The organism is Streptomyces sp. NPDC050535, from assembly GCF_044457665.1.
In the GTDB taxonomy this organism is placed as follows: Bacteria; Actinomycetota; Actinomycetes; order Streptomycetales; family Streptomycetaceae; genus Streptomyces.
Window position 1 is genome coordinate 224,856 of the sequence record NZ_JBITHE010000005.1, and the last position, 57,671, is coordinate 282,526.

Sequence of the window (57,671 nt, forward strand, 5' to 3'; positions counted from 1 at the left end):
TCGCCCTGCCGGTCCGCCGCCCGGTCCGCGACCACGTTCGTCCACCACAGGGAGTAGACGACGAACAGGCCGAGCACCACACCCGCGGTGATGAGGAGTTCACCGAAGACACTGACCGCCATCGCCAGCCGGCCGGAGCCGCGGCGTCGCGGCGCCGGCGCCGGTTCCTCGACGTCCGTACGCTCGTCGTGGTCGGTACTCGCTGCCACTGTGCATCTGCCCCGTCTGGTCTGTCTCGGGTCCGGTGGTCTGTCTCGGGTCCGGTCTGTCTCGGGTGGTCCACGTGCTCTTACTGCCGACGGCCCTGCTGTCGCGCCACTACTGGACGAGCGCTTCCGGTTTGCCCTCGCTGCGCGGCCGGTCCTCGACCATCTTGCCCCACACGATCATCCGGTACTTACTGGTGAATTCCGGTGTGCAGGTGGTGAGCGTGATGTAGCGGCCCGCCTCGGTGAAACCCGAACCCTTGGGCACCGGATCGATCACAGCCGTGTTGCTCGGACTCGTCACCGGCAGGATCGACGTCATCTTGTAGACGTAGTAGTCGTCCTGCGTCTCGACGACGATCTCGTCGCCCGGCTCGAGCTTGTTGATGTACCGGAACGGCTCCCCGTGCGTGTTCCGGTGACCCGCCAGCGCGAAGTTGCCCGTCTTGGCGTCCGGCATCGCCGTCTTCAGGCTGCCCTCCGCGTAGTGGCCCACCATCCCGCGGTCGAGCACCTTCGACTTGTTCGTGCCCTCGGCGATGGGCGTGACCACGTCCAGCTTCGGGATGTGCAGGATGGCGAAGCCCTGTCCCGGCTCGAACGTCCCCGGCTTCCCCTGGCCCGTCGCCCAGTCCTGCTGAAGATTGTTCGCGGCCTTGTCCGCCTGCTGGTGCGCCCGCACGTTCGACCACCACAACTGGTAGGTCACGAACAGCAGCATCAGCACGCCGGTGGTGATGAACACCTCACCGATCACCCGGCTCGCGATGACCGCGGCCCCAGGCTTCCGCGCCCGCTCCGCCCGCCGCGCCTCCATCCGCGTCAGAGGCGCCTCAGCGCCCTTCTCCGGCGACGCGGGCGACTCCTGGGACCCGGGGGGCTCCAGAGGCTCCTGAGCGCCTCCACGTCGCCCGTGGCGCCGCGCCGCCTTACGCCGGGCGGCACGACCACCGGGCACCGGCGCGCCCTCGGCGGCACTCCGGGCAGCGGCCCCTGCTATTCGGTCCGTGTCCGGGATGCGCAGCGCCACCGTCTCGTCGTCCAACGGCGCGGGCGCCGGGCGCGGTTGCTCGTACGGCACCGAGACAGGCTCCCGGTACGGCGGGGCGACCGGCTCCTCGTACGACGGCTGCCGCGGCCGCGTCGGCTCGGGCGCCGCGTACCGGTCGTGTACGAAGCCCTCCGGGTCGTACCACTCCTGCTCCTGGGAGCCCTGCCGCGACGGAGCCTGTCGCTCAGGCGTCTGCCGCGGAGCGGCGTGCCCTTGAGGCGCCTGCCGTGGGGGAACGGGCTGCTGAGAGGAAATGGGCTGCTCAGGAGGAGCGGACTGCTGAGGTGGGAGGGGCTGCCGAGGAGCCCGGTGCTGACCGGTGGCCGCCTGTCGCCGCCCCGGCAGCGGATCCGTCAGAGGGTCGGCCAACTGCTCGACCGCCGCCTCGAAGGCCTGGGTCGCCTCGAAAGCCTGCGCGGCCCCCAAGTCCTGGGCGGCGGCCCTCAAGTCCTGGGCCCCCGCCTCGGCGCCCTCGAACGCTTCGGCGCCCCCGTACGCGGCCTCGCCGCCGTAGGAGGAGCTCTCGCGCTCGGGGCGCAGCGCGGTCACGCCGTGGCCCTGCCCACCACCGGGGCGAGCCCCGCCGACCTCGCCACGGCCCCCTGGTATCCGCACTCCACCAGCCAGTTGGCGAGCATGCGGTGCCCGTGCTCGGTCAGAACCGACTCGGGGTGGAACTGCACACCCTCGACCGCCAGTTCACGATGCCGCAGCCCCATGATGATCCCGTCGTGGGTACGCGCCGTGACCTCGAGCTCCGCCGGCACCGTCTCCGGCTCGGCCGCGAGCGAGTGGTAGCGGGTCGCGGTGAAGGGAGAGGGCAAGCCGGCGAAAACGCCCAGGCCTCCGTGCTCCACGAGCGACGTCTTGCCGTGCAGCAACTCGGGCGCCCGGTCCACGACACCGCCGTACGCCACCTGCATCGACTGCATGCCCAGGCAGACGCCGAAGACGGGAACGCCGGTCGCCGCACAGTGCCGGACCATCTCGACACACACCCCGGCCTGCTCGGGAGCACCCGGTCCCGGCGACAGAAGCACCCCGTCGAAACCGTCCTGAGCGTGCGCCGTCGACACCTCGTCGTTGCGCAGCACCTCGCACTCCGCACCCAGCTGATAGAGGTACTGGACCAGGTTGAAGACGAAGCTGTCGTAGTTGTCGACGACGAGAATCCGGGCGCTCACTGGTTGTCCACCGTCACATCGTTGAAGGGCAGCAGCGGTTCGGCCCACGGGAAGACGTACTGGAAGAGCACGTAGACCACAGCGAGGGTCAGCACGAAGGCGATCAACGCCCTCACCCACGCGTTCCCCGGCAGATGCCGCCAGATCCAGCCGTACATGCCGTCCCTTCCGTCGCCGTACCGCACCAGACTAACGGCGTAGCGCCGTAGGTTTCCCAGCCTCCACAGGCTGTGTGGAATCAAGATGCGCCCAGACGATCAGCCGATGACTGTGCCCCCACTCCGGGTCGCACGTGGTCAACGTGAGATACCGGCCCGGACGGGTGTACCCGGATTTACGCGGCACAGGATCGATCACCTCAATGTCGGAGGGCAGCGTTTTGTAAGGGCCTTTGTCGACGCGATACGTGAACCACGTCGTCCCGTCGGTCAGCACCACCGCGTCCCCCCTCCGCAACTCGGGAAAGTCCTTGAACGGATCCCCGTACGTACGGCGGTGCCCCGCGACGGCGAAGTTCCCCGGCTGCCCGAGCTGAGCCGTGCCCCGGTAGTGGCCCAGCCCCTTCTTCAGGACGTCGGTACCGGTCCCTTCGAGGAGCGGCTTGTTCCACGTGAAACCAAGCCGGGGGATGTACATCACAGCGAAGGGCTTGCCATACGCGTACGAGGCGGGCGGCGCCGGAGACTTCGCGGGGCTCTCGCTCTGCCCGGTACTCGGACTCGGGCCTGGGTCTGAACTCCGGGGAGGGGCCGCGGCCGACGGCTGCACACTCCCCCTGGACCACTGCTCCTGGAGCTGGTCGATCTGCCGGTCCATCGCGCTGTCGGCCTTCACGCCCGTCCAGAACAGCACGTAGACCACGAAGAGCACGATCAGGGTGCCGACGGTGATGCACAGTTCACTGATCGTCCTGACGACCACTCGCACCGACACAGGGTCCCCCAGCGGCAGCAACAGCTAATCAGGCACTACTCCGCCACTACCCCGTGCTACTCCACGGGCTTCGCGTAGTGGAGATCCACTGTGCCCGAGTAGCCGGGAAGAGTCACCGTCCCGTCCTCTTCGACTTTCCATCCGAGTCCGTAGACGTTGACGTACACCATGTAGTTCTGGATCGCGGGGGAGGCGGCCAGCGCGTCCTTGAGCTTGTCCGGGTCACCGATCGCGGTGATCTTGTACGGGGGCGAGTAGACGCGGCCCTGGAGGATCAGGGTGTTGCCGACGCAGCGGACGGCGCTCGTGGAGATCAGCCGCTGGTCCATCACCTTGATGCCCTCGGCACCGGCTTCCCACATGGCGTTCACGACCGCCTGGAGGTCCTGCTGGTGGATGACCAGGTAATCGGGCTGCGGCTCGGGGTAACCGGGCAGCTTGGCCGTCGCGTTCGGCGGGGCGTCGTTGAGCGTGACCGTGAGCGCCTCGCCCTTGAGTTGCTGGGTGCCCGCGTTCTTCTCCAGCGCCGCCAGCTTGGCGTCCTCGGCGGCCGTGCTGCCGTCCTCCCGCCCGGCCAGGGAGTCGACGTCGTCACGCAGCACGCCGTTGGACTCGTCCAGCGAGGCGTTCTTGTGGCTGCGCTCCTCGATCAGGTCGGAGAGCTTGAGCAAGGAGGCGTCCGTGCGGATGTCGGTGCCCTTGGCGGTGTTGAAACTGGTGAAGAAAATGAGGCCCGCGAGGGCGAAGACGGCTGCCGTGAGTACCCGAACGGGCCGGAAACGGCGCTTACCGGCAGGAGTGGAACCCGTACCGGGAGAGTCGGCGGAATTGCTCAACGTACCCTTATCTCCTTCGGCGCCGCGGAAGCACTACGCTAACGGACGCCCGGGGGAGCTCTCAGTGTCCCCTTGTACGCTGCCCCGGAGCCCGCCCCAGTTCCCTGCGCGGCCACGCAGCGCATCGACAGGAGAGACCCTCGTGCCGAAGTCACGTATCCGCAAGAAGGCCGACTACACGCCGCCCACGGCGAAGCAGGCGACCAACATCAAGCTGACCAACCGCGGCTGGGTCGCACCGGTCATGCTGGCCATGTTCCTCATCGGCCTGGCCTGGATCGTCGTCTTCTACGTCACGGACGGCTCGCTGCCCGTCGACGGCCTCGACAACTGGAACATCGTGGTCGGCTTCGGCTTCATCGCCGCAGGCTTCGGTGTCTCCACCCAGTGGAAGTAGCCACCGGGAAGCGGCACCACGGGAGCTCCACCGCAGCTCAACGGCGCTCCGCGACAGCTCTGCCCAGGACTATCCACTGAGTTATCCACAGGTGTTATCCACACAGGTGGAAAAGAAAGAAGATCTGTGGATAACTCATCCGGGGTTGACGCCGGTCTGACAGACCTACCGGAATCCGGAAGCTTGTTCGCCCCCTGCCTGACCTGGGAAAACCCGGTTCAGCGACAGGGGGCACAGCTGTTCCCGCACAATGTGCACAAGATCCGCCACAGTCTGTGGACAACGCCGGTTACTCACACGAGCTGGGCGGTCCTGACCAGCGTCGCGACCACCACGGCGAGCAGCACCAGAGCGCACACCCCGTACTGGATCAGCGCCCTCCGCTCGCGCGGCGCGTGGACCATGGCGTAGCCGACGACGACACCGGCGACGAGGCCGCCGATGTGGGCCTGCCAGGCGATGTTGCTCCACCCGAAGGTGAAGATCAGGTTGATCACGAGCAGCGCGATGACCGGGCGCATGTCGTACCTGAGCCGGCGCATGAGGACGGCGGTCGCGCCGAAGAGGCCGAAGATCGCGCCGGAGGCGCCGAGTGAGGGTTGCAGGGGATCGGCGATCAGGTACGTGAGCGCGCTGCCCGCGAGGCCCGAGACGAAATACAGGGCGAGGTAGCGGGCGCGGCCGAGGGCCGCTTCCAGGGGGCCGCCGATCCACCACAGGCTGAGCATGTTGAACAGGATGTGGATGTAGCTGCCGTGCAGGAACATCGCCGTCAGCAGGCGGTACGGCTGTCCTTCCGCGACGCCCTGCATCTCGCCGGAGAGCCAGGCCCGCCCGAACAGGTCGAAGCTGTCGGTGAAGCGGTCGCCCAGGGACAGTTGAACCAGGAAGGCGGCGAGGTTGATCCCGATCAGGACTTTGGTGACGAGCCGGGGGTCCGCGGTGACCGTGCCGCCCGCGAGGGTGCGGGGCTGGGTGGCTGTCGCGGGGTGTCCGGTGCCGGAGCCTTCGCGGACGCAGTCCGGGCACTGGAAGCCGACGGAGGCGCTGACCATGCAGTCGGTGCAGATCGGTCGCTCGCAGCGGGTGCAGCGGATGCCTGTCTCGCGGTCCGGGTGCCGGTAGCAGGTGGGCGGGCCCTCGGCGTCCTGCGGTCCCTGATCCCCGGGGCCCTGTGGGTCCTGGGGGCTGCCTGGCGCCTGGTCCATGGGGTCCCCTCATTCGGTCGTACGCAATGCACCGCCCCGTCCATCCATACGGATGAACGGGGCGTTTGGTTCCCTGCGGGAGCGTACAGACTCTGCCGCGCACCCGGCGATCCCTCGGGGCTCAGTCCTCGTTGCTCAGCCCTTGTTGCTGAGTCCTCGTTGCCCAGCCTTCGGTGCCCTGCCGGGGGGTCAGGCCTCGCGGGTCTCGACGACGACCGATTCGATGACGACGTCGTTGACGGGGCGGTCGGTGCGGGGGTTGGTCTTGGCGCCGGCGATGGCGTCCACGACCTTCTGGCTGGCCGCGTCGGTGACCTCGCCGAAGATGGTGTGCTTGCGGGACAGCCACGCCGTCGGGGAGACGGTGATGAAGAACTGCGAGCCGTTGGTGGCCGGGCCGGCGTTGGCCATGGCCATCAGGTAGGGCTTGTCGAAGGCGAGGTCGGGGTGGAACTCGTCCTCGAACTGGTAGCCCGGGCCGCCGGTGCCGTTGCCGAGCGGGTCGCCGCCCTGGATCATGAAGCCGCTGATCACGCGGTGGAAGACCGTGCCGTCGTAGAGCTTGTCGGTGGACTTCTCACCCGTCTCCGGGTTGACCCACTCGCGCTCGCCGGTGGCGAGTTCGACGAAGTTCCGGACCGTCTTGGGCGCGTGGTTCGGCAGGAGCCGGACTTCGATGTCGCCGTTGTTGGTCTTCAGGGTGGCGTAGAGCTGCTCAGCCACGATCTGCCTTCCGTTGCCTTCTTTTGACTCTGCGATCCTCGCACGGCCGGGACCGCGCGTCGCCCGGCCACCGCCTGTGGGCGGACATCCGGGTGTCGGCCCGTTCGCAGAAATCCGGCCGAGTCCTCTCCGTATCGGGGCGGGGTGCGGCGATCCGTGGCATTGTCGACGACAAGCTCCCGTTGCCCTGTATTCATGCGCTATTGCAGTTGATCGACACGTGAGCGGTCTCGATCCGAGCTCACCGGGAGTCCGCCCGTGACCCGGATGCCCGCCCTCACATGCCTCGGTCCCGTCAGGCGGGCATGATCCGGTTGAGGGGGGAAAGGTGAACTGTGTGTCTTTGGGGGTACTCAGAATCCCCGACGTACGCCACCGAGGAGGAGGAAACCCGTGACCCGCATCGACAGCGTGCGCGCCGCGAGCGGCTCGGCGAAGGAGAGCGTGCTGCACGCCGCGGAAGTGGTGGCGCCTTACGCCGACACGGCCAAGGACAAGGCATCGCAGTATGCGCACGAGGCGCGTGTGCGTCTCGCGCCGAAGGTGTCGCAGGCCGCCGACCAGGCCCGCGTGCAGTACGACGCCCATCTCGCCCCGCGCGTTGAGCAGGCCCGTACGCATGTGCCGCCGAAGGTCGACCAGGCGACCCACGAAGCCGTCGTCCGCACCCGTAAGGCGGCTCGGCAGGCTGCTGACTATTCCAAGCCGAGGATCGAGCAGGCTGTGGCCGCGGCCCAGCCCGTTCGGGAGGAGGCCGCTTCGCGTGGTGTGGCTGCACTGGCCGCGCTGCGTGGTCAGGTCTCGCCGAGGGAGATCCAGAAGCTGGTCCGTAAGCACGAGCGGCGGGCGCGAGCCGGTCGTGTCGTCAAGGGACTGGCCGTTCTGGGGATTCTGACGGGCGGTGCCTACGCGGCCTGGAAGTGGTGGGACAAGCAGGCCAACCCCGACTGGCTGGTCGAGCCGCCTGCCGCGACAGAGGTGCCCGAGCCGGGTCACCTGACGTCGGTCGACGGCAGTGGCCAGGCCGGTCTGGATCCCGAGGTCCAGGCCAAGCAGGCCGAGGAGGAGGCGGCGGGGCACGATGACCGTCCCTGATCTCTGCGCCTGAGTTCTGATCTCTGTATCGACATCGCTGTGGGGCAGGAGCCTTGAAGGTCTCCTGCCCCACAGCGATGTTTCACGTGGAACCAGCACGGGTCCTGCCCAGCGACGAGGTTGTTTCACGTGGAACGGGCGGCGGCCCGTGCCCCCGAGAGGTACTGAAAGCGGTGGGCGGACGGACACTCACCGCATCCTCTGATGTTCTCCCGGGCCGTCGCCCTTGCTGCGCAAAAAGCCCCTCCGCTCTGCGTTTCCGCAGCTCGGAGGGGCTTTTCTGATGTGGAGCCTAGGGGAGTCGAACCCCTGACATCTGCCATGCAAAGACAGCGCTCTACCAACTGAGCTAAGGCCCCGGAAGTGGAACGACCGGCCGAAAGAACACCTTCCGACTGGCGCCGCAGACCAGAGTACCGGGTCACCCCCGGGTTCTCGCAAAAAGATTGGGGGTCCCCGTGGACGACCACTCTCCGTAAGATGCTCGGCGTGGTTCGCGACAGCGAACCGCGGTATTTGGGGAAGCGATGGGGAGACGCAATGGACGCCGCACAACAAGAAGCAACCGCGAGAGCGCGGGAGCTTCAGCGGAACTGGTACGGGGAGCCGTTGGGGGCGCTCTTCCGTAGGCTCATAGACGATCTGGGGCTCAACCAGGCGCGTCTTGCCGGGGTGCTGGGCCTGTCCGCACCCATGTTGTCGCAGCTGATGAGCGGTCAGCGCGCCAAGATCGGCAATCCGGCGGTGGTACAGCGTGTGCAGCTGTTGCAGGACCTGGCGGGGCAGGTCGTGGACGGCAGCGTGAGCGCCGCTGAGGCTACCGAGCGCATGGACGAGATCAAGAAGTCGCAGGGGGGCTCGGTGCTCAGCAACACCACTCAGTCGACGAGCAGTTCGGGTGCGCCCACGGTCAAGCGGGTGGTCCGTGAGATTCAGTCACTTCTTCGTTCGGTAGCAGCCGCGGGGGACATCATCGACGCGGCGGACACTCTCGCCCCGACCCACCCCGAGCTGGCAGAGTTTCTCCGGGTGTACGGCGCCGGCCGCACCTCTGACGCGGTCGCGCACTACCAGTCGCACCAGAGCTGAGCCGAAGCCCGGCCGCCGTACAGCAGGCGCCCGGAGCTCGCGAGGTCTCCGGACGCCGCACGTCAGCAGCCGGGCGTCTCATGAGGTCGACGCGGCCGGGTGCCTCTGTGAAGTCCTGACTGTCCGGTACTTCACAGAGGTCGAGGCGTCCGCGCACGTCGGAAGAGGTCACCGGACCGACTACCGCAGGGGGGCGACGCACGACCATGGGTGAGGTCTTCGCCGGCCGGTACGAACTGGTCGACCCGATCGGGCACGGGGGAGTCGGTGCGGTCTGGCGCGCCTGGGATCACCGGCGGCGCCGGTATGTGGCCGCCAAGGTGTTGCAGCAGAGCGACGCGCACGCGCTGCTGCGTTTCGTACGGGAGCAGGCGATGCGGATCGATCATCCGCATGTCCTCGCTCCGGCGAGCTGGGCCGCCGACGACGACAAGGTCCTGTTCACGATGGATCTGGTCGCCGGGGGATCGCTGGTCCACCTGGTCGCGGACTACGGCCCCCTGCCACCGCTCTTCGTCTGTACCCTGCTCGACCAGCTTCTGTCCGGGCTCACCGCCGTGCACGCCGAGGGGGTCGTGCACCGGGACATCAAGCCCGCCAACGTGCTGCTCGAGGCGACCGGCAGAGCCCGGCCACGGCTGCGTCTGTCCGACTTCGGGATCGCGATGCGGCTGGGCGAGCCGCGGCTGACGGAGACCAACTACGTGGTGGGGACGCCCGGTTACTTCGCTCCCGAGCAGATGCTGGGTGCGGAGCCGGACTTTCCCGCTGATCTGTTCGCGGTAGGTCTTGTCGCCCTGTATCTGCTGGAGGGTGCCAGGCCCGATGCCAAGGCATTGATCGAGTACTTCGCGGAGAACGGCACGCCGGCGGCGCCGCGGGGAATCCCCGAGCCGCTGTGGCAGGTCGTAGCCACGCTGGTGCAGCCCGACCCGCAGGCGCGGTTCCGTACCGCCACGGGGGCGCGCAAGGCGCTCGCCTCGGCCGCCGAGCTGCTCCCCGAGCCTGGCCTCGACGACGAGTTGATCGACGTCTTCGACCAACTCGGGCCGCTTCCGGATGGGTTCGGCCCTGCCGGACCGCTCGGGACCACCTCGGGCAGGCGTACCGCCGACGTACCGCTTCGGCCTCGGTCGACGGCCACGGCGGCACAACTCGGTTCGGGGGAAGCGCCGCCGGAGGTGGATTCTGCCGCTGGCCTCGCTCCTGGCCCTGCCCGTGACTCCGGCCATGCGGGAGCTGACGCCGGGGTTGGCAATGGTTCTCGCGGCCGGCCTGAGGATTTGGCCGACCCAGGAGTCCCGGCCCGGCCAGGGGCTGCGGGCGGGCCAGCGCTCGGCCCCGTTCCCGGCTCCTCCTCCGACTCTGACTTCAAGTCCCGGCAACCGGGCTCGGGCCTCGGCTCTGACCCGGATTCCAGCGCTGGCTCGGATTCCAGCGCTGGCTCCGGCTCCGGCTCCGGCTCCGGCTCCGGCTCCGGCTCCGGCCCATGGCATCACAGCTCGGGTCCCCTGTCCCAGATGCCCGCCTCCGGTGCCACATGGCCAGAGCTCGGCACCGGCGGCGTACAACCAGAGCTCGGCTTCGATGGCGTACGCCCTGAGTCCGCCAACGATCACGGACAGCCGGGGCCCGTCCCCGGCAACGTACGACCGGATACCGCGGCCAGTCCTGGTGCCACACCCCCGCACCCCGCATCCACCCCGGCCCCCGTCCCCCCGCGGCCCTCCGCGATGTCGGAGACCGGAAGCTTCCACCTCCCCCCACCCCAGGCCGCCGCCCCCAACGCGCAGCCTCAACACGAGCCACGCCAGCCCCAGCCCCAGCCCCAGCAGGTATGGCACGAGACGCAGTACCGCCCCGCCCCCCACCAGCAACCGCAACAGCCCGAGCAGCCGCCCACTCCCCCCACCGCGGTCCAGTTCCCGGCTCCGACTCCCCTCCAAGCGCAGCCGTTCGACCCGACGCCCACCCCCACTCAAGTGCCGGCCTCCCCCCATCAACCCCAGCCCCCGTCCGTCCCGATACCGCAGCACGCGTACGCCCCTACTGGTTCATACACCGCTCAGTCCCCGCAGGTTCCGCCTCGGGCGGGGGCATTCTCGGAGCGGGTGGCCGGGCGGGCGCGACCACGTCCGGGGCCTCCCGCGAAGGTGGCCGTCCCGATCCTGCTTCTCGCGCTGGCCTGCTTCGCGGTGGGTATCTGGGCGTTGACCCGGATCTGAGCGCGCCCGTGCGGGGCGGCGACTCGCGGCCGGCCGGCCGTCCTGCCGGTGCCGTCCTGCCGGTGACCTGCTACCGGTGCACTGCTACCGGTGCCGCGGCGCCCGATGGTCTCTGGGAGCCGATGTCCGCGGGGCCGGCACCGTATTCGCGTCCGCCGACGCCGGCGCCGCCCGTCGGCGCGCGACCACGGTCCACATCCCGAGCGCCAGCATCAGAACGCTCCCCGAGCCGATCCCGACCGCCGCTACCAGCTTCATCGTGGCGGTGTCACTACTGCCACCGTTGCCGCCGCCTACGCCTCCAGCTTCGACGCCCGCCGCGTCGTCGAGATCCCCCGAGGGAACTTCGAACGCGTTCCGGGGCTGCGCCTGTCCCGAGTAGGCCGGCCCCGCCTGCGCGGTGCCGGCCACCCGTACCCGCAGTGTCAGTCCGAACGGCCCGTCACCGAACCTGTCCGCGACCTGCCCGGCGAGATGGACCACGAGGTAGTAGGAGCCGGCGAACCGCACCCCGGTCACGCGGTTGCTGCCGGCATAGCGGTTTTCGTAGGTGACGGGAGGCAGTGGATCGAGCGCGGCCGAGCGCTGGCTGCCGTCGTAGCCGGAGCCCACGTCGTCGACGAAGCCCCGTACGGGGTTGTAGAGGGACATGGCCAGGGCGTTGCCCAGATAGCCGTTGTCGCCGCTGTTCGTGCTGCCCAGTTCGGCTGTGGTGTAGAGCTGTTGTCCCCAGTCGACCGGCACCTTGTAGAAGACGGTCTGTCCGGGGCTGATCTCGTCCTGCCAGACCCCCTGTCGCAGGCTGGTCGCCCGGGTGAAGCCCGCGCCGCCTCTGCGGGGTTTCGGGTCACCCGCGAGAGCGTCGGGCGAGGCGGAGTTCCAGGTCTCGGCCGCGCTCGTAGAACCGGCCTTCTTCAGGATCGGCTCCGACACGTAGTTGAGCTCCAGGTCCCAGTCTCCGGAGGAGGACCCTTCCGTGCCGCTGCGCTCGACGACCGCGTAATACGTCCCGGGCGTCTGGCAGGCGTACTGGTCGCTGCCGATCTCACGCGATCCCCAGGCGGCAACGGGGTGGGAGCTCTGGGTGGCACCGAAGTGGGTGGTTCCTGAGTAGGAGCAGTTGCGGCTGTTGGCGTCCTGTACGGAGACCCTGATGCCGTCCCCGTAGGTGACCTTTTCGCCGGAACCGGGGACGGCGGTGGCGGAGACGTACGCGTTGGCCGTGGTGTCGAGTTCGAGACGGTAGTAGAGCTTGCCGTCCCTCTCTATGGAGCTCTTGTACGTCTTTCCTGGCTCCAGGCGTACGGAGTCGGTGGTGTCCGCGGTGCCTTCGACGGGGGTGGCGTCCTCGGCGAAGGCGTACGGCTTCGGAGCGCCGGCGGCTCTCTGCTGCGTGTCGGCAGCGGTGGCCTCGGCCGCCGGTGTGAGTGTCGCGCAAAGGGCCGCTGCGGCGATCGTCGTCACCGTGGTGAGCACGAGCGACCGGCCGTGCCACGACGCCGCACGCCACCGCACTCTGCGCCGCCCCATCGCGCGCCACCCCTCGTAGTAGGCCTGTACGTAAGCCTGTACGTAACGAAGGCATGCCCTCGGCCGTGTCCGTCGGCGGGTGAACCGCCGTACGCACAGCCGTGGCCGCCCCTGGACCGTGGCCCATCCTGCCCCGGCCGCCACCTCGTTACCCGTGCTATCCGGACGAGCGGCCGAAAGACCCCTCTACGTAGCAGGCGAATTTGCTGCCGTAATGAAATTGCTTGCCCTTGTGAACCCGAACCCCCGGACGGCACGAACCCGGGCGACACAAAACCCCGACCGCGAGGCGGCCGGGGTCTGCTCTGGGACTGCTGTCTCGACTGTTGTCGCTACTCAGGAACCCGTGGGCACGGAGTCAGTCGCCTCCGTCCACAGATCCTGCTCGGCGCGATCCGCCTGGATCTGGCGGTACACGAGGAGTCCGCCGATGGCGGCCAGTGCGACCAGGAGGAGCTTCTTCACCGCGCGACCTCGTCTTTCCTTGACGTTGGGGACCTCTGGCGCCCGACTATACACACCGACCGATATCGATCGGTGACCTGCGTCGGCGGCCAACTCGCCACCGGGGCAGCGCATTAGAGGCGAGGGAAACCCATCCGGCCAAAGGGTGATCGCCCCCCTTCGGAAGGTGACCACGTCAGCTCCCGAAGCCCTCTTCTCCGGACTTTCGGACCTCATGCGTCCGTCCGAGTGACGTTCATCGGAAGATCGACACACGCCGAGCGTCGGTCCACCACTCGACGATCCCCATACACATCATGAGGAAAGTACGCAAATCACCCGACCCGAAAGTGAGGGACCATGGCCAGGAATCAGCTCATGAAGCTGTGGACCGCGATCGTCACGCTTCTCCTCTCCCTGTGCACGGCGGCCGGATTCGTCACGACGACCGCCGCCGCGGCCGTACCCCAGTCAGTGCCCGTCCGCAACAGCGGGACCCCCGTCACGACGGTTCCGACGGTGCCGCTCTTGTCCGGGGCACCTGATCGGGGCCTGCCTCCGACGATGAAGCAGCGCATCCGAGCCGAAGCCCATGGCTCGTCTCCCTCCTGCCGCCATCGCCCGCCCCTGGACGCGACCGAGTCCGAGGCCGCCGACTTGTCCGCCACCACAGGCTCGACGGCGGAATCCGGATCCACCAGCGCGGACGACTGCCTCACCGGCGCACGATGACCGTCATGTGCCGCGCCGGACGTCAGAGGGCGTCAGCAGATCTGCCGGAACCCTGCAGAGCGAGTTCGCCAGGCAGTTCGACGCGCGTACCGCAGAAGCAGAACAGTGCGGCCTCGGCGGTGGCCGGCGCGCCCAGATCGATCGTGAGGATCTCCCGCAGTTCCCGGAACAGCTCGGCTGTCCCACTGCCCCTCGCGACCAGGATGCTCATTTCGTCGGGATCCCAGATGGCGATCTTCGGCAAGTCGTCCGCCACGCGAATCAGGATGCACACAGCTACCTCCCCAGGGATGCACACGAGCATGGAGTGATCCCGCTCCGGGAGGCCAGCGGACAGCCAATCGTACTCGCGCCCGTGTGCCGTCGATCAGCTCTCGGGATATCCCGAAGAGATGTGCCGGACCGGGGAGAACGTGGATACAAAGCACTCGGTTCGGAGCTGTGTCAGTGACCTTCAGATGGCGCGGCTGAGCTGGAGCATCGCCTCGGCGTTCTTGACCAGGTCACGCTGCCTGGACTCGGGCAGCTGGCGGTAGAGCCGGAGCAGTTGAGCCTCTCGCTCGTCACCACTAGGTCCGGGTACCGGTCGTCCGACGGAAGCGAAGAACTCCCGCGGCGTGGTCTTCACACCCCAGCGGCGGAACACCTCGACCATCGCCCGCAGTTTGTCGGGGTCGATGCGGGATGTGCCACGGGTCCGGTTCACCCACGCGTTGAGCGTCGGGTACGAGATGCCGGCCTGCTCGGCCAGATCCTTCTGCGTCCGGCCCTGTGCTTGGGCAAGAAGGCGTTCCAACAGTGCGGCCAGGTCTTCACCCCCGTGGGCGAGGTCCTTGCCGGAGCCGGGTTCGCCGGATGGATGAGGGCGCTTCGTCACGTTTCCGAGCATCGACCAACAACATCCACATGCGCAAGTAGATCGCAGATCGACATGCGGTTTTCGGGGAACAGGAAGCATTCAGCTCTGCCCACGTGCTACACGCACGCCCGTCGAACCTTCGGCCCACCTGGACTCTTCCCGTTTGACATAATCTACATCTACATGCACAGTGTAGATGTCATGAACCACTCGACCGTCCGACACCCCATCCCACCCCCATCGGGCCCACCCATGACCAGGCGACACAAGCGCACCACGCGCACCAACTGCCGCCACCGGGCATTTCCCCGCACCCGATGAATCTACATCTACATGAAGACTGGAGATAGATGGCAAGGGACGTACCTCCTGAAGCAATCACCTCGATCCACGCGATCCATCCGTCCTTACGACGAGTCAGAGTCCACAAGCCTTTGTGACCAAGGAGCACACCAGTCGTGTCCGCACAGATCAGATGTGACATCGGGACACCGCGAGCAGCGGAGCCCGAATTGGTGGCCCGGGCCCGCGCGGGCGACCGCGAGGCGTTCGCCGCCCTGTATGTCCAGCACCAGCGCTTCGTGTTCCGCTACCTCCTCTTCCGGACGCGGAACCGGCACCTGGCGGAGGACCTGACCCAGGAGGTCTTCGCACGGGCGCTGCGCCGCATCACCTCGTACACCTGGCAGGGCGCGGCGTTCACCGCCTGGCTGCTCACCATCGCGAGAAACCTGCACCTCGACGAGGTACGGACGAGCCGCACCCGGCTGGAGACCCTGGTCCCCGAACTCGAGGAGACCGACGCGCACGACCGCAGCGCCGAGTCCACCGCGCTGCGCGAGCTGGAGACGGTCGAGGCACTCACCGCCGTGCGGGACGCGCTGCACACGCTCAGCCCGCATCAACGGCGGTGCCTGGAGCTGCGCTACATCGGCGAGATGTCCTCCGCCGAGACCGCGCACACCATGGGGCGCAGCATCGGCGCGGTCAGGGGACTCACCTTCCGGGCGATGCGGAAGTTGCGAACGGCCACGGAGGCGAGCGCCGCGTGAACAGGAACCTTCCGCACGCGGCACAGGTGATCCGCACGGTCATGGCGGCCGGTGGCACCGACCCGGTCACGGCCGCCGCTCACGCCCTGGACGGCGAGCACCTCCTGGTCGACCCGGAGAAGTCCTACGGCATCGTTCTGCACCGCACCGCGACCGGGGGGTGGTCGCGCGGACCGCGGCAGCTGACGGAGCTGGAGCGGCAGGCGCGCGCCTGGGACATGTCGTGCCGGCGTGCCCGTGCCGTCGCGGCCGCCATCGCGCGGCACATCGGCCGGCACCAGGACTTCCAGAGTGTCCACGCGGACGGTGACCAGGTGCGCGTCGCGCTCCTGGTCACCGATCAGGACCAGTGGGCGCGGTGGCGCTCGCACTTCGGCATCACTCACGACCGCGAGCGGCTGCTGCCCGACGCGGTGATCGGCGAATGCCATCACGAAGGAGTGCGCGTATCGGTGGTGGCTTACGAGCTCCCGGCGCCGTCGCCCAGCCCGAGGAGTCCCGAGGCGGCACGGGCGTTCGAGTTCGGCGGGCGGGTGTACGACCTCACGGTGCCTCAGCGTGATGCGCACGGGCAGGTCTGGTACTTCCAGGGCCGGCGCGGCCACGACGGCATGCCCCTGCTGTCGCTGGACGGCCGCCCGGAACGGTGCTCGCTCCCCAACGTGGCGGCACACCTGGGCCCCCTGACTCCGATGCGGGAGCCGTCAGATCCGGTGGTCGCCGATGTGGCCGGTGAGCGCGCCAGGAGTGAGCCGTCCTTGACGGGCGCCGGCACCGTGACCGCGACACGGAGCGAGCAGGCTCGATGAGGGCCTACGGCGACAGATTCCGGGCGTCGGCCGGAAAGCGTCCCACGGAGCCCGCCGAGGCCAACGTGCCTGCCACCGGCGGGTCGTGGCAGTGGACGGCGACGCGTCGTGCGGAAGCGGACGGCGACGCGTCGGACTGGGGCCTGCGTGCCGCGTGCCGGAGCGAGGATCCCGAACTGTGGTTCTCCGACAGGACACGGGCGGCCGCCACGGCCATCTGCGACTCCTGCCTGGTGCTTCAGGAGTGCCGTGCGGCCGTACTGCACCGTGAGGCCGGCCTGCCCGCGTGCGACCGCGCGGGCATCGCCGCGGGCCTCACCGGCGCCCAGCGGCACGCGTTGGAGAAGCGGCGCGCCCGAAGGGCCGAGATGCCGGTGACTCCGCCGGCCAGAGCTGTCCCCCTGCGCGGGGAGATCGCGCCGTGCGGAACCCGCGCGGCCTACCAGCGACACGTACGCAAGGGGGAGCCGCCCGACGAGGCCTGTCGAGCGGCCAACGCCCGTGGCGCCAGCAGTTACCGGCGTACCGGGTCGACGATGCGCTCCGCCGGCCGGCCGCCGCCCGGCGAACGGCACAGCTTGGCCGCCTTGTCCGGGCCGGCCGCAATGTCCGGGTCGGCCGCCACGTCCGGGCAGGCCGCCGCGGTTTCCGGCCTTGCCCCGCGTCCTGTGCCCGATCCGACGCGGCCCATCCGAACCGCCCGGCCCATCCGAACCGCCCGTAGACCCTGCGGGACGCGGACCCCGTCCCAGGGGACCCCGTCCCGGACCACGCACCCCGGAGCAACATGTCCGCACCCGTCACGCCCTCACCCCAGGAACCGGCTGAATGGCCGCGCCCCCACGCTCGTCGACACGGGTCCACCGGCCGGTTCCGGGGCCTCCTCGAAATCGTCTTCCAGCGGCGTCCGACACGGCAACGGGCCACCGTCCCCGTCCAGTACCCGCCAACCGGCTCTCAGCCGCCCGACCGGGAGGTGCCGGAGGTAATCCGCTGGCAACAGCACGCCGACGCCTACGAGCGGCGGTGCGAGAGTCTGGAACGGGAGCGGGCGCATCTCCTCGCCTGGCTCGCGGTGCTGCATCCGGCGACCTCGGTCCTCGCCGGGCACAGCAGCGGCGAGGACGGCGGGCGCGTCCTGCACATGGTGGCCGGGGGCAGACAGATGTGCTGGCTCGTCGCGCCCCGGGACACCCACCTGTTCCGTCACACGAACCACGTCGAAACCGTGGAGCCGGTCGACGCACGCGCGCGTGAGGACGACCGGGAGACCGAGGCGAAGTACGCGCACCTGCGTCAGCACACCCGCCTGCTGGCCCTGGAGGAGGGCGTGGCAACGGTCGTCGAGGAGCTGCGACGCCGCGCCTGACCGATCCCCGCCCACGCTCCCCGCTCGCTCCCCGCGCTCGCTCGCCGCGCTCCGGTCGGCAGGCTCGGGAGGCTCGGGAGGCACGTCGACCGGAACACACGAGCCCGGCGGATCAGGTGATCCGCCGGGCTCGTCGCGTGCCTTGAGCCGCTGGAGGCCAATAGGCTCCGGGATCGACAAAGGCCCCCAATCACGACTGATTGGGGGCCTTCATGATGTGGGGCTAACAGGATTTGAACCTGTGGCCTCATCCTTATCAGGGATGCGCTCTAACCAACTGAGCTATAGCCCCGCCGCGCTCTGCGGTGTATGTCCCGCGCGCTGACCTCTGAAGATTAGCGCACGACGCGGCCAGTCCCAAAATCGATAGTCGGCGGACGTTTGAGAGGGCGCCCGGCGGTGGTTACTCGTCCTCCGCCAGCGTCAGCTCGACGCCTCCGACGAAGCCGGCGGAGAGGTTGTAGATGAACGCGCCGAGCGTCGCGAGCGCGGTGGCGAGGACGACGTCGATGACCGCGATGATCGACGTGAACATCAGCACGTGCGGCAGGGAGAGGAACGACTGGAGGTCGAAGCCGTTCGACTCGTTCGAGCCCGTTGCCTCGGAGATGGTGCCGCCGACCGTCGAGAAGACGCCCATCGCGTCCATGACCATCCACAGCACCGCGGACGCGACGATCGTGCAGATGCCGAGGGCGATGGAGAGCAGGAAGCTGACCTTCATCACCGACCACGGGTCGGCCTTGGCGACCCGCAGGCGGGCCTTGCGGGTCCGCGGCATCGTGCGCGCGCCGGTACGCGGCCGGCGGACGGCGCCCGAGGGCGTCTGAGCCGGGTACGCCTGCGGCGGGTGATAGGGCTGCGCGGGCTGCGACGGCTGCCGGTCCCCCGGCAGCGGCGAACCGGGCAACGGTGAACCCGGCATCGAGGATCCGGGCATCGGTGAGCCGGGCAGGGGCGGACCCTGCTGCGGCGCCCCGGCCACCGGCGAACCGGGCGCCGGTGGCGCACCTGCCGGGGCCTCCCCGCCCATGTACTGCTGGGCCTGCGGGCCTCGGGTGTCCGTCACAGTTCCCCCCTGGGATCCATGAGAGTCATGGGAATCAGTCGCATCAATGGCGGGGCCACGGCCGCCGTCCGTTTCCGTACCGGTCGATCCGGCGCCCGTGGCTCCGCTCACGACGACTCACTCCTCGCGCTACTCGGCCGAGGACGACTCGCCCTCTACCGTACCGACGGCCTCGACGCTTTCGGCGGTGTCGTCCACGGCGTCCTCGCCGTCGACTTCCTCCGCCTCGCGACCGGCCTCGGCGTTACGAGCGATACCGACGACGGCATCGCGCTTGCCCAGGTTGATCAGTTGGACGCCCATGGTGTCACGGCCCGTCTCCCTGACCTCGTTGACTCGCGTACGAATCACACCACCGGACAGCGTGATGGCAAGGATCTCATCAGTCTCCTCGACCACCAACGCGCCCACCAGAGAACCGCGGTCCTCGACGATCTTGGCGGCCTTGATGCCCAGGCCACCGCGACCCTGGACGCGGTACTCGGCGACGTTGGTCCGCTTCGCGTACCCACCGTCTGTGGCAGTGAACACGAACGTACCGGGTCGAACAACATTCATCGAGAGCAACTGGTCTCCCTCGCGGAAGCTCATGCCCTTGACGCCCGAGGTGGCGCGGCCCATCGGTCGCAGCGCGTCGTCCGTCGCCGTGAACCTGATCGACTGTGCCTTCTTGCTGATCAGAAGCAGATCGTCCTCGGCGGATACGAGTTCGGCTCCGATCAGTTCGTCGTCGGAACCGTCCTCCGTCTCACGGAGATTGATCGCGATGACGCCGCCAGAACGCGGGGAATCGTAATCCTTCAGAGGCGTCTTCTTAACCAGACCGCCCTTGGTGGCCAGCACCAGGTAGGGAGTCGCCTCGTAGTCGCGGATCGCGAGGATCTGTGCGATCTGCTCGTCCGGCTGGAAGGCCAGCAGGTTGGCGACGTGCTGGCCGCGCGCGTCACGTCCGGCGTCCGGAAGCTCGTACGCCTTCGCGCGGTAGACGCGGCCCTTGTTGGTGAAGAACAGCAGCCAGTGGTGCGTCGTCGACACGAAGAAGTGGTCGACGATGTCGTCCTGCTTCAGCTTCGCACCGCGTACGCCCTTGCCGCCGCGCTTCTGCGAGCGGTAGTCCTCGGTCTTGGTCCGCTTGATGTAGCCGCCGCGCGTGATGGTGACGACGATGTCCTCTTCGGCGATCAGGTCCTCCATGGACATGTCGCCGTCGAAGGGAATCAGCTTGGAGCGCCGGTCGTCGCCGAACTTGTCGACGATCGCGGTCAGTTCCTCGCTGATGATCTGCCGCTGGCGCACCGGCGAGGCCAGGATCGCGTTGTACTCGGTGATCTTCGCCTGGAGCTCGTCGTGCTCCTGGATGATCTTCTGGCGCTCCAGGGCGGCCAGTCGGCGCAGCTGCATCTCGAGGATGGCGTTGGCCTGGATCTCGTCGATCTCCAGGAGGCCCATCAGGCCCACGCGCGCGATCTCGACGGTGTCGCTGCGCCGGATCAGCGCGATGACGTCGTCGATGGCGTCCAGGGCCTTGAGGAGGCCACGCAGGATGTGCGCGCGCTCCTCGGCCTTGCGCAGCCGGAACCTCGTACGGCGGACGATGACCTCGATCTGGTGCGTCACCCAGTGGCGGATGAACGCGTCGAGCGACAGCGTGCGCGGGACGCCGTCGACCAGCGCCAGCATGTTGGCGCTGAAGTTCGACTGGAGATCGGTGTGCTTGTAGAGGTTGTTCAGTACGACCTTGGCGACCGCGTCCCGCTTCAGGACGATGACCAGGCGCTGGCCGGTGCGCGAGGACGTCTCGTCGCGGACGTCGGCGATGCCGCCGACCTTGCCGTCCTTCACGAGGTCGGCGATCTTCTGCGCGAGGTTGTCCGGGTTGACCTGGTACGGGAGTTCGGTGACCACCAGGCACTGGCGGTTCTGGATCTCCTCGACCTCGATGACCGCGCGCATCGTGATGGAGCCACGACCCGTGCGGTACGCCTCCTCGATGCCTTTTCGGCCCACTACGAGGGCACCGCTCGGGAAGTCGGGGCCCTTGATGCGCTCGATCAGCGCGTCCAGGAGCTCCTCGTGCGAGGCCTCCGGGTTGTCCAGGTACCACTGGGCGCCGGCCGCGACCTCGCGCAGGTTGTGCGGCGGGATGTTCGTCGCCATGCCGACCGCGATGCCCGCCGAACCGTTGATCAGCAGGTTCGGGAAGCGGGCCGGCAGGACGGTCGGCTCCTGGGAGCGGCCGTCGTAGTTGTCCGTGAAGTCGACGGTCTCCTCGTCGATGTCACGGACCATCTCCATGGACAGCGGCATCAGCTTGCACTCGGTGTACCGCATGGCGGCGGCCGGGTCGTTGCCCGGGGAACCGAAGTTGCCGTTGGAGTCCACGAGCGGCATCCGCATCGACCACGGCTGCGCGAGGCGGACCAGCGCGTCGTAGATCGAGGAGTCGCCGTGCGGGTGGTAGTTGCCCATGACGTCGCCGACGACGCGGGCGCACTTGTAGAAGCCCTTCTCGGGCCGGTAGCCGCCGTCGTACATGGCGTACAGGACGCGGCGGTGGACGGGCTTGAGACCGTCCCGTACGTCGGGCAGCGCGCGCGACACGATGACGGACATCGCGTAGTCGAGATACGAGCGCTGCATCTCCGTCTCGAGCCCGACGGGCTCGACCCGCTGGGCGATGGCGATCTCTTCAGGCGTACTGGGAGTGTTCTCGTCGGCCATTGCTGGTGAAGATCCTTCCTGGTGCGGTCAGCTGAGACCGACTCAGATGTCGAGGAACCGGACGTCCTTGGCGTTGCGCTGGATGAACGCGCGGCGCGCCTCGACGTCCTCGCCCATGAGGACCGAGAAGAGGTCGTCCGCCTGGGCGGCGTCGTCGAGGGTGACCTGGCCGAGGACGCGGTGCTCCTGGTCCATGGTCGTGATGCGCAGTTCCTCGGCGTTCATCTCTCCGAGGCCCTTGAAGCGCTGGACCGAGTCCTCGCGGATGCGCTTGCCGGCCTGCTTGCCCAGCTCGATCAGCGCGTCGCGCTCGCGGTCGGAGTACGCGTACTCGAAGTCCTCACGGCCCCACTTGATCTTGTAGAGCGGCGGACGCGAGAGGAACACGTGCCCGGCCTCGACCAGCGGCCGCATGAAGCGGAACAGGAACGTCAGGAGCAGGGTGTTGATGTGCTGACCGTCGACGTCGGCGTCCGCCATCAGAATGATCTTGTGATAGCGGAGCTTCTCGATGTCGAAGTCCTCGTGGACTCCGGTGCCGAAGGCCGAGATCAGCGCCTGGATCTCCTGGTTCTGGAGGATCTTGTCGATCCGCGACTTCTCGACGTTGAGGATCTTTCCCCGGATCGGGAGGATCGCCTGGTACTGCGGATTGCGGCCGGACTTGGCCGAGCCGCCGGCGGAGTCACCCTCGACGATGAAGATCTCGCACTTGGTGGGATCGTTCGACTGGCAGTCCGAGAGCTTGCCCGGCAGGGACGCCGACTCGAGCAGGCCCTTGCGGCGGGTGAGGTCACGCGCCTTGCGGGCCGCCACGCGCGCGGTGGCCGCCTGGATGGACTTGCGGATGATGTCCGAAGCCTCGTTCGGGTTGCGGTCCAGCCAGTCCGTCAGACGCTCGTGCACGACCTTCTGCACGAAGGTCTTCGCCTCGGTGTTGCCCAGCTTGGTCTTGGTCTGACCCTCGAACTGCGGTTCGCCGAGCTTGACCGAGATGATCGCGGTCAGACCCTCGCGGATGTCGTCACCCGTGAGGTTGTCGTCCTTCTCGCGCAGCAGCTTCTTGTCGCGCGCGTACCGGTTGATCAGACCGGTCAGAGCGGCTCGGAAGCCCTCTTCGTGCGTGCCGCCCTCGTGCGTGTGGATGGTGTTGGCGAAGGAGTACACACCCTCGCTGTAGCCACTGTTCCACTGCATCGCGACCTCGAGGGAGAGCATGCGCTCCTTGTCCTCGGCCTCGACGTCGATCACGGTGTCGTGGACGACCTCTCCCTTGCGGGAGTTCAGGTACTTCACGAAGTCGACGATGCCGCCCGCGTAGTGGTACGTGACGGTCTTGACCTCGGCGATCTCGTCCGCCCCGGCCTCGTCCGCACCGACCGTGGCCTTGGCCGAGTCGCGCTCATCAGTGAGTTTGATGGTCAAACCCTTGTTGAGGAACGCCATCTCCTGGAGGCGCCGCGACAGCGTCTCGAAGGAGTAGTCGGTGGTCTCGAAGATGTCGCCGTCGGCCCAGAAGGTGACCGAGGTACCGGTCTCCTCGGTGGCCTCGTGCTTGGCGAGCGGGGCCGTCGGGACGCCCAACTTGTAGTCCTGCGTCCAGCGGGAGCCGTCGGTCCTGACCTCGACGGCCACCTTCGTGGACAGCGCGTTCACGACGGACACACCCACGCCGTGCAGACCGCCGGAGACGGCGTAACCGCCACCGCCGAACTTGCCGCCCGCGTGCAGCACCGTCATCACGACCTCGACAGCCGGCTTGCCCTCGGACGGGACAATGCCCACCGGGATGCCGCGGCCGTTGTCGATCACGCGAACGCCGCCGTCGGCCAGGATCGTGACGTCGATGGTGTCCGCGTGGCCGGCCAGCGCCTCGTCGACGGAGTTGTCGACGACTTCCTGCACAAGGTGGTGCAGTCCGCGCTCGCCGGTGGAGCCGATGTACATACCGGGTCGCTTGCGGACCGCGTCCAGACCCTCGAGGACGGTGATGGCGTTGGCGTCGTACGAGGCTGTGACCTCGCCGTTCGAGGTAGTGGCCTCGGCGGTGACGCCGGCGTCGGTGGACGGAATGTTCTCGTTGGGGTTGCCGGAATCGGCCACGAAGCGCCCTTTCTGGCACAGCACAAGCCGAACTCCTGGCAGGTGGCCGGAGCGGCTGCGGCATGTTGCGTTGGTAAGCCTTAGTCAGCGTTGCTCGGTGCGTCCCACAAGTGGGGCGGGATTAGCTTCCAGTCTACCGGTAGCGCCGACAGTGATGGGGGTTTGCCGGTACCTGAGTCCGCATGTGCCGCCCTGAACCGGTCTCGGCCGACTCCCCATATGCGGACCCGGCCCCAAAGAGGCTCACAGCGGCACTCAGCGCTTCCGGGTGTCAACCCTTGGCTACTGCCGAGTCACGTCGGTGTTCGCAGCCGCACCCGGTCAACCGGCGGCAACCCCTCCGGCCTGTCCCGATCACCCGTAGGTGTCGCCGGGACCCTTGCTTCCGGGGGCACGCAGGGGGCCGTAGCGACGGGGGGGACCCCCGGGACCCTGCACCTTGATCAGCCGCACCGTGCCGTGCCCGAGGTCCTGATTCAGCCGTTTCACCAACTCCGGTGCGAGCAGGCGCAATTGGGTCGCCCAGGCGGTCGAATCGCACTGCACGGTCAGCACCCGCTCGGCCGGATCGTCGTCGTACCGCAGCGGAACGCAGTGATTGGCCAGGTCGTCCCCGACGATCTGCGGCCAGCGCCCCATCACGCCCCCAACCGCGGCCGGGGTCTCCCAGCCGCGCTCGGTGAGCAGCCGGTTGATGGCGGCACCGAGCGCCATCGGGTCCCGCCCGTCGGCACCCGACCCGGAACGCAGACCGCCACCGCGCCGCGCCTGCTTCTTCTGCTGCGCGGCGTCCCCACGCGCGCGTGCCTGCTCCTTCGCGGCGCGCAGCGCCACCCGCGCGAGGTCCACGCCGGACGGTTCGGGGACCTTGGGCGCCGCTGCCGGGTCGGGTGTGTTCTCCGTCATACGCGCTCCACCCCGCCCTCGGACACGCTGTACCGCGTCCCCGTGAGTACGCCCGGTACGTCGTCGTCGACCGCGGCCGTCACGAGCACCTGCTCGCCCGGGGCCACCAGCTCCGCGAGCCGCTCGCGCCTACGGGTGTCCAGCTCGGCGAACACGTCGTCCAGGACCAGTACCGGCTCATTGCCCTCGGACCTGAGCAGGTCGTACGACGCGAGCCGCAGCGCCAGTGCGTACGACCAGGACTCGCCGTGTGACGCGTATCCCTTCGCGGGCAGCTGGCCGAGCTTGAGCAGCAGCTCGTCGCGGTGCGGGCCCACCAGGGTGACGCCCCGCTCGATCTCCTGCTTGCGTGCCTCCAGGAGGGCGGCCATGAGCTGCTCGTACAGCTCCTCGCGCGCGTGGCCGACGATTTCGGGCGAGGAGGGCTTGTACTCCAGTGCGACCGGGCCGCCGCCGGGCGCGAGCTGCTCGTACGCCTTGTCGGACAGCGGCTGGATCGCGGAGACCAGATCGAGGCGCTGGGCGAGCAGCTCGGCGCCCACGCGCGCGAGGTGCTGGTCCCAGACGTCGAGCGTGGACAGGTCCATGGTGCGGCCGCCGTGCCGCCGGGCCAGCGCGGCCGACTTGAGGAGCGTGTTGCGCTGCCTGAGCACCCGGTCGTAGTCGGAACGGACGCCCGCCATCCGCGGGGAGCGGGCGGTGATCAGCTCGTCGAGGAAGCGGCGCCGCTCGCCGGGATCACCCTTGACCAGGGCGAGATCCTCGGGGGCGAACAGCACGGTACGTACGATGCCCAGCACGTCACGTGGTCTGACCTGCGACGACCTGTTGATGCGGGCGCGGTTGGCCTTGCCGGGGTTCAGCTCGAGCTCGATGAGCTGCTGACGCTCGCCCTGACGGACATTGGCCCGGATGATCGCCCGGTCGGCGCCCATGCGCACCAGCGGCGCGTCGGAGGAGACGCGGTGGCTGCCGAGGGTCGCGAGATAGCCGACCGCCTCGACGAGGTTCGTCTTGCCCTGTCCGTTGGGGCCCACGAACGCGGTGACGCCCGGGTCGAGCGGGACCTCGACCCGGGCGTAGGAGCGGAAGTCGGCCAGCGACAGATGCGTGACGTGCATGGTCGTTCGCCGACCTCCCCCAGGGTTGTGGATCCACGGGCCGCCGGCCTGTGGACCTGTGGACTACTTCTTCTCGACCGCGTGGCCGCCGAACTGGTTGCGCAGCGCGGCCACCATCTTCATCTGCGGCGAGTCCTCCTGCCGGGACGCGAAGCGCGCGAAGAGGGACGCGGTGATCGCGGGCAGCGGTACGGAGTTGTCGATAGCGGCCTCGACGGTCCAGCGGCCTTCGCCGGAGTCCTCCGCGAAACCGCGCAGCTTGGCCAGGTGTTCGTCGTCGTCCAGGGCGTTGACGGCGAGGTCGAGCAGCCAGGAGCGGATGACGGTGCCTTCCTGCCAGGAGCGGAAGACCTCGCGTACGTCCGTGACGGAGTCGACCTTCTCCAGGAGCTCCCAGCCCTCGGCGTAGGCCTGCATCATGGCGTACTCGATGCCGTTGTGGACCATCTTGGAGAAGTGGCCGGCGCCGACCTTTCCGGCGTGTACGAAGCCGAAGTCGCCCTCGGGCTTGAGCGCGTCGAAGACCGGCTGGACCTTGGCGATGTTCTCCGGGTCGCCGCCGACCATCAGCGCGTAGCCGTTCTCCAGGCCCCACACGCCGCCCGAGACGCCGGCGTCGACGAAGCCGATGCCCTTGATGCCGAGCTCGACGGCGTGCTTCTCGTCGTCCGTCCAGCGGGAGTTGCCGCCGTCCACGACGACGTCACCGGGGGACAGGAGTGAGGCCAGCTCGTCGACGGTGGACTGGGTCGCGGCACCGGCCGGGATCATCACCCACACCACACGCGGGCCCTCGAGCCTGCCCACAAGCTCTTCCAGGCTGTGGACATCGGCGAGGTCCGGGTTGCGGTCGTATCCGAGGACGGTGTGGCCTGCGCGGCGAATGCGCTCGCGCATGTTGCCGCCCATCTTGCCGAGGCCGACGAGACCGAGCTCCATCAGTGGTTCCTTAGGTTTGCGACGTGGCGTGAGGGCACTCTCGTACCCACGTACGAGCCTAAACCCGGACGCTCACGCACACCTGTGGGCATACGCGCTCAGACGTACACCCCGACCTGCGGCTCCGCGGCCGGTGGGCACCGGCCGCCACGCGTCAGCCGCTGAGGCGCACCGGCATGATCAGGTACTTGTAGGCCTCGTCCGCCTCGGCGTCCAGAGCGGGCTTGCCGCTCAGCAGCGCGGGCTTCGTGGACGTCGTGAAGGCGAGCTGGGCGACCGGCGAGTCGATGGCACTCAGGCCGTCCAGCAGGAACGTCGGGTTGAAGGCGATCGACACGTCGTCGCCCTCGAGCTGGGCGTCGACCCTCTCCACAGCCTGTGCGTCGTCGCTGGAGCCCGCCTCCAGGATCAGCACCCCCTGCTCGAAGCTCAGTCGCACCGGGGTGTTCCGCTCGGCGACCAGGGCCACACGCTTGACGGCCTCCACGAAGGGGGCGGTCTCGATGACGGCGATCGAGTTGAACTCCGTCGGGAACAGCGAGCGGTACTTCGGGAGGTCACCCTCGAGCAGCCGGGTGGTCGTACGCCGCCCCGCGCCCTCGAAGCCGATCAGGCCCTCACCGGCACCTGAGCCGGACAGCGCCAGGATCACGCTGTCGCCGCTCGTAAGGGCCTTGGCGGTGTCCAGGAGCGTCTTGGCGGGCACCAGGGCCACCGCGGACGCCTCGGGGTCCTCCGGCTTCCACAGGAACTCACGGACCGCGAAGCGATAGCGGTCGGTGGAGGCGAGGGTGACCGTGTCGCCCTCGATCTCGATGCGGACGCCGGTGAGGACGGGCAGCGTGTCGTCGCGCCCGGCCGCGATGGCCACCTGGGCGGCGGCCGAGGCGAAGACCTCACCCGGGACGGTGCCGGTAGCCGACGGCATCTGCGGCAGCGCCGGGTACTCCTCCACAGGCAGGGTGTGGAGTGTGAACCGCGAGGAGCCGCAGACCACGGTCGCCCGTGCACCGTCTGTGGAAATCTCCACCGGACGGTTGGGGAGGGCGCGGCAGATGTCGGCGAGCAGGCGGCCGGAGACGAGCACCGTGCCCTCCTCGTCGATCTCCGCGTCGACCGAGACCCTCGCCGAGACCTCGTAGTCGAAGCTGGAGAGGCTCAGAGCGCCCTCCTCGGCCTTCAGGAGCAGGCCGGCGAGCACAGGAGCCGGCGGACGGGCCGGGAGGCTGCGTGCCGCCCAGGCCACTGCCTCCGCGAGTACGTCGCGTTCCACCCGGATCTTCACCGTTGCCGCCTCCGTCTGTTGCCGGCGCTCTCGCCCTGCTGGCCTTCGTCGTCTGACTCGGTGTCGCTCTGCCCAGGGATGGGCAGGACACCGGGGACCAGTCTGACGCACCGCACTGACAGTCGGTGCCCCTCGGGGTCAAGTCGTGCGGAGCGGCACCAGAGGCTCCGGGGCCAAGTTGTGCACAGCCCCCACTTCGAATCGATTCCCAGCCTCTCTCTAGTTGGTCTTAGTAGTAGGCCCTGTGGAAACCGTGGATAACCCCGTTTTCGCAGCTCAGAGGCGCTTTTTTGTCCACTGGCCCTGTGGGTGGGAGCGGTGGAAAACCCTGCTCCTCTGTGGACGGCGAAAAGTTCTGCACACTCCATGCACAGGCTGAGGGCACTTCTCCCCAACGTCGTCCCCAGGTTTACCCACGTTCCCCACAGGCCAACCCGGCACCTTTGTGTGACGCCTTTCACTCGACACGGTGAGAGCGCGCGTCGGGTTGCCGAACAGTGGACAGGGATGTGGAGAAGCTGTTGATCGCTGGGGACAACCCGGCCCAACCTGTGGGTCGGCGGTGGACAACTTGGTGCACACCCTGTGGATCTTTTTTTCGTCCACAGCCTGTGGAAAACCTTTGTCCACCAATCCACAAGCAGGTGACCTGGTCTGATGGTCTTTCAACAACCCTCCCTGTGGACACGATCTGGACAACTTCCCAGTCCCCAGGGTGTGGACGCCAGAAAGTCACCGAATCTGTGGAGAGTGGCCGTAACCCCGCTCTTAATCGAACAGCGGATGACCGCCGATCGACGAAGGAAACCCTCCGCCGAGCCGCGAAAACGTCGCCGGACACCTTCCGAGAACCCGCGAGAACCTCACCGGGGCACCCTCCACAGACCTGAGGAAGCGTCGCCGGAGGCCCTCGGCAGACGTCCGAGAACCCCGTTGGACATCCTCGGCGCAGGCACGGGAACGGCGGAAGGCGCCCTCGGGAAGGTGTCCCGGGGCGCCCTCGGCGACGTACGAAGGTGTCTGCCTGGCCCTGTCAGCCGCTTTTGCCAGCCGCTTCCCTCAGCCGTTCTTGATGCGGTTCGTGAGCTCGGTGACCTGGTTGTAGATGGAGCGGCGCTCGGCCATCAGCGCGCGGATCTTGCGGTCGGCGTGCATCACGGTCGTGTGGTCGCGGCCGCCGAACTGCGCGCCGATCTTCGGCAGCGAGAGATCGGTGAGCTCGCGGCACAGGTACATGGCGATCTGGCGTGCCGTCACCAGGACACGGCTGCGCGAGGAGCCGCACAGGTCGTCCACGGTGAGCCCGAAGTAGTCGGCGGTGGCCGCCATGATGGCCGGCGCGGTGATCTCCGGAGAAGAGTCCTCGCCCCCGGGGATCAGGTCCTTGAGGACGATCTCCGTCAGACCGAGGTCCACCGGCTGCCGGTTGAGCGACGCGAACGCCGTCACCCGGATCAGCGCGCCCTCCAGCTCGCGGATGTTCCGCGAGATCCGGGACGCGATGAACTCCAGCACCTCCGGCGGGGCGTTGAGCTGCTCCTGCACCGCCTTCTTACGAAGGATGGCGATACGGGTCTCCAGCTCGGGCGGCTGGACGTCCGTGATCAGACCCCACTCGAAGCGGTTGCGCAGCCGGTCCTCGAGGGTGACCAGCTGCTTGGGCGGCCGGTCACTGGAGAGCACGATCTGCTTGTTCGCGTTGTGGAGCGTGTTGAAGGTGTGGAAGAACTCCTCCTGCGTCGACTCCTTGTCCGCCAGGAACTGGATGTCGTCGACGAGCAGGATGTCCATCTCGCGGTACCGCTTGCGGAAGCTGTCGCCCTTGCCGTCGCGGATGGAGTTGATGAACTCGTTGGTGAACTCCTCCGAGCTCACGTACCGCACCCGGGTGCCGGGGTACAGGCTGCGGGCGTAGTGGCCGATCGCGTGCAGCAGGTGCGTCTTGCCGAGGCCCGACTCGCCGTAGATGAAGAGCGGGTTGTACGCCTTCGCCGGTGCCTCGGCGACGGCGACCGCGGCGGCGTGCGCGAAGCGGTTGGAGGCGCCGATGACGAAGGTGTCGAAGAGGTACTTCGGGTTGAGGCGCGCGGTGGGCTCGCCCGGACCGCTCGCCGGCGCGGGCTGCGCGGCCAGCGGGCCCGGGGCGCCGCGGTGCATGTGGCCGCTGCCGGAGGGCGGCTCCTGAAGATCGCGGCGGTCGGGGCGCTGATCGTAGTCGGGGCGCTGCTGCTCGTAGGGCGGGCGGTCCATGGACTGCGGCCGGTAGTCCTGCGAGGGCGAGGCGTAGGGGTCGCGCTCCGGGAAGCCGAGGCGCTGCTGCTGCCAGCCGTAGTCGTCCTGATGCCGCGGCCAGGCGCCCGGTTCGGGGCGCTGATAGTCGGGGTAGGCGGGGCGGGCGGTCGGGAGCTGGTCCGGGCGGCCCGAGGGCAGCTGATCGCCGGGAGCTCCGGGGAGCTGATCGGACCGGCCGGGCCTGTGGTCGTCGGCGCGGTGGCGTCCGTACCCCTCGTATCCGGTACGGCGCTGACCGTCGTAAGGGCCCCGCTCGTCGCGGTTCTGGTTGTCGTAGGGCGTTCGCTCGTCGCGGCCCTGGCTGTCGTACGAGGGGCGCTCGTCGCGCGCCTGGCTGTCGTACGGGTTTCGCTCGTCGCGGTTCTGGTTGTCGTACGTGTCGCGGCCCTGGCCCTGGCCTGAGGGGGGCTCCGGATCCTCGTAACGGGGCTGGGCGGGCACCGGGGGTTCGCCGGCGGAGTCGTCGACGGTGATGGCGATACGGATCGGGCGGCCGCACTCGCGGCTCAGGGTCTCGCTGACGATCGGCGCGAGCCGGCCTTCCAGTACGCCCTTCGCGAACTCGTTGGGCACCGCGAGGAGTGCGGTGTCCGCGACCAGTGCCAGAGGCTGGCAGCGCTTGATCCAGTGCTCGTCCTTCGCCTCGACACCCTGGCCGCGGCCCTCCCCGAGAAGTTGCTCCATCACTCGTGGCCACACTGCGGCAAGATCGGCAGGTACGTCAGCCACAGGGCACGCTCTCTCATGGGTCCCACGAACGTGTGGTTCTGGGAGCAGGTTGGGAAGTCAGTCGGGTGGAGCGGTGGGGGCAGAGCCGCTGGGGCGGTGAGACGGGAACGAATCGGAGTTCGGCCACGGTAGTCAGGGCGACCGCTGCGGTTCAAGTTGTTGTCCCCAGCCTGTGGATAGTGTCTCCTGGCGGGTGCTGGTTTGACCGGATGGCGTAGCCGCGCGTACCGTAACCAGGTCGAGTTGTCGATGGCTGCTGCCGCCTGCCTCCGATGGGCACAGGTCACTTCGAGTGATCGGGAAGCGGTGCACTCGGGCGTATACGAGCTACTCGTGGGCGCACGGTGACAGCCAGGACGGCACCCCGCCACCACCGATTCTTTCTGGAGCCCCCGAGTGAGCAAGCGCACCTTCCAGCCGAACAACCGTCGTCGCGCCAAGACCCACGGCTTCCGCCTGCGGATGCGTACCCGTGCCGGCCGCGCGATTCTCGCGAACCGTCGTGGCAAGGGTCGATCCAGCCTGTCCGCCTGATCACTTACAGGTCATGACGTCGTGCTGCCTACCGAGCATCGGCTGAGGCGGCGCGAGGACTTCGCGACCGCGGTACGCCGAGGACGCCGGGCCGGACGCCCGCTCCTCGTCGTCCATCTACGTAGCGGTGCAACGGACCCGCACGCGCCTGGGGAGAGCGCTCCCCCGACGCGTGCGGGTTTCGTCGTGAGCAAAGCCGTGGGTGGAGCTGTCGTACGCACCAGGGTGAAGCGCAGGCTTCGCCATCTGATGCGTGACCGAGTGGACCTGCTGCCCCCCGGTAGCCTGGTAGTCGTACGAGCGTTGCCCGGTGCGGGTGACGCCGACCATGAACAGCTGGCCCGAGACCTGGATGCCGCTCTTCAGCGGCTGCTGGGAGGGGGCGCGCGATGAAGTACCCGCTGTTGGCTCTCATCAAGCTGTACCAGTGGACGATCAGCCCGCTGCTGGGGCCGGTGTGCAAGTACTACCCGTCGTGTTCCCGCTACGGCTACCAGGCCATCGACCGGCATGGTGCGATCAAGGGAACGGCACTCACCGCCTGGCGCATCCTGCGATGCAATCCGTGGTCGCTGGGTGGTGTGGACCATGTTCCGCCGCGCAAGCGTCCGCGGTGGCACGAAATGCTGCGTAACGCCTGGCGTGCGCGCAAGGGCGGGACCTCCGCCGCCGAACCGGCCATCGAGGGGCACGGTATGTCCGACCACCCCGCGAGCCCGGCCGCCGAGACCCCGTCCCATGCTCAAGGAGCCTGATTAGTGGACACGATTGCCAGTCTGTTCAGCTTCATCACGACACCCGTCTCCTGGGTCATCGTCCAGTTCCACTCTGTGTACGGGAAGATCTTCGGTCCCGATACGGGCTGGGCCTGGGGCTTGTCCATCGTGTCCCTGGTGATCCTGATCCGTATCTGCCTGATCCCGCTCTTCGTGAAGCAGATCAAGGCCACTCGGGCGATGCAGACGCTTCAGCCCGAGATGAAGAAGATCCAGGAGCGCTACAAGAACGACAAGCAGCGTCAGTCCGAAGAGATGATGAAGCTGTACAAGGATTCGGGTACCAACCCGCTGTCCTCGTGCCTTCCCATCCTGGCGCAGTCCCCGTTCTTTTTTGCCCTCTACCACGTGCTGAACAGCATCGCGACCGGCAAGACGATGGGCGTCATCGACGACTCGCTGCTGGCCAGTGCCCGTAAGGCACACATCGTCGGCGCCCCGCTCGCGGCGAAGTTCACCGACGGCGCCGACAAGGTCGCCCAGCTCGGTGCCACCCTGACCGATGTCCGTGTCGTCACCGCGATCATGATCGTGATGATGTCGGCGTCGCAGTTCTACACGCAGCGTCAGCTGATGACGAAGAACGTCGACACCTCGGTGAAGACGCCCTTCATGCAGCAGCAGAAGATGCTGATGTACGTCTTCCCGGTCATGTTCGCCATCTTCGGCATCAACTTCCCGGTCGGTGTCCTCGTCTACTGGCTGACCACCAACGTGTGGACCATGGGCCAGCAGATGTACGTCATCCGCAACAACCCGACGCCGGGCAGCAAGGCCCAGGCCTCCTACCTGGAGCGCCTGGAGAAGCACGTCACGCACCACGAGAAGACCCGCGGCCGTGGCGAGAAGGCCATCGTCAAGGCGATCGTCGCCAAGGGCCGTGACCGCAACGAGCACGAGCGCAAGTTCATCAACACCCTGACCAAGGCAGGCCTGGCTGCCCAGGCCGACGGCACCGTGGTGAAGGGCGTGAGCGCCACCGAGGTCGAGGGCGAGGACGGCACTCCGATGACCGCAGGCGGTGCTCCCAAGCGTCAGCAGCCGAAGCGGCAGTCGAAGTCCCAGCGTCAGTCCGGCGTGGCCAAGGCGGCGGGCGAGCCCGAGCCGAAGACCTCGCTGACCAAGTCCGACGAGCCGGAGGACGCCGCGCCCAGCGCCGCCAAGCCGGCGAGTGGGAGCAAGCCCGGCTCCGGGACCCGCAGCAAAGCCCAGTCCGGACAGCGCAAGGGTCCTCAGCGGCCCAAGTCGCCGTCCAAGAAGTAAGAAGGAGTCCATCCCGTGACGGAAGGCACCACCACCTCCGCCGCCGCCGAGGGCGACACCCTGAACCACCTGGAGCAGGAGGGCGAGATCGCGGCGGACTACCTCGAGGGTCTGCTCGACATCGCTGATCTCGACGGCGACATCGACATGGACGTCGAGGCCGACCGCGCCGCTGTCTCGATCATCAGTGACGCCGGCGGCCGCGATCTGAACAAGCTGGTCGGCCGGGACGGTGAGGTGCTGGAAGCCCTTCAGGAACTCACGCGCCTGGCGGTACACCGGGAGACCGGTGACCGCAGCCGCCTCATGCTGGATATCGCGGGCTATCGCGCGAAGAAGCGCGAGGAGCTCACCGAGCTGGGTGCCAAGGCCGCGGCCGAGGTCAAGAGTTCTGGTGAGCCCCTCAAGATGGACCCGATGACGCCCTTCGAGCGCAAGGTCGTGCACGACGCGGTCAAGGCCGCGGGTCTGCGCAGTGAGTCCGAGGGCGAGGAGCCGCAGCGCTTCGTCGTCGTCCTTCCTGCCTGAGCGCGGTACGTACGTTCCATCGGCCCCGTCTGTTGCGCAGGCGGGGCCGATCTTTGTCAGCCTGGCAGTCCCTGGCAGTGCCGGGTGGCCCGGTAGTCCCTGATGGTCCTGGTGGTCAGCGCTCAGGCGCTTATGCGGTACGGAAGGACGGTCCCCGTGACGGAGGCAGCGGAGCTTCCTCCCGCGCCTGAGCAGGCGCGTGAGGTATTCGGTAATCGCTTCGCGGACGCGGTCCGGTACGCGGAGCTCTTGGCCGAGGCGGGAGTGCAGCGCGGGCTGATCGGCCCGCGTGAGGTACCCCGTCTCTGGGAGCGGCACATCCTGAACTGTGCGGTGCTCTCCGAGGTCGTCCCCGAAGGGGTGACGGTCTGCGATGTCGGCTCAGGGGCCGGCCTGCCGGGCATTCCGCTGGCACTCGTCCGCGAGGACCTCAAGATCACCCTGCTTGAGCCGCTGCTGCGGCGCACGAACTTCCTCACCGAGGTCGTGGAACTCCTCGGCCTTGACCATGTGACGGTCGTCCGCGGCCGTGCTGAGGAGGTGATGGGCAAGCTTCAGCCCGTCCACGTGGTGACAGCGCGCGCTGTGGCGCCCCTGGACCGCCTGGCGGCCTGGGGAATCCCGCTGCTGCGTCCCTACGGCGAGATGCTCGCCCTCAAGGGCGATACCGCCGAGGAGGAGCTGAAGAGCGCAGCAACGGCGCTCAGCAAGCTCGGTGCCGCTCGGACCTCCGTGCTCCATGTCGGAGAGGGAGTGGTGGACCCGCTCTCCACCGTCGTCCGTGTCGAGGTCGGGGAGAGCCCGGGCGGTGTGCGCTTCGCGGCGAAGCGGGCGAAGGCGGCCCGGACCGGGCGAACACGACGCCGACGTTGACTCCGAGAGCCTCTACGGACCTTGAACTCCCGGCGCCGCGGAGCGGAGCCGGGAGTTTTTCGTCACTATCGCTGATCCGTCCTGACGACGAGCGGTACTCCACACAAGCTGCCAAACCTACGCATCTCGGAGTGTCGCGCCGTGATGGTCACGAACCCTATGCATCGTGTTTCACGTGAAACGTCGCTCACTGTTGCACGGCATCATCAGTCGCGGCCGAGCCGCGGCCGCACCCCGAGGCCGGAGACCTCTCGGTTACCCCAGAGAGGGTGCGGAGTTGTCCACAGAGGTGGATTTCTCCACAGAAGAACGGGCCTCGCTGGTTCACGACCCCGAAGGCATGGGAGGCTCTGTTCATTGCGAGCCTGAAGTCGAGGAGAGTGAATCCTTGCGGTCCGACGCCAACATCGCGGGACCGATGACCGATCCGGTCCCCGGTCCCCGTACCGAGTCGATGGGGGACGATGTTTCACGTGAAACACCGCCTCCAATGGACGACACTCCCATCGGTCGTGCTGCCCAACTGGCAGTGGAGGCGCTAGGACGCGCCGGTGAGGGCCTGCCACGGCCCGAGCAGACCCGGGTCATGGTTGTTGCCAACCAGAAGGGCGGGGTGGGTAAGACCACGACCACGGTCAACCTTGCTGCCTCACTCGCTCTGCACGGTAGCCGTGTCCTGGTGATCGACCTCGACCCTCAGGGCAACGCCTCCACCGCGCTGGGTATCGATCATCACGCCGAAGTTCCATCGATCTACGACGTGCTGATCGACAGCAAGCCACTCTCCGAAGTCGTCCAGCCGGTCCTCGATGTCGAGGGTCTCTTCTGTGCGCCCGCCACCATCGATCTCGCCGGTGCGGAGATCGAGCTCGTGTCCCTGGTGGCACGGGAGAGCCGGCTGGAACGAGCGATTCAGGCATACGAGCAGCCGCTGGACTACATCCTCATCGACTGCCCGCCGTCGCTCGGCCTCCTGACGGTCAACGCGCTGGTCGCCGGCGCGGAGGTCCTCATCCCCATCCAGTGCGAGTACTACGCACTGGAAGGTCTGGGGCAGCTGCTGCGCAACGTGGACCTGGTGCGGGGGCATCTGAACCCCGACCTCCACGTCTCGACGATCCTGCTCACCATGTACGACGGCCGGACGCGTCTGGCGTCGCAGGTGGCGGACGAGGTGCGCAGTCACTTCGGTGGGGAGGTACTGCGGACGAGCATTCCTCGCTCGGTCCGTATCTCCGAGGCGCCGAGCTACGGCCAGACGGTGCTGACGTACGATCCGGGGTCGAGCGGTGCCCTCTCGTATCTTGAGGCAGCACGGGAAATCGCCCTCCGAGGAGTCGGTGTGGCGTACGAAGCGGAACCCGCCCACGTGGGCGTCCGGAACGGTCAGAACATGGTGGAGGGGATCCAGTGAGCGATCGACGACGAGGACTGGGGCGTGGCCTCGGCGCACTGATTCCTGCGGCACCGACAGGGGAGAGGGCGGGTGGAGCCTCCACCTCGCCGACGGCTGTGCCCGTTCTCACCGCGGAGCGCGGTGTGGCTGCGGCGAAGGTGGCCATGCTGCCGCCTGTTTCACATGAAACGGAGGAGCTGTCGTCGAGCGGCGTTCTGGAGACGCACCCGGCGCCTGTCGGTGCTTACTTCGCCGAACTGCCTCTCGAGTTCGTCACCCCGAACCCGCGCCAGCCCCGAGAGGTGTTCGACGAGGACGCTCTTGCCGAGCTCGTCACCTCCATCAAGGAGGTCGGGCTTCTCCAGCCCGTCGTCGTACGTCAGGTCGGTGCGACGCGCTACGAGCTCATCATGGGCGAGCGGCGCTTCCGGGCGTGCCGTGATGCCGGGCTCGAGGCCATTCCGGCGATCGTGCGGGCCACGGATGACGACAAGCTTCTCCTGGACGCTCTGCTGGAGAACCTGCACCGCGCGCAGCTGAACCCGTTGGAAGAGGCGGCTGCTTATGACCAGCTGCTCAAGGATTTCAACTGCACGCACGACCAGCTGGCCGACCGCATTGGCCGGTCGCGTCCGCAGGTGTCCAATACCCTGCGTCTGCTGAAGCTCTCTCCCGCGGTTCAGCGCCGGGTGGCCGCCGGAGTTCTCTCCGCCGGACATGCGCGGGCCCTGCTCTCTGTGGACGACTCGGAGGAGCAGGACCGGCTGGCCCACCGGATCGTGGCCGAGGGGCTTTCGGTGAGGGCGGTCGAGGAGATCGTGACCCTCATGGGATCGCGTCCGCAGACCGCTCCGCGTTCCAAGGGTCCGCGGGCCGGCGCTCTGCTCTCCCCGGCGCTCAGCGATCTGGCGTCACGTCTCTCGGACCGCTTCGAGACGCGAGTGAAGGTCGATCTGGGTCAGAAGAAGGGCAAGATCACTGTCGAGTTCGCCTCGATGGACGACCTTGAGCGGATTCTCAGTTCTCTCGCCCCGGGCGAAGGACCGGTTCTACAGAAGAGCCTCCTGGACGATGACTCCGAGGACACGGAGGGCTGAGTCGCCCAGTGGGCGGGACGGTCTCCGAGCGGCAGATCCACCAGTGCGGGCCATGTCCGGTGCACACCGGACATGGCCCGCACTTTTGCTTTCCGGCGGTATCGAGGGAATCTCATCGTGGATACGATGCAGTGGGGTATGGCGCATCCACCTGGCAGCACCTTTATGGGGAGGCGGGGGCCGTGCAATCCATGACCCGTAACGGACTGCTGACCGCGGGCTTGGGCTTGGGAGCGGTCGGCGGATTCGTCGGCAGTCTGCTCAGGGAGTGGAGTGCTCTGACAGCCGCCCGTGATGCTGCGGGCGAGGGAAGTGAGGAACATCCTTCATGGGGCGCAGGCTCGTACCGCTCACGCTGGACAACCTTCAGGACCTTCCCCAACACTGTCGCTCGTGTGTCTTCTGGGAACTGGACCCAGTCCGCGGGCAGGCCGCGGTAAAGGCAGGCACCCCCGAACTGGAGAAGGAGGCCTGGATCTCGGCCGTCCTGCTGGAGTGGGGATCCTGTGGCCGTGTCGTCTACGTGGACGACGTACCGGTGGGCTTTGTGCTGTACGCACCCCCGGACTATGTCCCCCGCGCCACGGCGTTCCCCACGAGCCCGGTGTCGCCGGATGCGGTTCAGCTCATGACCGCCTTGATCCTGCCGGGCTACCAGGGGCAGGGGCTTGGCCGGGTGATGGTTCAGACCGTCGCGAAGGATCTGTTGCGTCGGGGCTTCAGGGCGATCGAGGCCTTCGGGGACGCGCGGTGGAAGGAACCGGCATGCGTGCTGCCCGCGGACCATCTGCTGGCAGTGGGCTTCAAGACGGTCCGGCCGCACCCCACCCATCCGCGAATGAGGCTGGAGCTGCGGACGACGCTCTCGTGGAAGGAAGACGTGGAGCTGGCCCTGGACCGCCTTCTGGGAGCCGTACAGAAGGAACCGGCGCTCCGACCGCTGTAGCCTACGCCGCTCTTTGCTGTGGAGATGCTTGACGGCCCTCCAAGACGAATGGGCCGGCCCGCAAGGGCCGGCCCATTCGTGTTTCACGTGAAACATACGCCGCTCGTGCGGCAGTTCACCAACTACTCGGAGATGAAGTCCTCGAGGTCGCGCACGATGGCGGCCTTCGGCTTCGCACCGACGATGGTCTTGGCGACCTCGCCATCCTGGTAGACGTTCAGGGTCGGGATCGACATGACGCCGTACTTTGCGGCGATACCCGGGTTCTCGTCGATGTTGAGCTTGACGACCTCGATCTTGTCGCCGTACTCGGCGGCGATCGCCTCGAGCGACGGCGCGATCTGACGGCACGGACCGCACCAGGCGGCCCAGAAGTCCACCAGGACGGGCTTGTCGCTTTTGAGGACGTCCTGCTCGAAGGAGTCGTCGGTCACGTTCTTGAGGGTGCCGGCCACGGCGGGCTCCTTAACTCGTTGGTGCGGTGGGGCGGATGGGGATCAGACAGTGGCAGCCGGGGCCGCGGCCTCGTTGTCCGCGAGGGCGGCAAGGTAGCGCTCGGCGTCCAGGGCGGCGGCACAGCCGGTGCCGGCCGCGGTGATCGCCTGGCGGTACGTGTGGTCGACGACGTCACCGGCGCCGAAGACACCGGTCAGGTTCGTCCGCGTGGAGGGCGCCTCGACCTTCAGGTAGCCCTCCCCGTCCAGGTCGAGCTGGCCCTTGAAGAGCTCGGTGCGTGGGTCGTGGCCGATCGCGATGAACAGGCCGGTCACCGGCAGGTCGGAGATGTCGCCCGTCTTGAGATTGCGCAGCTTCAGACCGGAGAGCTTCGGGTCGCCCTCAATCTCGGCGATCTCGCTGTCCCAGACGAACTTGATCTTCGGGTCGGCGAAGGCCCGCTCCTGCATCGCCTTGGAGGCGCGGAGGGTGTCGCGCCGGTGGACGATCGTCACGGACTTGGCGAAGCGGGAGAGGAATGTGGCTTCCTCCATCGCCGTGTCGCCACCGCCGATGACGGCGATGTCGTGATCCTTGAAGAAGAAGCCGTCACAGGTGGCACACCAGGAGACGCCGCGTCCGGAGAGGGCGTCCTCGTTGGGCAGACCGAGCTTGCGGTGCTGCGAGCCCGTTGTGACGATGACAGCCTTGGCGCGGTGGACGGTGCCGGCGGTGTCCGTGACCGTCTTGATCTCGCCCGACAGGTCGACGGCGATGACGTCGTCCGGAATAAGCTCGGCGCCGAAACGCTCGGCCTGGGCGCGCATGTTGTCCATGAGCTCCGGGCCCATGATGCCGTCCTGGAAGCCGGGGAAGTTCTCCACCTCGGTGGTGTTCATCAGCGCACCGCCTGCGGTGACGGCACCCTCGAAGACCAGCGGCTTGAGCGACGCGCGCGCGGTGTAGAGCGCCGCCGTGTAGCCGGCCGGCCCTGAACCGATGATGATCACGTTACGGACGTCGGTCACGGCTTGATTCCTCGTCTCTGGAGACTGCTGAGTACTGCCGGTGGGAGCCTCTCTCAGAACTCTCACCCCACCCAACGGATCCTAAGGGGCCAGCATTCCCGCTGTGTCCGGGCACACGGAGACGCGCTACCGCGGGGAGACGTCATGCGCCGTCTGGACGGGAGCGCGTTGAACCGGAAAACCTCAGGACGGCGTGTACGACTGCGTCAGCAGGAGCTTTCCTGGGGACGCCGAGGACTGCTGCACGCAGGTGGCGTCGATGATGTAGGCGGCGACTTTCGTGCTGTCGGAGGTGTCGGGCTGCACGACGAGATAGACGCTCGTTCCGTTGTATGTGCCCGGCTCCGCGGCGAGGACTGCCCCGCTGTTCCCCGTTCCCTCCTGGACACAGGCAGGGACGGTAACGGCGGGGGTGACCAAGGTGCCGACTTCGGGAGATCCGGAACCGGTGGCATGGGACTCGGCGCCGAAGGGTTCGTCACTCTCGGGGTGATTCCCCGCGTTCCTGTTCTTCGCGAGAAGACTGGAGACCTGGCTCTCCAACGACCCCTCGGAGAACGTGACCGTCGAACCCGACTCCTGTGATGTCGAGGCCGAGACCGAGGCCTGAGGACTTTGGTCCGAGCCGCCGTCGTCCATCGTCTGCAGGACGATCGCGCCCAGCCCCAGAGCGGCGGCCGTGAAGGCTGTGCCGATCAGGGTCGCCCTACGGCGTCCATGACGTACTCGGTGGGCACGGCCCGGGCCGGTGGCCGCGCGAGGTTTCGAGGGTCGGTCCACGGAGGCCGAGGAACTTGAGTCGGATGATGCGGTGAGGGCTCCGGTGGTCGATGTTTCACGTGAAACAGTCGCGTGGTTGTTCCTCGGCCCGGCGTCAGTGCCAGGTGCCGTGGAATCGAGTAGAGCTTCCGCGGCCAGAGCGGCATCAATGCGGCCTGCCACGTCGACGGGCATGCGGGCCGGGCCCGGCAGGGAGCCGAGCAGACTCCGGATCTCCTCAAGCGAGTCATGTACGTCGGCACAGAGGGGGCAGTCGTCCAGATGCCGACGTAGGTCCGCGGTACGGGAGGGAGGGAGGAGGCCCTCGGTGAGGTCGGAGATCTCGGCGACGTCCGGGTGCCCGGTCGTGTCCGTCGTGGATGTCACGCTCTCCCACCTCCGCCCTTCACAGCAGCTGAATCGCTCGGCCCCGCATCTTGTGGTCCCGCTGCGGGTGGGACGGATGTCCCCTGCGTCCGGTTCCGTCCGCCGCCCGACTTCTTGTCGTCACCTCTCTCGTCCTCCGTACGGAGATGGGTGAGCAGCGGGAGGAGTCTGGCTCGGCCACGAGCGCAGCGGCTCTTCACGGTGCCGACCGGCACGTCGAGAGCGCGGGCGGCCTCCGCCACGGGATAGCCCTGCATGTCCACCAGCACCAGGGCGGCACGCTGGTCCGGCGGGAGAGTGGCCAGGGCGGTGAGTAGCTCTCGGTGCAGGTCGTTGCGCTCCGCCGGCGCGGAGGCGGACTCGTGCGGTTCGAGGAGCTGCTCCAGGCGTTCGGTGTCATCGACGGGCGATGTCCTCCTGGAGGCGGCCTTGCGGGCGCGGTCCAGGCAGGCGTTCACCGTGATGCGGTGCAGCCAGGTGGTGACGGCCGACTGGCCCCGGAAGGTGTGGGCGGCGCGGTAGGCGGAGACGAGGGCGTCCTGGACGGCGTCAGCGGCCTCCTCACGGTCTCCCAGCGTCCGCAGAGCCACCGCCCAGAGCCGGTCGCGGTGACGCCGTACGAGCTCACCGAAGGCATCGGGGTCGCCCTCCACATGGCGGGCGAGGAGGTCCTGATCGGTTGCTTCGCCGTAGGTGGCCTCATCGGCCATCTGACCCCCTCCCCTTTGCCGACGGGCGTCAGCCGGTGAACTTCACGTCCGTGATGGCCTGCTTGAAGCCAGAGCCGCTGAACTGGTCGCCGGGGGCCTCCGGTACCGCGGTGAGCCACAGCACAACGTACCGAGTTTTCACCGGATTCTTGGCCGAGATCTTCAGGTCCGTGCCCGTCGTCGTGGCCGTCGCGATTTTCGACATGGAGGTCAGCGGGGCCGAGGAGGACAGCGTGTCGGCGGCGTAGAGCGTTGCCGTCGTGTGATCGCCCGGGTAGTACAGCCCTATCGACGCGGCCGACAGGTTCTGGGTGGAACCGAGGTCGTAGACGATTCCCACGCCCTGCTTGAACGGCGCCAGCACCGGGCCGCCCTTGTAGGAGTACGTCCTCCAGTACGTCGAACTGTCCTTGTCATAGGTCAGCTTCACGTCACCCGCGTGCTGCGGCTTGCCGTCCGGGTAGTACTCGGCCGAGTCCTGGATCGTGAGCTGCTTGACGGCCACGGCCTTGCTGTCCGACTTGTCGTCGCTGTCCGTCGTCTGGGTCTTGTTGGTGTCCTCGGACTTGCCCTGTTCCATGAGCGCGTCCGCGAGCTGCCAACTGCCCAGGCCCAGCGCGGCGATGAGCAGAGTCGACACGGCCCACTTGAGGGCCGTGCCGGTACGGCTCTGCAAGGGGGACGGAGGCGCCGGGACGGACGAGGGGGCGCCCATGCCCAGGTGCGATGTCTGACGGCCGTACGTGCCCTGCTGGTACGACGTGCGCTGGTACTCGGGTGGAGCGGTGAACGCAGGCTCCGGCGGGCGGATGCGGGGCATCTCGCTGATCGCCCTCACCAGCTCCTCCGGCGTGGTGCACGGGGTTTCGTGGCGGGAGGCGGTCGCGCCGTCGTTGGCGAGCGCGCGCATGGTGAGCTCGGACAGGCCCCGGTGAACGCCTGCCCGCACCTGGTCGGGAGGGATGAGACCGATGTCCTTGGGCAGCCCGGACAGACCGTACGCGTCGTTGTCGTAGGGCCAGCGGTGGGTCAGCGTGGCGTACAGGAGCGCGCCGATCGCCTCCGTGTCGGTGCGCTGCGGGGTTTCGGACGTGATGCCGCGCAGTGCGGCGTTGACGGCGAGCCCGCGGATGCGCCATTGGCCGGACGAGGTGCGCAGCACGGCGCCCGGAGTCAGCCGCAGGTGTGCCAGGCCCTCACGGTGCGCGGCGGCCATGGCCTGCGACACCTGACTGACCATCTGGTAGGCGTCGTGCGCCTCCAGCGGGCCCGAGGCCAGAAGCGTCGTGAGCTCTGTGGCGCCTGGAAGCCATTCGTGGACCACGTAGACGAGGTCGTTCTCCTCGACCGCGTCCAGGACCTGAACGAAGCGAGGGTCGCCCAGCAGGGCGGAGGATCGGGCGGCCGCCAGTACGGAACGGGCCCGCGGATGGTCGGCGGGCAGCAGATGCACACCGACGGCACGGCGGAGTTTCTCGTCCACCGCACGCCAACTGCTGAAACCGTCCAGACGGGTGACGCACTCTTCGAGGCGGTAGCGTCTGGCTAGCTTGTGACCGCTGTGCAGTTCGGGCGGTGAGGCCTTTCCGGGACGTTCGGTCCCGCCGCTCCCCTGTGCCTCTTCGCTGTCCGTGTCCCGCTCCCGCTTCTGGGCCACCCCGTCGGCCGTGGACTGGTCCGCCTTGGCGGTCAGCGGCTCGTCACCGCTGTTGTCTGCCACGTCGACGGCAGCCGTGCTCCGTTCCGCCACCGTCGTTCCCGCCTCCCCATCCATTGCGTGCTCCGACGCAGAAACCAATTGTGCCCACAGTCCGCCGCTATGCACGACACGCGGCGGCGAACGATGGTTGTGCGCTTACCCCCGCCTCAGCGTCCCAGGCGCCCGCGGACCATTCCGACCAGAGAGTTGAGCTCTTCGATGCGCATCTTCCGCGCCGCGACGTAGAAGACGCCCAAGAGGGCGATCGATCCCGCAATCAGTGCCGCGATCGATCCGAGGGCTCCGTGTCCGAGCGCCCTGGTGATCGCGAACCCGACGGCGGCACCCGCCAGAGCACCTGGGATGCATGCCAGGCAGAGCCGCGCGTACGTCCGCAGGACGCGGCCGCCGTCCAGGTCGCCGTCAAGCCGCCTGCGCAGCCTCTGCCAGGCGACGCCGACGCCGACCGCGTACGCCAGGCCGTAGGAGCCGGCCATGCCGACGACCGCCCATTGGGCGGGCAGAACCACGTAACAGACAGCCGAGGCAGCGGCGTTCACCGCGGCCACGATGACTGTGTTGTAGAAGGGGGTGCGAGTGTCCTCGTACGCGTAGAAGCCTCGCAGGACGACGTACTGCACCGAGAACGGGATCAGGCCGAGACCGAACGCCATGAGGACGTACCCCATGGACTGGGCGGCCGGGATACCGCTGGAGCCGAAGAGCAGAGTGCACATCGGGATGCCCAGGGCGACGAACATGAAGGCGACCGGGACGATCGCGACGGCCGAGGTGCGCAGGCCCTGGGAGATGTCGTCGCGGACCGCGCCGGGATCGCCGTCGTGGGCGGCCCGCGAGATCCGCGGCAGCATGGCCGCCATGACGGAGACCGTGATGATCGCCTGCGGCATGCCCCAGATCAGCTGGGCGTTGGAGTAGGCCATGATGCCGGCGCCGCTCTTGCCTGACGCCTTGCCGGCCGCGGTGGCCAGCTGTGTGACGACGAGGACGCCCGCCTGGTTGGCGAGGACGAAGAGCACGGTCCACTTGGCGAGCTTGACCGCCTTGCCGAGACCGTGGCCCTTCCAGTCGAAGCGCGGGCGGAACCGGAATCCGGTCTCGCGCAGATACGGAATCATCGCCAGGGCCTGTACCACCAGGCCGAGCAGGGTGCCGATGCCGAGCAGGCGGATGCCGTCCGGCGGGATGGTGCTCACCGTCATGCCGGAATCCGCGGCGGTCCCGTACACCCAGAGGAACATGCCGAAGGTGAAGATCATGACGATGTTGTTCAGGACCGGGGTCCACATCATCGCGCCGAACTTGCCGCGGGCGTTGAGGATCTGACCCATGACCACATGCACGCCCATGAAGAAGATCGTGGGCAGGCAGTAGCGGGCGAAGGACACGGCGACGTTGTTCGACGCCGGGTCGCTCGCGATGGGGTTCGACATCAACTGGATCAGCAGCGGTGCCGCGAAGACCGCTGCGGCGACGATCACCGCGAGGGCGACCATGACGAGGGTCAGCAGGCGGTTGGCGTAGGCCTCGCCGCCGTCCTCGTCGTCCTTCATGGATCGCACCAGCTGAGGCACGAAGACCGAGTTGAGCCCTCCGCCGACGGTGAGAATGTAGATCATCGTCGGCAGGGTGTAGGCGACGGTCCAGGTGTCGCCGAGTGTCGCGGCGCCGAGGGCAGCCGTGATGATCATGGTGCGTACGAAGCCGGTGAGCCGGGACACCAGCGTCCCCGCCGCCATCACCGCGCTCGACTGAAGCATCCCTGAGACGCGCCCCCCGGACTTCTTCGGGGCGGAGGTGCTCGCGGGCGGCGGTGGCGGTACGGCGGCCGGAGCCTGTTCGGGGGTCGGCGACGGTACACCGGGCGGCCCGGCGTACGGACGGCCGGCGCCCTGTCCCTGGTCGCGGAACAGGTGGGCGAAGGCGTCGGGCTCGTGCTGCTGCTCGCCCGCCTGGGTGACCAGGTCGTCGACGCCCACGAACTGGGTGGTGCGCGCGTCCTCCCCGTAGGGCAGGTGCCGGGTCGGACCCGCGGGCTCCGGCGGCGGCGTCTGGGCCCAGACGCGCGGGTCCGGGGCGTACTGCGTCGTTGGCGGCTGGCCGTAGAGCGGAGGCTGGGGGTAGTACGTGCCGGGGGGCGGCGGGGGGTGCGCGGCGCGGTCGTAGAGCGCCTCGGTCACGGGGTCCTGGGCGGAGAGGTCCTGTGCTCGGTAGGGATCCTGGGCGTATGCGTCCTGGAAGTACACGTCCGCGGGGGGCCCCTGCGGCTGCTGCCCGGGCTCGGGCGGCGGGCCCTCGGGATAACCCTCGGGGTAGCCGGAGTTCCCGGTGCCTTGTTCCGGGTAGCCCTCGGGGTAGCCGGAGCCGCCCGCGCCCTGACCGCGATCACCGTCGTACGGCGCGTTCATGGTTACCCCACCTCATCGTCCCCGGGCCCACCGGCCACGACATCGCTCAACGGTCCACTCTCTCACCCGTCCCGGACGGGCCGGTGCTTTCCGGTGCGGTGTCCGGTGTCGGGTCACTCGGGTGCTCCGGGTCGTGTTCCCCGTGCTTCGTGCCGGACTCGCCCTCGGGGTGGTCCTGAGAGGCCTCGGAGGTGGCGTCCTCCGCGGTCGCGCCACCGTCGGCGTCCTCGCTCGGGGCCTCGTCCTCGCGGACGTCCTCCTCCGACTGCTGGGCGGCCGCGCGCTTGCGCTGGGTGTACATCCGGAACCCGGCGAGCACGAGCAGCAGGACGCCGCCTCCGATGACGAGCATCACCGTGGAGGTGATCTCGGTGACCTTCACCTCGAAGGTGACGGGGGCGCCGTACCTCTGGCCGTCCTGGGTGTACAGCTGGGCGACGACCTTCACCGGACCGTTGGCCTTGGTCGAGGTGGTGAACTTCACCGACTGGCTGTGCTCGCCCGCGACCGTGATCGGCTGCTCGTCGTAGGGCCCGTCGCCGATCTTGAGTCGGGTCGGCTGCTGGGAGGTGAGGCGCAGGACCAGGCGGTCGACGCCCTGTACGAGGTTGTTCTGCACGGTCACGGGGATCGTGGCACTGCGGCCCGAGAGCTTCGCGTCGGACTTGTCGATCAGTCTGACCAGGCCGGTGAGGTCGTTGAGGTAAGAAGAGACGCTCGCGCGGAAGGTCGCCGCCGGAGCGGGCCGGCCGCGCCAGGAGGTGGACATCCCCCGGTCTATGGCCCGGCCGAACGGGGTGACCACGCGGGACCGGTTGGTGAGGATGACCTTGAAGTTGTCCAGGCTGGTCTGTGTGTCCCGGATCCACTCGAAGGCCGACTGCGGCAGCTCCTGCTTGCGCAGTGCGGAGGAGTAGGCGGACTCGGCGGGCACCTTCGTGGTGGCACCCGGGTCCGGCTTGGCCTTGGCGGCCGCGGACAGGTCCTGGGACTCCGACCAGTTCGCGTTCTGAATGGCCGTCAGCGTCTGCGCCATCGTCTGGGCCTGGCTCGCCGACGGAATGCGCTGCGGGGCGATCACGATGCTGCGCTGCTTCCCCGGCTCCTGGAGGTTGATGGCCAGGCTCTGGGCGAGGAACTTCTGAACGGCGAGCGTGGAGTTGTCGGCCTTGGTCATGTCGCCCTGGAACTCGGTCGACAGCCGGGCGTCCGCAACCACCGCGGTCGTCCCGCCGCCGATGGGGCGGGCCGCGCTCGGTGTGTACGACAGCCCGCCCGTCTCACCCAGGCTGTCGCTGCGTGCGATCACCTTGTCGGCGCCGGCGGAGGTGGCGACCTTGACGATCGAGGGGTCGAGGGCGCCGTCAGCGGGCCAGGCGAAGTCGGTGTTCGGCGTGATGTGCAGGATCGTGTCCACCGTGCTCGCGGCGACGTCCGTGGCGTCCTTGAGGTGACTCAGGGAGCCGGTGACGTTCGTGCCACTGTGCGCGAGGGACGCGAGGTCGGGGTCGGCGAAGGGGAGGGCGACGACTTCCTTGTCCTCGACCGTCTTCTCCAGCTTGGCGAGCCACTCCTTGGCGATCGCCTGGTTCTTGCCGGCCGTGGTGGTGTCGCCGTCCTGGATCTGGTAGCTGCGCGTCATGGCGTCCACCGAGGCCAGCAGGTCCGGGTCGAGCACCCAGGTGACGTCCAGGTCGCCGCCCAGGGACACCAGCTGGTCCAGGCGGCCGCCCGGGGAGATCTCCGCGGCCAGGTCGTCGTTCTCGAAGACGGGTGTCTGCTGCTCGTCCGAGCCCGTCTCCGCCGTGAGGTGGACCGTGGAGATCAGCGGCCAGAGGAACGTCGTCTTCGTCTTCGTGTCGGCCGCGTCGGGCTGCCAGGGCAGGAACGTGCGCTGGATACCGAGGATCTGGTCCCACTGCTGGGCGGCGGTCCGGCCCGTGAGGGAGACCGCGAGCTGGTAGACACCGTCGGCGCCGAGATCCAGCTCGTCGACAGGCACCGAGATGCTGAAGGGCTGCGAGACGCCGACGGCGAGTGAGGAGAACTTGGCGACGTAGGTGCCGCCGATCTCGGTGGGGTCGACGCCCGGCTGGAACCCGGTGCGCTTCGCGGCGCTGTCGATGGCGGAGCGGGTGTTGAGAGAGGGGCCCACGCGGACGCCCACGTGGGCGTCCGTGATCGCCTGCTTGCCCTTGTTGGTGACCGTGCCGGAGACGGTGACGGTGTCACCGGTCGTGGGCACGCTGGGGCTGAGCGAGTCGAGGGAGACATCGACCGTGCTGGAGCCGGTGGCGTCGGCCACGGCGGTCTTCCCGGCGGCGTGCGCGGGCGTACTCAGGGGCAGCTGGAGCAACCCGGTCAGCAGCGGCACACCGGCGAGCAGTGCGCCGCCGCGCCGGAGCCACCGGCGGGCAGGTGAGGGATTCATCCCCTGGAAGTCTGCCGCCTCGGCCACGCGCTCGCCCGTCCCTCGTTCATCGTCAGTGGTCGTCGGAATGTGCGTCCACGCATGGTAACGATGTGCGCTGAGGGGAAGTGCCGCGGACCGCGCCACAAGATCAGGAGACTGGGCCGACTGTCCTGTATGTATACGTATCGATGGCCCTGGCGGCGGGTCCGCTGTGCACGTTTTATGGAGGCGCCCCGGGGTGCCCCGGCCACGTACCCTTTTCTGTTGTGCCGAACGCCAACGAAGACAACCCCAGTGCCCTGAGTCAGGTGCAGCGCCGCGCAGTGAATGAGCTGCTGCGGGTGTCCCCTGTCGCCGACGAGCTCGCCCGCCGATTCCAGGAGGCCGGATTCTCGCTCGCCCTGGTCGGCGGCTCGGTCCGGGACGCGCTCCTTGGCCGGCTCGGTAACGATCTGGACTTCACTACCGACGCCCGCCCCGAGGACGTACTGAAGATCGTGCGTCCCTGGGCGGACGCCGTGTGGGAGGTCGGGATCGCCTTCGGCACAGTCGGCGCACAGAAGGACGCCCGCGTGGGCGATGTGCGGCAGTCCTTCGAGATCGAGATCACGACGTACCGCTCCGAGGCGTACGACCGGACCTCGCGCAAGCCAGAGGTGTCCTACGGAGACTCCATCGAGGAAGATCTCGTGCGCCGTGACTTCACCGTGAACGCGATGGCTGTCGCGCTGCCGGCGAAGGAGTTCATCGATCCGCACGGGGGCCTGGAGGACCTGGCCGGTCGCATTCTGCGGACGCCGGGCACCCCTGAGGACTCCTTCTCCGACGACCCGCTGCGGATGATGCGGGCCGCGCGGTTCGCCGCACAGCTGGACTTCGAGGTGGCGCCCGAGGTGGTGGCCGCGATGACGGACATGGCCGGCCGCATTGAGATCGTCTCCGCCGAGCGGGTTCGGGACGAGCTGAACAAGCTGATCCTGTCGGCGCACCCTCGCAAGGGCCTGACGCTGCTCGTCGACACCGGGCTCGCCGACCATGTGCTGCCGGAGCTTCCCGCCCTTCGCCTGGAGCGTGACGAGCACCACCGGCACAAGGACGTCTATGACCACACGTTGATCGTTCTGGAGCAGGCGATCGAGCTGGAGGAGGACGGTCCTGACCTGATTCTTCGGCTCGCCGCACTGCTGCACGACATCGGCAAGCCGAGGACGCGCCGCTTCGAGAGTGACGGGCGGGTCTCCTTCCACCACCACGAGGTGGTGGGCGCCAAGATGACCAAGAGGCGGATGACGGAGCTCAAGTACTCGAACGAGCTCGTGAAGGACGTCTCGCGTCTGGTCGAACTCCACCTGCGTTTCCACGGGTATGGCACCGGCGAGTGGACGGACTCCGCCGTTCGTCGCTATGTGCGCGACGCGGGACCCCTCCTCGACCGGCTCCACAAGCTGACCCGCTCCGACTGCACCACCCGTAACAAACGGAAGGCGACCGCGCTCTCCCGGGCATACGACGGCCTGGAGGAACGCATTGGTGAGCTCCAGGAGCAGGAGGAGCTGGACTCGATCCGCCCCGACCTCGACGGCAACGAGATCATGGGCATCCTGGGTATCGGTCCCGGGCCGGCCATCGGTCAGGCGTACAAGTTCCTGCTGGAGCTTCGCCTGGAGAACGGGCCCATGGAGCACGATGCCGCCGTGTCGGCGCTCAAGGAGTGGTGGGCCGCGCAGGGCTGAGGTTCATGGTGGAGGGTTCGTGTTTCACGTGAAACACGAACCCTCCATGCGAGGGACGGGGCGATGTTTCACGTGAAACATCGCCCCCTCCGTGATTGCGGTGTCACGGCCGCGCTCTCAGACGGGCCAGCGCAACAGCCACTGTCGCGTAGAGCACCGCCACAGTGACGACGAGGGTGGCCGAGCGCCCGTCGGGAGGCAGTATCAGCGCGGCCACTGCCGCCGCGCCGACGAAGGCGACGTTGAAGAGGACGTCGTAGACGGAGAAGATCCGGCCGCGGTAGGCATCGTCGACCGATGACTGCACGATCGTGTCCGTCGCGATCTTCGCCCCCTGGGTGGTCAAACCCAGGATGAAGGCGGCCACCAACATGGGGGCGACGGCGAACGGCAGGCCGAGTGTCGGCTCAAGTATGGCGGCGGCACCGGCGCAGGTGACGATCCAGCCGCTGGGGCCCAGTCGCCCCGCCGCCCAGGGTGTCAGGACGGCCGCGACAAAGAACCCCGCAGCGGAGATGCCCAGGGCGAGTCCCAGCAGCGCGAGCCCGTCGTCGTCCGAGCCGGACGCCCAGGCGTACCGGCACAGCATCAGCACCATGACGGTCAACGCGCCGTAGCAGAAGCGCATCACCGTCATCGCCAGCAGCGCCCAGGCCGCTTCCCGCCGTGCGGGCTCGACCAGGTGGCGAACGCCCGCCGCGAGGCCGTGGGCGGTGCCGCTGAGCGCCGTGGACAGCCTGGACGGCGCCAACTCCTGGTCGGGGCCGAGGAGTTCCGGGGCGAGACGCAGGGAAGCGAGGGCCGAGCACAGATACAGGCCCGCTCCGACGAGGACGACAGCAGCGTCGGAGTCCGAGGCGACCAGCCGTACGACGAACGCGAGCCCACCGCCCGTGGTCGCGGCGAGCGTTCCGGCGGTGGGCGACAGGGAGTTGGCCATGACCAGCCTGTCGGAGTCGACGACGCGGGGCAGCGCGGCCGAGAGGCCGGACAGGACGAACCGATTGACCGCGGTGACACAGAGCGCGGAGGCGTAGAAGAGCCAGTCCGGGACATGGCCCAGCATCAGGACGGCCGTCACGCACGCCAGCGCCGCCCGCAGCAGGTTGCCGTACAGGAAGACCTGGCGGCGCCGCCAGCGGTCCAGCAGGACGCCGGCGAAGGGGCCGATGAGGGAGTACGGGAGCAGCAGAACCGCCATCGCGGAGGCGATCGAACCCGCTGAGGTCTGCTTCTCCGGCGAGAAGACGACGTAGGTGGCGAGGGCGATCTGGTAGACCCCGTCGGCGCCCTGGGACAGCAACCGTACGCCGAGCAGGCGTCTGAAGCCCTGGAAGCGCAGGAGTACCCGCAGGTCACGCACGACAGCCATGGGGCACAGCCTCACACACGAGGAGAGCCCCCGGGCGGGATGCCCGGGGACCCTCAACAGCCTTTGACGAGAGGAGCTCAGCGCCCCTCTGTCGCTTGCTAGCGCTCGACCTCACCCTTGATGAACTTCTCGACGTTGGCGTACGCCTCGTCGTCGAAGTACTGGACCGGCGGGGACTTCATGAAGTAGCTCGACGCGGAGAGGATCGGGCCGCCGATGCCGCGGTCCTTGGCGATCTTCGCGGCGCGCAGCGCGTCGATGATGACACCCGCGGAGTTCGGGGAGTCCCAGACCTCGAGCTTGTACTCGAGGTTCAGCGGGACGTCGCCGAAGGCGCGGCCCTCGAGGCGCACGTAGGCCCACTTGCGGTCGTCCAGCCACTGCACGTAGTCCGACGGACCGATGTGGACGTTCTTCTCGCCCAGGTCGCGGTCCGGGATCTGCGAGGTGACGGCCTGCGTCTTCGAGATCTTCTTGGACTCGAGGCGGTCGCGCTCCAGCATGTTCTTGAAGTCCATGTTGCCGCCGACGTTGAGCTGCATGGTGCGCTCGAGACGGACACCGCGGTCCTCGAACAGCTTCGCCATCACACGGTGCGTGATGGTGGCGCCGACCTGCGACTTGATGTCGTCGCCGACGATCGGAACACCGGCCTCGGTGAACTTGTCCGCCCACTCCTTGGTGCCGGCGATGAAGACCGGGAGGGCGTTGACGAAGGCGACCTTGGCGTCGATGGCGCACTGGGCGTAGAACTTCGCCGCGTCCTCGGAGCCGACGGGCAGGTAGCAGATGAGGACGTCGACCTGCTTGTCCTTGAGGATCTGGACGACGTCGACCGGGGTCTCGTCGGACTCCTCGATGGTCTGGCGGTAGTAGATGCCGAGGCCGTCGAGGGTGTGGCCGCGCTGGACCGTGACGCCCTTGTTCGGGACGTCACAGATCTTGATGGTGTTGTTCTCGCTGGCCCCGATGGCGTCGGAGAGGTCGAGGCCGACCTTCTTCGCGTCGACGTCGAAGGCGGCGACGAACTCGATGTCACGGACGTGGTACTCGCCGAACTGGACGTGCATGAGGCCGGGCACCTTGGCCGCCGGGTCGGCGTCCTTGTAGTACTCGACGCCCTGAACCAGCGAGGCGGCGCAGTTGCCCACACCGACAATGGCTACGCGAACCGAACCCATCCGATTGCTCCCTGTATGTACTGGTGAAACCCCGAACGGGGCTCACGTGGTGGTGTCGTCGGACGGATCCGGCCGGGAGCTGTCCCGGTGCCGGGGCAGGCCGCCCGTCTCGCCAGATGTGCTGTCCTGCTGAGCGGAGCTTCCGGAAGCGGAACTCTTGATGTCCCGTCCCGCCCGCTCGCTCTCGATGAGCTCGTTCAGCCAGCGCACTTCGCGCTCCACGGACTCCATTCCGTGGCGCTGGAGCTCAAGCGTGTAGTCGTCGAGGCGCTCCCGGGTCCGCGCCAGAGAAGCACTCATCTTCTCCAGGCGTTCCTCGAGGCGGCTGCGGCGGCCCTCCAGTACGCGCATGCGTACGTCGCGTGACGTCTGCCCGAAGAAGGCGAAGCGAGCGGCGAAGTGCTCGTCCTCGTAGGCGTCGGGACCCGTCTGGGAGAGCAGCTCCTCGAAGTGCTCCTTACCTTCTGCCGTCAATCGGTAGACGATCTTGGCGCGACGCCCCGCGAGTGGAGCGGCGAGTGCGTCTTCGGGTGAGGCTCCCGGTTCCTCGATCAACCAGCCGTTGGTGACCAGCGTCTTGAGGCAGGGATAGAGCGTTCCGTAACTGAAGGCGCGGAACACTCCCAGTGACGTGTTGAGTCGTTTGCGCAGCTCATAGCCGTGCATCGGGGACTCGCGGAGCAGGCCGAGGACAGCGAACTCGAGGATCCCGGAACGCCGGCTCACGTCGCCTCCTCCCTGTCGCTGATCGCCTCGGCACGGTCTTTATGCCGAGCTGATGTATCGACTCGATACATCGACACGATAGAACGACCGATCGGCTGCGGCAAGAGGGGTCACGGTGAACGGCGTCACATCACTGATTCATACGAAGCAAGTTGCCTGATTTGGGGTGAACTTCGGCCCTAGGCTGGTTTTGACGGTGCGTAGTCTGTGCGGCATGCACACCACGGGGAACCAAGTGACGTCTGAGGACGTCACCGTCCTCGGTGCAGTACGGATGAATGCGATGACGACCACATCCGTATTTCGGGGGGACCGGAAACCAGCCGCTGCCGTTTCCAGGCGCGCATGGGCGCGCCTGCCCGAGGAGTAATCGTTCGATGAGCGAGCACCGTCGCAAACTGCCGCAGTCGCAGGAAGGCGGACGCGCCGCGGCCCGACGCGGCCAGTCCGGCGCGTCCTCCGGCCGCCGCGCGACACCGCAAAGCGCCACCGGGTCTCCTTCCGACTCCCTCGGGTCGGGAGGTGAAGAGGAGCGCTCGTACGGTGGCCGTGCCGAGGCACGTCGTGCGGCGCAGAGAAGTGGTGGCGGCCGCCGCAGAGGAGCCGAGGGCGCCGGACACGGTGGCTCCGGAGGCGGAGGCCGACGTGGTGGCCCTGGAGGCCCTGGAGGCCCTGGTGGTCCCACCGGGCCCGGCCGGGGTCGCGGCCGCGGATCCGTGCCCGCCAAGAAGCGCATCGTCGACTATCCGCGCGCGAACAAGTACGGCGCAGCGCGCTGGGTGCCGTCCTGGAAGCTGGTCTCGGGGCTGTTCATCGGCTTCTGCGGCAGCCTGGTGGCCGTGGCCGGTGTCGCGTACGCCCTGGTGGGCGTCCCGGACGTCGCCAAGACCGCCGAGGCACAGAACAACGTCTACTACTGGGCCGACGGCAGCGAGATGGTCGCCACCGGTGGTGAGACGAACCGTCAGATCATCAGCTACGCGCAGATCCCCAAGGAGATGCGCTACGCCGTGATGTCGGCCGAGAACAAGACGTTCGAGACCGACAACGGCGTCGACCCGATGGGTATCGCCCGTGCCTTCGTGAACATGGCCAAGGGCGGCCAGACACAGGGTGGCTCGACCATCACCCAGCAGTTCGTGAAGAACGCGATGCTGGACGACCAGTCGCAGACGGTCTCCCGGAAGTTCAAGGAGTTGTTCGTCTCCGTAAAGGTCGGTGCCTCCATGGACAAGGAGGACATCATGGCCGGCTACCTGAACTCGGCGTACTACGGGCGTAACGCCTACGGCATTCAGGCGGCGGCGCGTGCCTACTTCGACAAGGACGCCACGGACCTGGACGCGAGCGAGTGCGCCTTCCTGGCGGCGATGCTCAAGGGCGCCACGTACTACGACCCCGCGGGTTCCGTGTCGATCGACCCGGCAGCGACTCCCAAGGCCAACCGCGAGCGCGCCGAGTACCGGTGGAAGTGGATTCTCGACGAAGAGGTCAAGGACGGGCACCTGACCGCGGCGGACCGGAGCAAGTACAAGACCTTCCCCGAGCCCCAGAGCCCGCGGTCGAACGCCCAGTTGAGCGGCCAGGTCGGTTACCTCGTCGACCTCGCCAACTCGTACCTCATCAACAACAAGACCGGGATCACCCAGGACCAGCTTCAGCAGGGTGGCTACGAGATCCACACGACCTTCGAGAAGAAGAAGGTCAAGGCGCTCGAGGCTTCCGTGAAGAAGGTCCAGAAGAAGAACATCGATCCCAAGAAGCGTCCGAACACCGACACCTTCGTCCAGTTCGGCGGAGCCTCCGTGGATCCGGACTCCGGCGCGATCAAGGCCATCTACGGCGGTGTGGACGCGACCAAGCACTTCACGGACAACGCCGACGCGACCGGTGCCCAGGTCGGTTCGACGTTCAAGCCGTTCGTGCTGGCGGCCGCCATGTCATGGGGTGTGCGTGATCCCGACGGTGACGCGGTCCAGGCGCAGGACGAGCGAACCGTGGTCTCTCCGAAGAGTCTCTACAGCGGCAAGAACAAGCTGAAGATCCAGGACTACGACCAGAACGTCTGGACGGACAAGGACGGCAAGGAGTGGCTGCAGACGAACGACGGCGGTGAGTCGTACAACGCACCCAGCTACGACATTGACCTCCGCGAGGCGATGCGCGAGTCCGTCAACTCCGCTTACGTCCAACTGGGCATGGACGTCGGCCTGGACAAGGTCAAGGAGGCCGCGACGGACGCGGGCATCCTGAAGTCGAGCTTCGCAGGTGCCAGTTTCCCGTCCTTCTCACTCGGTACCTCCTCCCCGAGCGCGATCCGTATGGCCGGCGCGTACGCCACCTTCGCGGCCAGCGGCAAGCAGAACGACCCGTACTCGGTCGAGAAGGTCACCGACCAGGACGGCACCGTCTTCCAGCACGAAGGCACGGCCAAGGAAGCTTTCACCGCGAAGGTCGCCGACAACGTCACCGACGTCCTGAAGACCGTGGTCGACAAGGGAACCGGTACCGCCGCGCAGCTGACGGGCCGGGAGGTGGCCGGCAAGACCGGTACCACCGACGGCAACAAGTCCGCCTGGTTCGTCGGGTACACCCCGCAGCTGTCGACCGCCATCGGCATGTACCGCATGGACGACGACGAGACCAAGAAGAACCGTGAGTTCCTGGAGATGTACGGCACGGGTGGCGAGGAGAAGATCCACGGTGCCTCGTTCCCGGCCCAGATCTGGCACGACTACATGGAGCAGGCGCTCAAGGGCGAGAAAGCCCAGGACTTCCCGGAGCCCCAGGACATCGGTGAGGTTCTCAACGACACCCCGAGCCCGAGCGTGACCCCCTCGCCCACCGAGAGCGAGGTGGTGACGCCGACGCCGACCCCGACGCCTACCCGGGAGGAGCCCACAACGTCTCCCACGCCCTCGGAGAGCGAGACCTGCGGCGACTTCGACTGGAACTGCGAGGACGACGACGGTGGAACGGACAGCGGCGGTACCGAGACGGGTGGTACCGAGGGAAGCGAGAGCGCCTCACCATCGGAGTCGAACAGCACCAGCACGAGCAACGGGAACGACGACGGAGGGTTCTTCGGAGGATCGGGCGGATAGTCGCCTCCGTGTGTGTTTCACGTGAAACACACCGTTTCACGTGAAACGAGGGCCGCCGCACCGACCAGGTGTGGCGGCCCTCGTCGCATACCCAGGTACGTACGGCAGGATGTGCGCCATGCCCAGTGCAGAGACGACGCGAGCGAGCGTGCGCGAGCCAGAACTGGTACGGCCGACCAAGGAAGACGAGGTGGCCGCGACCGGCAGTGAGCTGATCGGCGGCCCCATCGGACGACGAGCCCTGCTCGGGACGTCCTGGTGGACCCCTGTGCGGGTTGTCGCGCTCGTTGCGATCGCCGTGTTCGCCCTTGGCATGGTGCAGAAGCTGCCGTGCTACGACGGCGCCTGGTTCTTCGGAGCCAGCTCCCAGTACACGCACGCGTGCTACTCGGACATCCCGCACCTCTACCAGGGGCGCGGCTTCGCCGACGGTCTCGTGCCGTACTTCGACAAACTTCCCGGCGACATGGAGTACCTCGAGTACCCGGTGCTGACCGGCGTGTTCATGGAGGTCGCTTCCTGGCTCACACCGGGCAGCGGGAGCATCCAGGACCAGGAGCAGATCTACTGGATGGTCAACGCGGGGATGCTCATGGTGTGCGCGGTGGTCATCGCCGTATGCACCGCGCGTACCCACCGCAGGAGGCCCTGGGACGGCCTTCTGGTCGCCCTGGCGCCCGCGTTCGCGCTTACAGCCACCATCAACTGGGATCTCCTCGCTGTGGCCCTCCTGGCCGCTGCGATGCTCATGTGGTCGCGAGGGCGTGTCCTGGCGTTCGGTGTGCTCATCGGGCTCGCCACGGCCGCCAAGTTCTACCCGTTCCTGGTACTCGGACCGCTCTTCCTGCTGTGCTGGCGAGCGGGCAGGTGGCGAGAGTTCGGAACCGCGCTGCTCGGCGCGGTCGGAGCCTGGCTGGTGGTGAACCTTCCGGTGATGTATCTCGCTCCGGAAGGATGGGCGAAGTTCTACAGCTTCAGCCAGGAGCGGGGAGTCGACTTCGGATCGATCTTCCTGTTCCTCTCGAACTGGCTGAAGATCACGATCACCGCCGACACGGCGAACACGTGGGCGCTGGTCATGATGCTGCTCGTCTGCCTGGCGCTGGCCGCCGTCACGCTCACCGCCCCACGCCGCCCGCGCTTCGCTCAGCTGGCCTTCCTGATCGTCGCGGCCTTCATCCTCACCAACAAGGTCTACTCGCCCCAGTACGTACTGTGGTTGGTCCCCCTCGCCGCGCTGGCCCGGCCGCGCTGGCGGGACTTCCTGATCTGGCAGGCCTGCGAGGTCGCGTATTTCCTGGGTATCTGGATGTACCTCGCCTACACGACCAGCGGGGACGCCCACAAGGGCCTGCCGACCGAGGGGTACCAAGTC

The 57,671-nt window shown here is 67.9% G+C and carries 51 protein-coding genes and 2 tRNA genes (2 of these 53 cut by a window edge); 21 read left to right on the plus strand and 32 right to left on the minus strand.

Translation table 11 applies throughout. The features are described from left to right. The 6 genes from ACIBLC_RS14135 to ACIBLC_RS14160 form a co-directional block, all read right to left on the minus strand. Positions 1–209 carry the 5' portion of a class E sortase gene (locus ACIBLC_RS14135; protein WP_399211170.1) on the minus strand. The gene continues 538 nt to the left of window position 1, outside the view, so only the first 209 of its 747 coding nucleotides appear in the window; it begins with the start codon at positions 207–209; its stop codon lies beyond the left edge, outside the window. A 109-nt stretch (positions 210–318) separates the two neighbouring features. Further along, on the minus strand, positions 319–1,806 hold the full coding sequence (locus ACIBLC_RS14140; RefSeq protein ID WP_399211171.1) for a class E sortase: 1,488 nt from the start codon (positions 1,804–1,806) through the stop codon (positions 319–321). Then, positions 1,803–2,441: an aminodeoxychorismate/anthranilate synthase component II gene (locus ACIBLC_RS14145; protein ID WP_399211172.1), complete on the minus strand. Its 639-nt coding sequence runs from the start codon at positions 2,439–2,441 to the stop codon at positions 1,803–1,805. Before ACIBLC_RS14145 ends, ACIBLC_RS14140 begins: the two co-directional genes overlap by 4 nt. Further along, on the minus strand, positions 2,438–2,599 hold the full coding sequence (locus ACIBLC_RS14150; RefSeq protein ID WP_399211173.1) for a hypothetical protein: 162 nt from the start codon (positions 2,597–2,599) through the stop codon (positions 2,438–2,440). The genes ACIBLC_RS14145 and ACIBLC_RS14150 overlap by 4 nt, the downstream gene beginning before the upstream one ends. Before the next feature lie 31 nt (positions 2,600–2,630). Continuing rightward, on the minus strand, positions 2,631–3,368 hold the full coding sequence (locus tag ACIBLC_RS14155; protein WP_399211174.1) for a class E sortase: 738 nt from the start codon (positions 3,366–3,368) through the stop codon (positions 2,631–2,633). A 62-nt stretch (positions 3,369–3,430) separates the two neighbouring features. Next, the gene (locus ACIBLC_RS14160) at positions 3,431–4,210 is read right to left on the minus strand and encodes a DUF881 domain-containing protein (protein ID WP_399211175.1); all 780 of its coding nucleotides are present in this window, start codon (positions 4,208–4,210) and stop codon (positions 3,431–3,433) included. A 142-nt stretch (positions 4,211–4,352) separates the two neighbouring features. Between ACIBLC_RS14160 and crgA the strand changes: the two genes are divergently transcribed. Then, positions 4,353–4,607: a cell division protein CrgA gene (gene crgA / locus ACIBLC_RS14165; protein ID WP_399211176.1), complete on the plus strand. Its 255-nt coding sequence runs from the start codon at positions 4,353–4,355 to the stop codon at positions 4,605–4,607. Between the two features lie 293 nt (positions 4,608–4,900). On the opposite strand, the gene ACIBLC_RS14170 is transcribed toward crgA, so the two are convergent. Then, positions 4,901–5,815, minus strand: coding sequence for a rhomboid family intramembrane serine protease (locus tag ACIBLC_RS14170; protein ID WP_399211179.1), 915 nt, complete (start codon positions 5,813–5,815; stop codon positions 4,901–4,903). Between the two features lie 189 nt (positions 5,816–6,004). Then, on the minus strand, positions 6,005–6,538 hold the full coding sequence (locus ACIBLC_RS14175) for a peptidylprolyl isomerase (RefSeq protein WP_399211180.1): 534 nt from the start codon (positions 6,536–6,538) through the stop codon (positions 6,005–6,007). A gap of 393 nt (positions 6,539–6,931) precedes the next feature. On the opposite strand from ACIBLC_RS14175, the gene ACIBLC_RS14180 reads away from it, so the two are divergent. After that, a complete protein-coding gene (locus ACIBLC_RS14180) occupies positions 6,932–7,633 on the plus strand; it encodes a DUF5324 family protein (protein WP_399211181.1) in 702 nt (233 codons plus the stop codon). A gap of 286 nt (positions 7,634–7,919) precedes the next feature. Here the strand turns inward: ACIBLC_RS14180 and ACIBLC_RS14185 are convergent. Continuing rightward, positions 7,920–7,992 (minus strand) — tRNA-Ala (locus ACIBLC_RS14185). Positions 7,993–8,173: 181 nt separating this feature from the next. Between ACIBLC_RS14185 and ACIBLC_RS14190 the strand changes: the two genes are divergently transcribed. Both ACIBLC_RS14190 and ACIBLC_RS14195 read left to right on the plus strand, forming a co-directional pair. Continuing rightward, complete coding sequence (locus ACIBLC_RS14190; RefSeq protein WP_266458338.1) at positions 8,174–8,722, plus strand: DNA-binding protein; 549 nt, start codon at positions 8,174–8,176, stop codon at positions 8,720–8,722. Between the two features lie 206 nt (positions 8,723–8,928). Continuing rightward, positions 8,929–10,947, plus strand: a complete 2,019-nt coding sequence (locus ACIBLC_RS14195) for a protein kinase (protein WP_399211182.1) — start codon at positions 8,929–8,931, stop codon at positions 10,945–10,947. A gap of 84 nt (positions 10,948–11,031) precedes the next feature. Here the strand turns inward: ACIBLC_RS14195 and ACIBLC_RS14200 are convergent, their stop codons facing one another. Together ACIBLC_RS14200 and ACIBLC_RS14205 are read right to left on the minus strand one after the other, a co-directional pair. Beyond that, positions 11,032–12,477 carry a hypothetical protein gene (locus tag ACIBLC_RS14200; protein WP_399211183.1) on the minus strand — a complete coding sequence of 482 codons (1,446 nt, stop codon included), beginning with the start codon at positions 12,475–12,477 and terminating at the stop codon, positions 11,032–11,034. A 336-nt stretch (positions 12,478–12,813) separates the two neighbouring features. Continuing rightward, positions 12,814–12,942, minus strand: coding sequence for a DLW-39 family protein (locus ACIBLC_RS14205; RefSeq protein ID WP_003999697.1), 129 nt, complete (start codon positions 12,940–12,942; stop codon positions 12,814–12,816). 339 nt (positions 12,943–13,281) lie between these two features. Between ACIBLC_RS14205 and ACIBLC_RS14210 the strand changes: the two genes are divergently transcribed. Continuing rightward, positions 13,282–13,653 carry a DUF6344 domain-containing protein gene (locus ACIBLC_RS14210; protein WP_399211185.1) on the plus strand — a complete coding sequence of 124 codons (372 nt, stop codon included), beginning with the start codon at positions 13,282–13,284 and terminating at the stop codon, positions 13,651–13,653. 22 nt (positions 13,654–13,675) lie between these two features. On the opposite strand, the gene ACIBLC_RS14215 is transcribed toward ACIBLC_RS14210, so the two are convergent. Continuing rightward, on the minus strand, positions 13,676–13,909 hold the full coding sequence (locus ACIBLC_RS14215) for a hypothetical protein (RefSeq protein WP_399211186.1): 234 nt from the start codon (positions 13,907–13,909) through the stop codon (positions 13,676–13,678). 198 nt (positions 13,910–14,107) lie between these two features. Further along, positions 14,108–14,530, minus strand: a complete 423-nt coding sequence (locus ACIBLC_RS14220) for a helix-turn-helix domain-containing protein (protein WP_399211187.1) — start codon at positions 14,528–14,530, stop codon at positions 14,108–14,110. 440 nt (positions 14,531–14,970) lie between these two features. On the opposite strand from ACIBLC_RS14220, the gene ACIBLC_RS14225 reads away from it, so the two are divergent. From ACIBLC_RS14225 to ACIBLC_RS14240, 4 genes are read left to right on the plus strand one after another with little or no spacing between them, the layout of a single operon-like run. After that, positions 14,971–15,564 carry an RNA polymerase sigma factor gene (locus ACIBLC_RS14225; protein ID WP_399211188.1) on the plus strand — a complete coding sequence of 198 codons (594 nt, stop codon included), beginning with the start codon at positions 14,971–14,973 and terminating at the stop codon, positions 15,562–15,564. Further along, on the plus strand, positions 15,561–16,373 hold the full coding sequence (locus ACIBLC_RS14230; RefSeq protein WP_399211189.1) for a BN159_2729 family protein: 813 nt from the start codon (positions 15,561–15,563) through the stop codon (positions 16,371–16,373). Before ACIBLC_RS14225 ends, ACIBLC_RS14230 begins: the two co-directional genes overlap by 4 nt. Beyond that, positions 16,370–17,362, plus strand: a complete 993-nt coding sequence (locus tag ACIBLC_RS14235; RefSeq protein ID WP_399211191.1) for a WhiB family transcriptional regulator — start codon at positions 16,370–16,372, stop codon at positions 17,360–17,362. The genes ACIBLC_RS14230 and ACIBLC_RS14235 overlap by 4 nt, the downstream gene beginning before the upstream one ends. After that, the gene (locus tag ACIBLC_RS14240) at positions 17,350–17,742 is read left to right on the plus strand and encodes a hypothetical protein (protein WP_399211192.1); all 393 of its coding nucleotides are present in this window, start codon (positions 17,350–17,352) and stop codon (positions 17,740–17,742) included. The genes ACIBLC_RS14235 and ACIBLC_RS14240 overlap by 13 nt, the downstream gene beginning before the upstream one ends. A 218-nt stretch (positions 17,743–17,960) precedes the next feature. Here the strand turns inward: ACIBLC_RS14240 and ACIBLC_RS14245 are convergent. The 9 genes from ACIBLC_RS14245 to dnaA all read right to left on the minus strand — a co-directional run bounded on the left by ACIBLC_RS14245 (position 17,961) and on the right by dnaA (position 30,907). Beyond that, positions 17,961–18,034 (minus strand) — tRNA-Ile (locus tag ACIBLC_RS14245). Positions 18,035–18,145: 111 nt separating this feature from the next. Further along, positions 18,146–18,922 (minus strand): DUF3566 domain-containing protein, encoded by a 777-nt coding sequence (locus ACIBLC_RS14250; protein ID WP_399211193.1) that lies wholly within the window; start codon positions 18,920–18,922, stop codon positions 18,146–18,148. Between the two features lie 18 nt (positions 18,923–18,940). After that, positions 18,941–21,532, minus strand: coding sequence for a DNA gyrase subunit A (gyrA, locus tag ACIBLC_RS14255; protein ID WP_399211194.1), 2,592 nt, complete (start codon positions 21,530–21,532; stop codon positions 18,941–18,943). A 42-nt stretch (positions 21,533–21,574) separates the two neighbouring features. Beyond that, positions 21,575–23,659: a DNA topoisomerase (ATP-hydrolyzing) subunit B gene (gene gyrB, locus ACIBLC_RS14260; protein ID WP_399211195.1), complete on the minus strand. Its 2,085-nt coding sequence runs from the start codon at positions 23,657–23,659 to the stop codon at positions 21,575–21,577. Between the two features lie 330 nt (positions 23,660–23,989). Then, positions 23,990–24,541 carry a DUF721 domain-containing protein gene (locus ACIBLC_RS14265; protein WP_399211196.1) on the minus strand — a complete coding sequence of 184 codons (552 nt, stop codon included), beginning with the start codon at positions 24,539–24,541 and terminating at the stop codon, positions 23,990–23,992. Continuing rightward, positions 24,538–25,662 (minus strand): DNA replication/repair protein RecF, encoded by a 1,125-nt coding sequence (gene recF, locus ACIBLC_RS14270; RefSeq protein ID WP_399211197.1) that lies wholly within the window; start codon positions 25,660–25,662, stop codon positions 24,538–24,540. The genes ACIBLC_RS14265 and recF overlap by 4 nt, the downstream gene beginning before the upstream one ends. A gap of 63 nt (positions 25,663–25,725) precedes the next feature. After that, the gene (gene gnd, locus ACIBLC_RS14275; protein WP_399211198.1) at positions 25,726–26,601 is read right to left on the minus strand and encodes a phosphogluconate dehydrogenase (NAD(+)-dependent, decarboxylating); all 876 of its coding nucleotides are present in this window, start codon (positions 26,599–26,601) and stop codon (positions 25,726–25,728) included. Between the two features lie 154 nt (positions 26,602–26,755). After that, the gene (gene dnaN / locus ACIBLC_RS14280) at positions 26,756–27,886 is read right to left on the minus strand and encodes a DNA polymerase III subunit beta (protein ID WP_399211199.1); all 1,131 of its coding nucleotides are present in this window, start codon (positions 27,884–27,886) and stop codon (positions 26,756–26,758) included. Positions 27,887–28,945: 1,059 nt separating this feature from the next. After that, complete coding sequence (dnaA, locus tag ACIBLC_RS14285) at positions 28,946–30,907, minus strand: chromosomal replication initiator protein DnaA (RefSeq protein ID WP_399211200.1); 1,962 nt, start codon at positions 30,905–30,907, stop codon at positions 28,946–28,948. 396 nt (positions 30,908–31,303) lie between these two features. Here dnaA and rpmH point away from each other — a divergent pair, with 396 nt between their 5' ends. The 9 genes from rpmH to ACIBLC_RS14330 all read left to right on the plus strand — a co-directional run bounded on the left by rpmH (position 31,304) and on the right by ACIBLC_RS14330 (position 38,320). After that, complete coding sequence (gene rpmH, locus ACIBLC_RS14290) at positions 31,304–31,441, plus strand: 50S ribosomal protein L34 (protein ID WP_003967884.1); 138 nt, start codon at positions 31,304–31,306, stop codon at positions 31,439–31,441. A 21-nt stretch (positions 31,442–31,462) separates the two neighbouring features. After that, positions 31,463–31,834, plus strand: coding sequence for a ribonuclease P protein component (rnpA, locus tag ACIBLC_RS14295; RefSeq protein ID WP_383685019.1), 372 nt, complete (start codon positions 31,463–31,465; stop codon positions 31,832–31,834). Beyond that, positions 31,831–32,196, plus strand: coding sequence for a membrane protein insertion efficiency factor YidD (gene yidD / locus ACIBLC_RS14300; RefSeq protein WP_383685017.1), 366 nt, complete (start codon positions 31,831–31,833; stop codon positions 32,194–32,196). Before rnpA ends, yidD begins: the two co-directional genes overlap by 4 nt. Positions 32,197–32,199: 3 nt before the next feature. Further along, positions 32,200–33,480 carry a membrane protein insertase YidC gene (yidC, locus tag ACIBLC_RS14305; protein ID WP_399211201.1) on the plus strand — a complete coding sequence of 427 codons (1,281 nt, stop codon included), beginning with the start codon at positions 32,200–32,202 and terminating at the stop codon, positions 33,478–33,480. A 15-nt stretch (positions 33,481–33,495) separates the two neighbouring features. Continuing rightward, positions 33,496–34,008 (plus strand): protein jag, encoded by a 513-nt coding sequence (locus ACIBLC_RS14310; protein ID WP_399211202.1) that lies wholly within the window; start codon positions 33,496–33,498, stop codon positions 34,006–34,008. Positions 34,009–34,164: 156 nt separating this feature from the next. Further along, on the plus strand, positions 34,165–34,881 hold the full coding sequence (gene rsmG / locus ACIBLC_RS14315) for a 16S rRNA (guanine(527)-N(7))-methyltransferase RsmG (protein ID WP_399211203.1): 717 nt from the start codon (positions 34,165–34,167) through the stop codon (positions 34,879–34,881). A gap of 340 nt (positions 34,882–35,221) precedes the next feature. Further along, entirely contained in the window at positions 35,222–36,295 is a 1,074-nt protein-coding gene (locus tag ACIBLC_RS14320) for a ParA family protein (protein WP_399211420.1), read from the plus strand. Further along, on the plus strand, positions 36,292–37,374 hold the full coding sequence (locus tag ACIBLC_RS14325; protein WP_399211204.1) for a ParB/RepB/Spo0J family partition protein: 1,083 nt from the start codon (positions 36,292–36,294) through the stop codon (positions 37,372–37,374). Before ACIBLC_RS14320 ends, ACIBLC_RS14325 begins: the two co-directional genes overlap by 4 nt. Positions 37,375–37,702: 328 nt before the next feature. Continuing rightward, positions 37,703–38,320 carry a GNAT family N-acetyltransferase gene (locus ACIBLC_RS14330; RefSeq protein ID WP_399211205.1) on the plus strand — a complete coding sequence of 206 codons (618 nt, stop codon included), beginning with the start codon at positions 37,703–37,705 and terminating at the stop codon, positions 38,318–38,320. 122 nt (positions 38,321–38,442) lie between these two features. Here ACIBLC_RS14330 and trxA read toward each other — a convergent pair whose 3' ends face one another. From trxA to ACIBLC_RS14365, 7 genes are all read right to left on the minus strand, one after another. Next, complete coding sequence (trxA, locus tag ACIBLC_RS14335; protein ID WP_399211206.1) at positions 38,443–38,775, minus strand: thioredoxin; 333 nt, start codon at positions 38,773–38,775, stop codon at positions 38,443–38,445. 42 nt (positions 38,776–38,817) lie between these two features. Next, positions 38,818–39,783, minus strand: a complete 966-nt coding sequence (gene trxB, locus ACIBLC_RS14340) for a thioredoxin-disulfide reductase (RefSeq protein WP_399211207.1) — start codon at positions 39,781–39,783, stop codon at positions 38,818–38,820. Between the two features lie 183 nt (positions 39,784–39,966). Beyond that, positions 39,967–40,929: a hypothetical protein gene (locus ACIBLC_RS14345; protein ID WP_399211208.1), complete on the minus strand. Its 963-nt coding sequence runs from the start codon at positions 40,927–40,929 to the stop codon at positions 39,967–39,969. Beyond that, positions 40,926–41,639 carry an RNA polymerase sigma factor SigM gene (gene sigM, locus ACIBLC_RS14350; RefSeq protein ID WP_399211209.1) on the minus strand — a complete coding sequence of 238 codons (714 nt, stop codon included), beginning with the start codon at positions 41,637–41,639 and terminating at the stop codon, positions 40,926–40,928. Before sigM ends, ACIBLC_RS14345 begins: the two co-directional genes overlap by 4 nt. A gap of 28 nt (positions 41,640–41,667) precedes the next feature. Continuing rightward, the gene (locus ACIBLC_RS14355; RefSeq protein WP_399211210.1) at positions 41,668–43,389 is read right to left on the minus strand and encodes a protein kinase family protein; all 1,722 of its coding nucleotides are present in this window, start codon (positions 43,387–43,389) and stop codon (positions 41,668–41,670) included. Positions 43,390–43,505: 116 nt separating this feature from the next. Continuing rightward, positions 43,506–45,767 carry a murein biosynthesis integral membrane protein MurJ gene (murJ, locus tag ACIBLC_RS14360; RefSeq protein ID WP_399211211.1) on the minus strand — a complete coding sequence of 754 codons (2,262 nt, stop codon included), beginning with the start codon at positions 45,765–45,767 and terminating at the stop codon, positions 43,506–43,508. 46 nt (positions 45,768–45,813) lie between these two features. Next, complete coding sequence (locus ACIBLC_RS14365) at positions 45,814–48,225, minus strand: DUF6049 family protein (RefSeq protein ID WP_399211213.1); 2,412 nt, start codon at positions 48,223–48,225, stop codon at positions 45,814–45,816. A 221-nt stretch (positions 48,226–48,446) separates the two neighbouring features. Here ACIBLC_RS14365 and ACIBLC_RS14370 point away from each other — a divergent pair, with 221 nt between their 5' ends. Next, positions 48,447–49,913 carry a CCA tRNA nucleotidyltransferase gene (locus tag ACIBLC_RS14370; RefSeq protein ID WP_399211214.1) on the plus strand — a complete coding sequence of 489 codons (1,467 nt, stop codon included), beginning with the start codon at positions 48,447–48,449 and terminating at the stop codon, positions 49,911–49,913. Positions 49,914–50,016: 103 nt separating this feature from the next. Here the strand turns inward: ACIBLC_RS14370 and ACIBLC_RS14375 are convergent, their stop codons facing one another. The 3 genes from ACIBLC_RS14375 to ACIBLC_RS14385 all read right to left on the minus strand — a co-directional run bounded on the left by ACIBLC_RS14375 (position 50,017) and on the right by ACIBLC_RS14385 (position 53,192). Beyond that, positions 50,017–51,285, minus strand: coding sequence for an MFS transporter (locus ACIBLC_RS14375; protein WP_399211215.1), 1,269 nt, complete (start codon positions 51,283–51,285; stop codon positions 50,017–50,019). Positions 51,286–51,383: 98 nt separating this feature from the next. Continuing rightward, positions 51,384–52,466: an inositol-3-phosphate synthase gene (locus ACIBLC_RS14380; protein ID WP_399211216.1), complete on the minus strand. Its 1,083-nt coding sequence runs from the start codon at positions 52,464–52,466 to the stop codon at positions 51,384–51,386. A 42-nt stretch (positions 52,467–52,508) separates the two neighbouring features. After that, positions 52,509–53,192 carry a PadR family transcriptional regulator gene (locus ACIBLC_RS14385; protein ID WP_399211217.1) on the minus strand — a complete coding sequence of 228 codons (684 nt, stop codon included), beginning with the start codon at positions 53,190–53,192 and terminating at the stop codon, positions 52,509–52,511. A 377-nt stretch (positions 53,193–53,569) separates the two neighbouring features. Between ACIBLC_RS14385 and ACIBLC_RS14390 the strand changes: the two genes are divergently transcribed. Beyond that, entirely contained in the window at positions 53,570–56,296 is a 2,727-nt protein-coding gene (locus ACIBLC_RS14390) for a transglycosylase domain-containing protein (protein ID WP_399211218.1), read from the plus strand. Between the two features lie 118 nt (positions 56,297–56,414). After that, positions 56,415–57,671: the 5' portion of a glycosyltransferase family 87 protein gene (locus tag ACIBLC_RS14395; protein WP_399211219.1), read on the plus strand. 252 nt of this gene lie beyond the right edge of the window; 1,257 of the gene's 1,509 nt are visible here — the first part of the coding sequence; the start codon lies at positions 56,415–56,417; the stop codon falls past the right edge of the window.

What these genes read in the sequence shown, in the direction of transcription:
- ACIBLC_RS14150 (WP_399211173.1), bottom strand. Translation starts at nt 2,599, where the DNA reads ATGTACGGCTGGATCTGGCGGCATCTGCCGGGGAACGCGTGGGTGAGG.
- ACIBLC_RS14170 (WP_399211179.1), bottom strand. Translation starts at nt 5,815, where the DNA reads ATGGACCAGGCGCCAGGCAGCCCCCAGGACCCACAGGGCCCCGGGGAT.
- ACIBLC_RS14190 (WP_266458338.1), top strand. Translation starts at nt 8,174, where the DNA reads ATGGACGCCGCACAACAAGAAGCAACCGCGAGAGCGCGGGAGCTTCAG.
- ACIBLC_RS14195 (WP_399211182.1), top strand. Translation starts at nt 8,929, where the DNA reads ATGGGTGAGGTCTTCGCCGGCCGGTACGAACTGGTCGACCCGATCGGG.
- ACIBLC_RS14200 (WP_399211183.1), bottom strand. Translation starts at nt 12,477, where the DNA reads ATGGGGCGGCGCAGAGTGCGGTGGCGTGCGGCGTCGTGGCACGGCCGG.
- ACIBLC_RS14210 (WP_399211185.1), top strand. Translation starts at nt 13,282, where the DNA reads ATGGCCAGGAATCAGCTCATGAAGCTGTGGACCGCGATCGTCACGCTT.
- ACIBLC_RS14235 (WP_399211191.1), top strand. Translation starts at nt 16,370, where the DNA reads ATGAGGGCCTACGGCGACAGATTCCGGGCGTCGGCCGGAAAGCGTCCC.
- gyrA (WP_399211194.1), bottom strand. Translation starts at nt 21,532, where the DNA reads ATGGCCGACGAGAACACTCCCAGTACGCCTGAAGAGATCGCCATCGCC.
- ACIBLC_RS14265 (WP_399211196.1), bottom strand. Translation starts at nt 24,541, where the DNA reads ATGACGGAGAACACACCCGACCCGGCAGCGGCGCCCAAGGTCCCCGAA.
- recF (WP_399211197.1), bottom strand. Translation starts at nt 25,662, where the DNA reads ATGCACGTCACGCATCTGTCGCTGGCCGACTTCCGCTCCTACGCCCGG.
- gnd (WP_399211198.1), bottom strand. Translation starts at nt 26,601, where the DNA reads ATGGAGCTCGGTCTCGTCGGCCTCGGCAAGATGGGCGGCAACATGCGC.
- yidD (WP_383685017.1), top strand. Translation starts at nt 31,831, where the DNA reads ATGAAGTACCCGCTGTTGGCTCTCATCAAGCTGTACCAGTGGACGATC.
- ACIBLC_RS14320 (WP_399211420.1), top strand. Translation starts at nt 35,222, where the DNA reads ATGGGAGGCTCTGTTCATTGCGAGCCTGAAGTCGAGGAGAGTGAATCC.
- ACIBLC_RS14330 (WP_399211205.1), top strand. Translation starts at nt 37,703, where the DNA reads ATGGGGCGCAGGCTCGTACCGCTCACGCTGGACAACCTTCAGGACCTT.
- sigM (WP_399211209.1), bottom strand. Translation starts at nt 41,639, where the DNA reads ATGGCCGATGAGGCCACCTACGGCGAAGCAACCGATCAGGACCTCCTC.
- murJ (WP_399211211.1), bottom strand. Translation starts at nt 45,767, where the DNA reads ATGAACGCGCCGTACGACGGTGATCGCGGTCAGGGCGCGGGCGGCTCC.
- ACIBLC_RS14375 (WP_399211215.1), bottom strand. Translation starts at nt 51,285, where the DNA reads ATGGCTGTCGTGCGTGACCTGCGGGTACTCCTGCGCTTCCAGGGCTTC.
- ACIBLC_RS14380 (WP_399211216.1), bottom strand. Translation starts at nt 52,466, where the DNA reads ATGGGTTCGGTTCGCGTAGCCATTGTCGGTGTGGGCAACTGCGCCGCC.
- ACIBLC_RS14390 (WP_399211218.1), top strand. Translation starts at nt 53,570, where the DNA reads ATGAGCGAGCACCGTCGCAAACTGCCGCAGTCGCAGGAAGGCGGACGC.